This window comes from Oceanimonas sp. MB9, assembly GCF_011319775.1.
Lineage (GTDB): Bacteria > Pseudomonadota > Gammaproteobacteria > Enterobacterales > Aeromonadaceae > Oceanimonas > Oceanimonas doudoroffii.
On sequence record NZ_VFBE01000009.1, the window covers coordinates 1 to 55,996 of the forward strand.

At 62.2% G+C, this 55,996-nt stretch carries 52 protein-coding genes and 6 tRNA genes; 24 read left to right on the forward strand and 34 right to left on the reverse strand.

Annotation, left to right across the window (positions count from 1 at the left end; translation table 11 throughout):
• From OJHNALOF_RS11370 to OJHNALOF_RS11380, 3 genes are all read left to right on the forward strand, one after another.
• Positions 1–3,486, forward strand: a 3,486-nt coding sequence (locus tag OJHNALOF_RS11370; protein WP_206063687.1) for an S-layer family protein, incomplete at its 5' end; no start/stop codon positions are given.
• A gap of 9 nt (positions 3,487–3,495) precedes the next feature.
• The gene (locus tag OJHNALOF_RS11375) at positions 3,496–4,845 is read left to right on the forward strand and encodes an HlyD family efflux transporter periplasmic adaptor subunit (protein WP_165662093.1); all 1,350 of its coding nucleotides are present in this window, start codon (positions 3,496–3,498) and stop codon (positions 4,843–4,845) included.
• Positions 4,846–4,849: 4 nt separating this feature from the next.
• The gene (locus OJHNALOF_RS11380) at positions 4,850–6,964 is read left to right on the forward strand and encodes an efflux RND transporter periplasmic adaptor subunit (RefSeq protein ID WP_165662094.1); all 2,115 of its coding nucleotides are present in this window, start codon (positions 4,850–4,852) and stop codon (positions 6,962–6,964) included.
• A gap of 94 nt (positions 6,965–7,058) precedes the next feature.
• On the opposite strand, the gene lnt is transcribed toward OJHNALOF_RS11380, so the two are convergent.
• The 5 genes from lnt to miaB all read right to left on the reverse strand — a co-directional run bounded on the left by lnt (position 7,059) and on the right by miaB (position 12,502).
• Complete coding sequence (gene lnt, locus OJHNALOF_RS11385) at positions 7,059–8,576, reverse strand: apolipoprotein N-acyltransferase (RefSeq protein WP_165662095.1); 1,518 nt, start codon at positions 8,574–8,576, stop codon at positions 7,059–7,061.
• On the reverse strand, positions 8,577–9,458 hold the full coding sequence (gene corC / locus OJHNALOF_RS11390; protein WP_165662096.1) for a CNNM family magnesium/cobalt transport protein CorC: 882 nt from the start codon (positions 9,456–9,458) through the stop codon (positions 8,577–8,579). It lies immediately after the preceding gene.
• A gap of 3 nt (positions 9,459–9,461) precedes the next feature.
• Positions 9,462–9,929, reverse strand: coding sequence for an rRNA maturation RNase YbeY (ybeY, locus tag OJHNALOF_RS11395; protein WP_094200611.1), 468 nt, complete (start codon positions 9,927–9,929; stop codon positions 9,462–9,464).
• Entirely contained in the window at positions 9,926–10,984 is a 1,059-nt protein-coding gene (locus OJHNALOF_RS11400) for a PhoH family protein (protein ID WP_165662097.1), read from the reverse strand. Before OJHNALOF_RS11400 ends, ybeY begins: the two co-directional genes overlap by 4 nt.
• Before the next feature lie 87 nt (positions 10,985–11,071).
• Complete coding sequence (miaB, locus tag OJHNALOF_RS11405; protein WP_094200613.1) at positions 11,072–12,502, reverse strand: tRNA (N6-isopentenyl adenosine(37)-C2)-methylthiotransferase MiaB; 1,431 nt, start codon at positions 12,500–12,502, stop codon at positions 11,072–11,074.
• 173 nt (positions 12,503–12,675) lie between these two features.
• On the opposite strand from miaB, the gene OJHNALOF_RS11410 reads away from it, so the two are divergent.
• Positions 12,676–13,845 carry an FAD-dependent monooxygenase gene (locus OJHNALOF_RS11410; RefSeq protein WP_165662098.1) on the forward strand — a complete coding sequence of 390 codons (1,170 nt, stop codon included), beginning with the start codon at positions 12,676–12,678 and terminating at the stop codon, positions 13,843–13,845.
• A gap of 460 nt (positions 13,846–14,305) precedes the next feature.
• On the opposite strand, the gene OJHNALOF_RS11415 is transcribed toward OJHNALOF_RS11410, so the two are convergent.
• The 8 genes from OJHNALOF_RS11415 to pth all read right to left on the reverse strand — a co-directional run bounded on the left by OJHNALOF_RS11415 (position 14,306) and on the right by pth (position 16,901).
• Positions 14,306–14,380: transfer RNA gene (locus OJHNALOF_RS11415), tRNA-Gln, on the reverse strand.
• Between the two features lie 11 nt (positions 14,381–14,391).
• A tRNA-Leu gene (locus OJHNALOF_RS11420) sits at positions 14,392–14,476 on the reverse strand.
• A gap of 7 nt (positions 14,477–14,483) precedes the next feature.
• A tRNA-Met gene (locus OJHNALOF_RS11425) sits at positions 14,484–14,560 on the reverse strand.
• Positions 14,561–14,695: 135 nt separating this feature from the next.
• Positions 14,696–14,770 (reverse strand) — tRNA-Gln (locus OJHNALOF_RS11430).
• Positions 14,771–14,820: 50 nt separating this feature from the next.
• Positions 14,821–14,895, reverse strand: a tRNA-Gln gene (locus OJHNALOF_RS11435).
• 4 nt (positions 14,896–14,899) lie between these two features.
• Positions 14,900–14,976, reverse strand: a tRNA-Met gene (locus OJHNALOF_RS11440).
• Positions 14,977–15,197: 221 nt separating this feature from the next.
• Positions 15,198–16,289 (reverse strand): redox-regulated ATPase YchF, encoded by a 1,092-nt coding sequence (ychF, locus tag OJHNALOF_RS11445; protein WP_094200615.1) that lies wholly within the window; start codon positions 16,287–16,289, stop codon positions 15,198–15,200.
• Between the two features lie 15 nt (positions 16,290–16,304).
• The gene (pth, locus tag OJHNALOF_RS11450) at positions 16,305–16,901 is read right to left on the reverse strand and encodes an aminoacyl-tRNA hydrolase (protein WP_165662099.1); all 597 of its coding nucleotides are present in this window, start codon (positions 16,899–16,901) and stop codon (positions 16,305–16,307) included.
• Between the two features lie 216 nt (positions 16,902–17,117).
• Here pth and OJHNALOF_RS11455 point away from each other — a divergent pair, with 216 nt between their 5' ends.
• Entirely contained in the window at positions 17,118–17,846 is a 729-nt protein-coding gene (locus OJHNALOF_RS11455) for a sulfite exporter TauE/SafE family protein (protein WP_165662100.1), read from the forward strand.
• Positions 17,847–17,988: 142 nt separating this feature from the next.
• On the opposite strand, the gene OJHNALOF_RS11460 is transcribed toward OJHNALOF_RS11455, so the two are convergent.
• The 3 genes from OJHNALOF_RS11460 to lolB all read right to left on the reverse strand — a co-directional run bounded on the left by OJHNALOF_RS11460 (position 17,989) and on the right by lolB (position 20,627).
• Positions 17,989–18,936 (reverse strand): ribose-phosphate pyrophosphokinase, encoded by a 948-nt coding sequence (locus OJHNALOF_RS11460; protein WP_094200617.1) that lies wholly within the window; start codon positions 18,934–18,936, stop codon positions 17,989–17,991.
• Between the two features lie 282 nt (positions 18,937–19,218).
• A complete protein-coding gene (gene ispE, locus OJHNALOF_RS11465; RefSeq protein ID WP_165662101.1) occupies positions 19,219–20,052 on the reverse strand; it encodes a 4-(cytidine 5'-diphospho)-2-C-methyl-D-erythritol kinase in 834 nt (277 codons plus the stop codon).
• Complete coding sequence (lolB, locus tag OJHNALOF_RS11470) at positions 20,049–20,627, reverse strand: lipoprotein insertase outer membrane protein LolB (RefSeq protein WP_165662102.1); 579 nt, start codon at positions 20,625–20,627, stop codon at positions 20,049–20,051. Before lolB ends, ispE begins: the two co-directional genes overlap by 4 nt.
• Before the next feature lie 126 nt (positions 20,628–20,753).
• On the opposite strand from lolB, the gene hemA reads away from it, so the two are divergent.
• From hemA to OJHNALOF_RS11500, 6 genes are all read left to right on the forward strand, one after another.
• On the forward strand, positions 20,754–22,013 hold the full coding sequence (gene hemA, locus OJHNALOF_RS11475) for a glutamyl-tRNA reductase (protein WP_094200619.1): 1,260 nt from the start codon (positions 20,754–20,756) through the stop codon (positions 22,011–22,013).
• Between the two features lie 24 nt (positions 22,014–22,037).
• Positions 22,038–23,123: a peptide chain release factor 1 gene (prfA, locus tag OJHNALOF_RS11480; RefSeq protein WP_094200620.1), complete on the forward strand. Its 1,086-nt coding sequence runs from the start codon at positions 22,038–22,040 to the stop codon at positions 23,121–23,123.
• Positions 23,123–23,965, forward strand: coding sequence for a peptide chain release factor N(5)-glutamine methyltransferase (prmC, locus tag OJHNALOF_RS11485; protein ID WP_165662579.1), 843 nt, complete (start codon positions 23,123–23,125; stop codon positions 23,963–23,965). Before prfA ends, prmC begins: the two co-directional genes overlap by 1 nt.
• Positions 23,958–24,764, forward strand: coding sequence for a SirB1 family protein (locus OJHNALOF_RS11490; RefSeq protein WP_165662103.1), 807 nt, complete (start codon positions 23,958–23,960; stop codon positions 24,762–24,764). Before prmC ends, OJHNALOF_RS11490 begins: the two co-directional genes overlap by 8 nt.
• Before the next feature lie 9 nt (positions 24,765–24,773).
• A complete protein-coding gene (kdsA, locus tag OJHNALOF_RS11495) occupies positions 24,774–25,619 on the forward strand; it encodes a 3-deoxy-8-phosphooctulonate synthase (protein WP_165662104.1) in 846 nt (281 codons plus the stop codon).
• A 151-nt stretch (positions 25,620–25,770) separates the two neighbouring features.
• Entirely contained in the window at positions 25,771–26,235 is a 465-nt protein-coding gene (locus OJHNALOF_RS11500; RefSeq protein ID WP_094200624.1) for an Lrp/AsnC family transcriptional regulator, read from the forward strand.
• Positions 26,236–26,293: 58 nt separating this feature from the next.
• Here OJHNALOF_RS11500 and mmuM read toward each other — a convergent pair whose 3' ends face one another.
• The 6 genes from mmuM to OJHNALOF_RS11530 all read right to left on the reverse strand — a co-directional run bounded on the left by mmuM (position 26,294) and on the right by OJHNALOF_RS11530 (position 32,206).
• Positions 26,294–27,244, reverse strand: coding sequence for a homocysteine S-methyltransferase (mmuM, locus tag OJHNALOF_RS11505; RefSeq protein WP_165662105.1), 951 nt, complete (start codon positions 27,242–27,244; stop codon positions 26,294–26,296).
• Between the two features lie 45 nt (positions 27,245–27,289).
• Positions 27,290–28,039: an amino acid ABC transporter ATP-binding protein gene (locus OJHNALOF_RS11510; protein WP_165662106.1), complete on the reverse strand. Its 750-nt coding sequence runs from the start codon at positions 28,037–28,039 to the stop codon at positions 27,290–27,292.
• An 8-nt stretch (positions 28,040–28,047) separates the two neighbouring features.
• On the reverse strand, positions 28,048–28,998 hold the full coding sequence (locus OJHNALOF_RS11515) for an amino acid ABC transporter permease (RefSeq protein ID WP_165662107.1): 951 nt from the start codon (positions 28,996–28,998) through the stop codon (positions 28,048–28,050).
• 54 nt (positions 28,999–29,052) lie between these two features.
• The gene (locus OJHNALOF_RS11520; protein ID WP_165662108.1) at positions 29,053–29,847 is read right to left on the reverse strand and encodes a transporter substrate-binding domain-containing protein; all 795 of its coding nucleotides are present in this window, start codon (positions 29,845–29,847) and stop codon (positions 29,053–29,055) included.
• 203 nt (positions 29,848–30,050) lie between these two features.
• A complete protein-coding gene (locus tag OJHNALOF_RS11525) occupies positions 30,051–30,854 on the reverse strand; it encodes a slipin family protein (protein WP_165662109.1) in 804 nt (267 codons plus the stop codon).
• Positions 30,851–32,206: a nodulation protein NfeD gene (locus OJHNALOF_RS11530; protein ID WP_165662110.1), complete on the reverse strand. Its 1,356-nt coding sequence runs from the start codon at positions 32,204–32,206 to the stop codon at positions 30,851–30,853. The genes OJHNALOF_RS11525 and OJHNALOF_RS11530 overlap by 4 nt, the downstream gene beginning before the upstream one ends.
• Positions 32,207–32,337: 131 nt before the next feature.
• On the opposite strand from OJHNALOF_RS11530, the gene OJHNALOF_RS11535 reads away from it, so the two are divergent.
• Positions 32,338–32,772, forward strand: coding sequence for a GNAT family N-acetyltransferase (locus OJHNALOF_RS11535; protein WP_165662111.1), 435 nt, complete (start codon positions 32,338–32,340; stop codon positions 32,770–32,772).
• A 120-nt stretch (positions 32,773–32,892) separates the two neighbouring features.
• Here OJHNALOF_RS11535 and OJHNALOF_RS11540 read toward each other — a convergent pair whose 3' ends face one another.
• Both OJHNALOF_RS11540 and OJHNALOF_RS11545 read right to left on the reverse strand, forming a co-directional pair.
• Complete coding sequence (locus tag OJHNALOF_RS11540; protein WP_165662112.1) at positions 32,893–34,317, reverse strand: VWA domain-containing protein; 1,425 nt, start codon at positions 34,315–34,317, stop codon at positions 32,893–32,895.
• Position 34,318: 1 nt separating this feature from the next.
• On the reverse strand, positions 34,319–35,773 hold the full coding sequence (locus tag OJHNALOF_RS11545; RefSeq protein WP_165662113.1) for an AAA family ATPase: 1,455 nt from the start codon (positions 35,771–35,773) through the stop codon (positions 34,319–34,321).
• Between the two features lie 182 nt (positions 35,774–35,955).
• Here OJHNALOF_RS11545 and lpcA point away from each other — a divergent pair, with 182 nt between their 5' ends.
• Together lpcA and OJHNALOF_RS11555 are read left to right on the forward strand one after the other, a co-directional pair.
• Positions 35,956–36,537, forward strand: a complete 582-nt coding sequence (gene lpcA / locus OJHNALOF_RS11550; RefSeq protein ID WP_094200633.1) for a D-sedoheptulose 7-phosphate isomerase — start codon at positions 35,956–35,958, stop codon at positions 36,535–36,537.
• A gap of 5 nt (positions 36,538–36,542) precedes the next feature.
• A complete protein-coding gene (locus OJHNALOF_RS11555) occupies positions 36,543–37,325 on the forward strand; it encodes a class II glutamine amidotransferase (protein ID WP_094200634.1) in 783 nt (260 codons plus the stop codon).
• Between the two features lie 76 nt (positions 37,326–37,401).
• Here OJHNALOF_RS11555 and purN read toward each other — a convergent pair whose 3' ends face one another.
• Both purN and purM read right to left on the reverse strand, forming a co-directional pair.
• Complete coding sequence (gene purN / locus OJHNALOF_RS11560; RefSeq protein WP_094200635.1) at positions 37,402–38,040, reverse strand: phosphoribosylglycinamide formyltransferase; 639 nt, start codon at positions 38,038–38,040, stop codon at positions 37,402–37,404.
• A complete protein-coding gene (gene purM, locus OJHNALOF_RS11565; RefSeq protein WP_165662114.1) occupies positions 38,037–39,074 on the reverse strand; it encodes a phosphoribosylformylglycinamidine cyclo-ligase in 1,038 nt (345 codons plus the stop codon). Before purM ends, purN begins: the two co-directional genes overlap by 4 nt.
• A 274-nt stretch (positions 39,075–39,348) precedes the next feature.
• Here purM and upp point away from each other — a divergent pair, with 274 nt between their 5' ends.
• The 4 genes from upp to hda all read left to right on the forward strand — a co-directional run bounded on the left by upp (position 39,349) and on the right by hda (position 43,046).
• Positions 39,349–39,975, forward strand: coding sequence for a uracil phosphoribosyltransferase (gene upp / locus OJHNALOF_RS11570; RefSeq protein ID WP_094200637.1), 627 nt, complete (start codon positions 39,349–39,351; stop codon positions 39,973–39,975).
• A gap of 55 nt (positions 39,976–40,030) precedes the next feature.
• A complete protein-coding gene (locus tag OJHNALOF_RS11575) occupies positions 40,031–41,299 on the forward strand; it encodes a uracil-xanthine permease family protein (RefSeq protein WP_094200638.1) in 1,269 nt (422 codons plus the stop codon).
• A 62-nt stretch (positions 41,300–41,361) separates the two neighbouring features.
• Positions 41,362–42,330: a DUF2066 domain-containing protein gene (locus OJHNALOF_RS11580; protein ID WP_094200639.1), complete on the forward strand. Its 969-nt coding sequence runs from the start codon at positions 41,362–41,364 to the stop codon at positions 42,328–42,330.
• Positions 42,327–43,046, forward strand: coding sequence for a DnaA inactivator Hda (gene hda / locus OJHNALOF_RS11585; protein WP_165662115.1), 720 nt, complete (start codon positions 42,327–42,329; stop codon positions 43,044–43,046). The genes OJHNALOF_RS11580 and hda overlap by 4 nt, the downstream gene beginning before the upstream one ends.
• Before the next feature lie 219 nt (positions 43,047–43,265).
• Here the strand turns inward: hda and OJHNALOF_RS11590 are convergent, their stop codons facing one another.
• Positions 43,266–43,643 (reverse strand): DUF2069 domain-containing protein, encoded by a 378-nt coding sequence (locus tag OJHNALOF_RS11590; protein WP_094200641.1) that lies wholly within the window; start codon positions 43,641–43,643, stop codon positions 43,266–43,268.
• Positions 43,643–43,990, reverse strand: coding sequence for an arsenate reductase (glutaredoxin) (gene arsC, locus OJHNALOF_RS11595; RefSeq protein WP_165662116.1), 348 nt, complete (start codon positions 43,988–43,990; stop codon positions 43,643–43,645). Before arsC ends, OJHNALOF_RS11590 begins: the two co-directional genes overlap by 1 nt.
• A 50-nt stretch (positions 43,991–44,040) precedes the next feature.
• Between arsC and OJHNALOF_RS11600 the strand changes: the two genes are divergently transcribed.
• Positions 44,041–44,496 (forward strand): TlpA disulfide reductase family protein, encoded by a 456-nt coding sequence (locus OJHNALOF_RS11600; RefSeq protein WP_094200643.1) that lies wholly within the window; start codon positions 44,041–44,043, stop codon positions 44,494–44,496.
• 160 nt (positions 44,497–44,656) lie between these two features.
• On the opposite strand, the gene OJHNALOF_RS11605 is transcribed toward OJHNALOF_RS11600, so the two are convergent.
• Entirely contained in the window at positions 44,657–46,099 is a 1,443-nt protein-coding gene (locus OJHNALOF_RS11605; protein ID WP_370462320.1) for a M48 family metalloprotease, read from the reverse strand.
• 111 nt (positions 46,100–46,210) lie between these two features.
• On the opposite strand from OJHNALOF_RS11605, the gene OJHNALOF_RS11610 reads away from it, so the two are divergent.
• Genes OJHNALOF_RS11610 through OJHNALOF_RS11620 form a run of 3 tightly spaced genes read left to right on the forward strand, consistent with a single transcriptional unit; the run spans position 46,211 to position 48,890 of the window.
• A complete protein-coding gene (locus OJHNALOF_RS11610; RefSeq protein ID WP_240919725.1) occupies positions 46,211–46,438 on the forward strand; it encodes a sulfurtransferase TusA family protein in 228 nt (75 codons plus the stop codon).
• Positions 46,439–46,449: 11 nt separating this feature from the next.
• Positions 46,450–47,520 carry an AI-2E family transporter gene (locus OJHNALOF_RS11615; protein WP_094200645.1) on the forward strand — a complete coding sequence of 357 codons (1,071 nt, stop codon included), beginning with the start codon at positions 46,450–46,452 and terminating at the stop codon, positions 47,518–47,520.
• Between the two features lie 32 nt (positions 47,521–47,552).
• Entirely contained in the window at positions 47,553–48,890 is a 1,338-nt protein-coding gene (locus tag OJHNALOF_RS11620; protein ID WP_165662117.1) for a sodium-dependent transporter, read from the forward strand.
• Positions 48,891–48,950: 60 nt separating this feature from the next.
• Here OJHNALOF_RS11620 and OJHNALOF_RS11625 read toward each other — a convergent pair whose 3' ends face one another.
• On the reverse strand, positions 48,951–49,787 hold the full coding sequence (locus OJHNALOF_RS11625; protein ID WP_165662118.1) for a tetratricopeptide repeat protein: 837 nt from the start codon (positions 49,785–49,787) through the stop codon (positions 48,951–48,953).
• Positions 49,788–49,799: 12 nt separating this feature from the next.
• Positions 49,800–50,516 carry a 4'-phosphopantetheinyl transferase superfamily protein gene (locus OJHNALOF_RS11630; protein ID WP_165662119.1) on the reverse strand — a complete coding sequence of 239 codons (717 nt, stop codon included), beginning with the start codon at positions 50,514–50,516 and terminating at the stop codon, positions 49,800–49,802.
• Between the two features lie 155 nt (positions 50,517–50,671).
• Between OJHNALOF_RS11630 and OJHNALOF_RS11635 the strand changes: the two genes are divergently transcribed.
• On the forward strand, positions 50,672–51,115 hold the full coding sequence (locus tag OJHNALOF_RS11635; RefSeq protein ID WP_094200649.1) for an NlpC/P60 family protein: 444 nt from the start codon (positions 50,672–50,674) through the stop codon (positions 51,113–51,115).
• Between the two features lie 83 nt (positions 51,116–51,198).
• On the opposite strand, the gene OJHNALOF_RS11640 is transcribed toward OJHNALOF_RS11635, so the two are convergent.
• Both OJHNALOF_RS11640 and OJHNALOF_RS11645 read right to left on the reverse strand, forming a co-directional pair.
• The gene (locus OJHNALOF_RS11640) at positions 51,199–53,052 is read right to left on the reverse strand and encodes a DUF3413 domain-containing protein (RefSeq protein WP_165662120.1); all 1,854 of its coding nucleotides are present in this window, start codon (positions 53,050–53,052) and stop codon (positions 51,199–51,201) included.
• A gap of 32 nt (positions 53,053–53,084) precedes the next feature.
• On the reverse strand, positions 53,085–53,312 hold the full coding sequence (locus tag OJHNALOF_RS11645) for a YejL family protein (RefSeq protein ID WP_165662121.1): 228 nt from the start codon (positions 53,310–53,312) through the stop codon (positions 53,085–53,087).
• A gap of 77 nt (positions 53,313–53,389) precedes the next feature.
• Here OJHNALOF_RS11645 and yejK point away from each other — a divergent pair, with 77 nt between their 5' ends.
• A complete protein-coding gene (gene yejK, locus OJHNALOF_RS11650; protein WP_165662122.1) occupies positions 53,390–54,385 on the forward strand; it encodes a nucleoid-associated protein YejK in 996 nt (331 codons plus the stop codon).
• A 65-nt stretch (positions 54,386–54,450) separates the two neighbouring features.
• Here yejK and ahpF read toward each other — a convergent pair whose 3' ends face one another.
• Positions 54,451–55,992: an alkyl hydroperoxide reductase subunit F gene (gene ahpF, locus OJHNALOF_RS11655; protein WP_165662123.1), complete on the reverse strand. Its 1,542-nt coding sequence runs from the start codon at positions 55,990–55,992 to the stop codon at positions 54,451–54,453.
• Positions 55,993–55,996: the final 4 nt, after the last annotated feature.

A 55,996-nucleotide genomic window follows, 5' to 3' on the forward strand; every position in this document is an offset into this window, starting at 1 on the left:
GGCAGCACCGCCGGCAACAGTCTCAACTACTCGGTGATGGTGATCGGCACCACCGCCACCGTGAGCCTGACCGGCGGCAATCTGTCGGTCGTTGCGGCGGAGACGATGATCGACAACATGAGTTACCAGAACAACAGTAACGCACCGTCGACCAGCAACCGTGTGGTCACCCTGACCAGTGTTCAGGACAGCGGCGGCACCGCCAACGGCGGGGACAACACCGGCGCCCTGGCCGTGGCCTCCACCGTCACCGTGGTGCAGAACAACGACGAACCGACCCTGACATCGAACGGCAGCCACCCGACCTTCACCGAGGGCGGCGCGGCGGGCAGCCTGTTTAACGGCACCAGCATCAGCACCGTGGAGTCCGGTCAGACCCTCACCGGCTTCAGCTTTACGGTCAGCAATGTTACCGACGGCAGCAGCGAGGTGATCAACCTGGACGGCACGGCCATCGTGCTGACCCAGGGCACCAGCGGCAGCACCGCGGGCAACAGCCTCGGCTACACGGTGACGGTGGTGGGCACCACCGCCACGGTGAGCCTGACCGGCGGCACGCTGTCCACGGCCACGGTGCAGACGCTCATCGATAACATGAGCTACCAGAACAACAGCGATGCGCCCGACACCAGCAACCGGGTGGTGACCCTGACCAGCCTGCAGGACAGCGGCGGCGTCGCCAACGGCGGTGACGATACCGCCAGCCTGGCGGTGGCCTCAATCGTGACCGTGGTCGGCGTGAACGACGAGCCGGCCCTGACCGCCAATGCCAGCCACCCGACCTTCACCGAGGGCGGCGCCGCGGCCAGCCTGTTCAGCGGCACCAGCATCAACACCGTGGAGTCCGGCCAGAATGTGACCGGCCTGAGCTTTACGGTGACCAACGTCACCGACGGCAGCAACGAGCGCATCAACGTCGATGGCACCACCATCGTGCTGACCCACGGCACCAATGGCAGCACCGCCGGCAACAGTCTCAACTACTCGGTGATGGTGATCGGCACCACCGCCACCGTGACCCTGACCGGCGGCAATCTGTCGGTCGTTGCGGCGGAGACGATGATCGACAACATGAGTTACCAGAACAACAGTAACGCACCGTCGACCAGCAACCGCATCGTCACCCTGACCAGTGTTCAGGACAGCGGCGGCACCGCCAACGGCGGGGACAACACCGGCGCCCTGGCCGTGGCCTCCACCGTCACCGTGGTGCAGAACAACGACGAACCGACCCTGACATCGAACGGCAGCCACCCGACCTTCACCGAGGGCGGCGCGGCGGGCAGCCTGTTTAACGGCACCAGCATCAGCACCGTGGAATCCGGTCAGACCCTCACCGGCTTCAGCTTTACGGTCAGCAATGTTACCAACGGCAGCAGCGAGGTGATCAACCTGGACGGCACGGCCATCGTGCTGACCCAGGGCACCAGCGGCAGCACCGCGGGCAACAGCCTCGGCTACACGGTGACGGTGGTGGGCACCACCGCCACGGTGAGCCTGACCGGCGGCACGCTGTCCACGGCCACGGTGCAGACGCTCATCGATAACATGAGCTACCAGAACAACAGCGATGCGCCCGACACCAGCAACCGGGTGGTGACCCTGACCAGCCTGCAGGACAGCGGCGGCGTCGCCAACGGCGGTGACGATACCGCCAGCCTGGCGGTGGCCTCGACCGTGACCGTGGTTGGCGTTAATGATGCGCCGGTAGCCGTGGACGACAACGCTTCTGCCATCGAAGCGGGCGGCACCGCCAACGGCACCACGGGCAGTCATGCCAGCGGCAATGTGTTGAGCAACGACAGCGATGTGGATGAGGGTGACAGCAAGACCGTCACCGCCATTCGCACCGGCGCCGAGGGTGGCTCCGGCACCAGCGGCACCGTGGGGTCTGTGCTGGCGGGCCAGTACGGCAGCCTGACGCTGAATGCCGACGGCACCTACAGCTATGTGGTGGACGAAAGTAACGCCGATGTGCAGGCCCTGCGCCAGAGCGGCCAGACCCTGACCGACACTTTCACCTATACCTTGAGTGACACCGCCGGCCTGACCGACAGCGCAACCCTGACCATCACCATCGACGGCCGCAACGACGCCCCGGTGGCGGTGGACGACAGCGCGTCTGCCATCGAGGCGGGCGGCACCGCCAACGGCACCACGGGCAGCGGCGCCAGTGGCAATGTGCTGAGCAACGACACCGATGTGGATGAGGGTGACAGCAAGACCGTCACCGCCATTCGCACCGGCGACGAAAGTGGCTCCGGCACCAGCGGCACCGTCGGCCAAATACTGGCGGGTCAGTACGGCAGCCTGACGCTGAATGCCGACGGCACCTACAGCTATGTAGTGGACGAAAGTAACGCCGATGTGCAGGCCCTGCGCCAGAGCGGCCAGACCCTGACTGAGAGCTTCACCTATACCCTGAGCGACACCGCCGGCCTGACCGACAGCGCGACCCTGACCATCACCATCGACGGCCGCAACGACGCCCCGGTGGCGGTGGCCACTCCGGACAACGAGCGATCCAACTTCGGGGTTGATTACCGTTTTGACGTGGGCCGGCTGTTCACCGATGCGGATGGTGCCGCCTACGGGGAAGAACTGACCATAGTGGTCGAGGGGCTGCCCCAGGGCCTGCGTTATGACGCCGTACAGGGGCTGATCGTTGGCCGGGCGAGCGAGCCCGGCAGGTTCACCATCCAGTTGACGGCGACGGACAAGGCCGGACTCAGCGTGTCGCGCAATTATCAGCTGGAGATACTGGCGCCGCCCGAGGCGAACAATCCGGTTGCGTCCACCGGCCAGATGCCACTGCCGCCTTTCCGGATGGATGGCAATCGCATGGAAACGTCCACCACGCCGTTGCCCTCCGGGCTGGTGGAGCGGGATGGTGAACGCGATGCCACCGGTTTTGTGGCACCTCAGAAAGCGGTGGATACAGTGTTGTTGTCCCGTCCGGGGGCCTTGGTGGTGAAAAGCGCCGTTGCGGGGGACGCCGCCATCATTCGGGCCGAGGTCGCGGTCAATGTCGGTGCCAACGGTGAGGTGGTGTTCAGCGAGGTGCAACAGCAGGCGTTCGATGCCGTGGCCATGAGCGTCGTCGACATCCGGCTGGACGATGGCCTGTTCACCCTCATCATTGCCGATGGCCAGTCGGTAGCGGGCCAGCGTTATGCGGGTATGCAGCCGAACGGCGAGGCGTTGCCCTCCTGGATTACGGTGGATCCCCTTAGTGGCGAGATCAGGATCCGACCCGAAGGGCGGACCGGGGTACTGAACATTCGTATTCAGACCCAGGGCGAGAACGGCGAACTGCGGATCCTGGATCTGCAGCTGGATGTGCAGACCCTGCTGCGTCAGCAGGGCGCTGATCTGAGCGCCAGCGCTGCCCTTGACGGCGGTTTCGTGCCCTTGTCCGAGCAGTTGGCCGCCGAGCTGGAGGCGACCGAAGGTTATGGTCAGCGCTTGCTGACCATGCTGGTGTAGGTGTAAGCAGTGGAATTGAATCAACAATTTGCAGCCCTGTTGGGGCTGGAGTCGGCGTTGCGCCAGGCGGGCAGTCTGGCGCAACTGGGATACACCATCGTCAACCAGAGCCACGGCTGCGTGCCCTATTCCCAAGGGGTATTGCTGCTGGGTGAGCAGGGGCGCCACCTCAGGGTGGCGGCGGTCTCGGATATACCGGTCGTCGACGCCACCTCGCCCTTTATCGCCTGGACCGAACGCCTGGCGCGCCATCTGGCGCAATCGGCATCGTTCGACCAGTTGCAGCAGTGGGAGCCGGCGCAGCTTCCCGAGGCGTTGGCCCGGGAATGGCGGGAAATGGCACCCGAGCGGCTGCTTTGGGTGCCGTTACGGCTGGCCGCCGATGATGGACGTCAGCTCGGTGTCCTGTTGTTGTTCCGTCCCACTGCCTGGGATGAGCGGGAGCGGGGCGTGCTGACGCACCTGGCCGGCACCATGGCTCATGCCCTGTTTGCGCTCCAGCGCCGGTTGCCGTTTCAGCGGCTGGTCCAGCGTTTGCGACGGCGCCGGGTGATGCTGGGTGTTGTGCTGGGGTTGCTGCTGATCATGGCGGTGCCGGTGCGGCTCAGCGCGCTGACGCCGATCCGGGTGATCGCCCGGGATCCCCAGGTGATCAGCGCCCCGCTCAACGGCGCCGTCACCCGGCTCGAGGTCATGCCCAACCAGAGCGTGCAGCGCGGCGATCCGCTGGTGCAGTTTGAAGACACGGAACTGGCCAGTGCATTCGAGGTCGCCCAGCGGGCCTTGCTGGTGGCCGAGGCCGAGCTGAAAACCACCCAGCAAAGCGGCTTTATGGATCCGCGGAAAAAAGCGCAGCTGGCCGAGTTGGCGTCCCGGGTTCGGCTGCGCCAGGCGGAACGGGATCATGCCCGTTCCCGCTTGGAAAAGGCCAGGTTGACCGCGCCCGGACCCGGCGTGGTGGTGCTGGGGGATCCCGATGGATGGAAGGGACGCCCGGTCAACATCGGGGAAAGGATCATGCTGCTGGCCGATCCCGCCGCCGTCGAGGTCGAGGCGATGCTGACGGTAAAAGACGCCATTGCCCTGCGTCAGGGGGCCGAGGTAAGGGTGTTCTTCGACAGCGATCCCCTCTCGGCGAGAGCGGCCCGCCTGCATCATGCCGGCTATGAGCCCCAGCGCACCCCTGAGGGCACCCTGGCCTACCGGCTGGTGGCCCGGCTGGACGAGAGTGCCTCGCCGGCGGCACCGCCCCGTATCGGCACCAGTGGCACCGCCAAGGTGTATGGCGAGAGGGTGAGCCTGTTCTTCTACCTGTTCCGCCGCCCCATCACCAGCGCCCGCCAGTGGCTGGGATGGTGATGTCATGAGCACCGCCAGGGTTCTGCCGCCGCTGCGCCAGGATCTGCGCCTCCTGCCCGGGGCGGCGGATGAAAACGGCGCCCCGCGTTGGTTGCTGTTCGACACGGCGCGCAACAAGTATTTCGCCCTGTCGGCCGGGGGGATTGACCTCGTTCGTCACTGGCAGGGGGGCGCCACCCTGGACGATTTTCTGCAAACGCTGTGGGCCAGAGGCAAGGAGTACGGCGCCGAGGAGTTGGCGGCCTTTGTTGATTTTGTGGTGTCCAATCACCTGTGCGAGGCCCGCTCGGCAGAGGCCTCGGCGCGCATTGGCGAGCGGTATCAGGCGACGGTGCTGGGGCTCTGGCGCTGGCTGCTGCATCACTACCTGTTTGTGCGTATTCCCCTCTGCCGCCCGGATCCCTGGCTGGCCCGCTGGACCCCCCGCCTGAGCTGGCTGTTCACCCCGGCGATGCATTACGGGGTGCTGGCCTCGGGCCTGCTTGGCCTGGTGCTGGTCATGCGGCAATGGGATCACTTTCTGGCCACCTTTCTACATTTTTTTACCGTCGAGGGACTGCTGCTGTACGGCCTGACCCTGGTGTTGGTGAAAAGCGTGCATGAGCTGGGGCATGCTCTGGTCGCCCGGCGGCTGGGGTGCCGGGTCGCCTCCATGGGCGTGGCCTTTCTGGTGTTGTTTCCGGTGCTTTACACCGACACCACGGATGCCTGGCGGCTGCGCTCCCGTTCGGCCCGCCTGCGCATCGTCACGGCGGGGGTGCGGGCCGAGCTCTATCTGGCGCTGTTGGCAACCCTGTTGTGGAATCTGCTGCCCGAGGGGCCACTGCGCAGCGCCGCCTTTTTCGTGGCCACCACCAGCTGGATCACCTCGTTGTTGGTCAACATCAGCCCCTTTCTGCGGTTTGACGGTTACTACGCCTTTTCCGACTGGCTGGGTATCGAAAACCTGCAGACTCGGGCCTTTGCCTTTGGGCGATGGCGATTGCGCCAGCTGCTGTTGGGGCTGAACGCGCCCTTGCCGGAGCCCCAGCCCCGGGCCCGCATTCGCCTGCTGGTGGGCTATGCCTGGGCAACCTGGGTGTATCGCTTCTTTCTGTTTATGGGGATCGCCCTGCTGGTGTATCACCTGTTTTTCAAGGTGCTGGGCATCGCCCTGTTTCTGGTGGAGGTGATGTGGTTTATCGCCTTGCCGATAGGGAAGGAGATGGGAATGTGGTGGAAACAACGGCGTGAATGCGCCATCAACCGTGGCCGGCTGCTGGGTTGGGGGCTGGCGGCGGGCCTGTTGCTGGCGGGCCTGCTGCCACTGCCGGTGAGCGTGCCGGTCCCGGCCCTGCTCAAGGCCGGGGCGGAGCAAACACTGTTTGTCTCCGAGCCGGCACAGGTCATCGAAGTCGGGGTCGAGCCGGGCCAACGGGTGGTAGCGGGACAGGTGCTGCTGCGGCTTGGGTCCGAGCAACTCGACTTTGAACTGGGTCAGGTGGAGGAGGAGATAGGATTCATTCGCCAGCGGTTGGAACGCAGCGCCAGCTCGGCTCAGGAAAAGGCCGGCCTGGCCATTACCGAGCAGCAGTATCGGCGTTTGTTGGAGCGTCGTTCGGGTTTGCTGGCTCGGCGCCAGCGGCTGGAATTGCGTGCTCCCTTTGACGGACGCGTGGCCCATGTGGAACAGCTGCACGCCGGCGTCTGGGTCGGGGCCGAGATGCCGCTGCTGTCCCTGGTGGTGCCAGGGAAACTGCAGTTGGAAGGGTATCTGGGCGAGCAGTATCTCGAGCTGGTGAAATCCGGCGACAGGGGCGTTTTTGTCGCCGACAGGCCCGGTGAGCCTCCGCTGGCGGTCGAGATACGGGATGTGGATATCGGCGCCGTGTTTTCCCTGCCCTATGGGGAGCTCAGCTCCGAGTTCGGCGGCGACATCGCCGTGCGGCCGGTGGAGCAGGACAAACTGGTGCCGGAAGAAGGTCATTACCGGGTCAGCATGATGCCGCTGGAGACCACAGGCGCGGATCTCGATGCCCGGCTGCCCGGTGTGGTGCGCGTCGAGGGTGACTCCCGCAGCTGGTTGTGGCACCAGTGGCGCAGGATGATGGCGGTGTTGATCCGCGAAAGCGGTTTCTGAATAAAAAACGGGCCTCAAGGCCCGTTTTTTATCGGTGCGGCCAGGAAAGGAAAGCGTGTCAGTCAGCCTGGCTTACCGGGCCTGCCGACAGCCGCTATTTAAACAACCGCCGCTCGGCCATCATCAAGCGGCCGGCCGGCTGGCGGCAGCGGCTTGCAATTAGCAGGCTCAGCCCCAGCACCGCCAGTAGCGGCAAATTGCCAAAACGGGCATAGGGGGTGAGCCCGGTCATGCCGGTGACTTCGGCGGTGAGCACGCCCTGTTCAAACTGGGGCAGGCTGGCACTCATGCGGCCCTTTTCGTCGGTCACCAGGGTCACCCCGTTGTTGGTGGCACGGATCATGGGGCGGCCCAGCTCCAGGGCCCGCATGCGGGCGATTTGCTGGTGTTGCCAGGGGCCGATGGAGCGGCCAAACCAGGTATCGTTCGAAACCGTCAGCAGAAAGTCGGTAGTCGGTTTCATGTTGGCGCGCACCAGCCCGGGAAAGGCCACCTCGTAGCAGATGGCCACGCTCAGATCTCGCCCGGCGGCATGAATGTCCGCCTGGCCTGACTCACCTCGGGAAAAGGATGACATTGGCAGGTTGAAGAAGGGCGCCAGGGGCCGCAACAAATCACCCAGGGGCACAAACTCGCCGATGGGCACCAGCTGTTGCTTGTAATAGCGGTTGCCCTGGCCCGGCTGATAACGGCCGTTGCCCAGGCCCAGCACGGCGTTATACACCTCGCCTGCGGCGGGGCGGGACACCAGGCCGGTGATGAGTGACTGATTGCGTTCAGCCATCAGCTTGTCGACCTGCTCCAGCCAGGGGGCCAGCTGCTGCTCCGAGGCCGGTAGTGCTGATTCGGGCCAGATCACCAGATCGGCATGAAGCGCCGGGCGGGTCAGATCCAGGTAGCGCTTGAGGCTGTGCTCCAGCTGGCCCGGAATCCATTTCAGGGACTGTTCGATATTGCCCTGCACCAGGGCCACCCGCAGGGTTTCGGTAGGAGACACCCACTGCAGCTGCTGGCTGGCCACGCCCAGGCCCCAGAGCACCACGGCAAAGGCGGCGGCACGCCAGCGCAGTCCGTTACCCAGCCGCCACAGGGCAGCGGCGCTGAACAGCAGCAGCCAGCTGATGCCCTGTACACCGAACATGGGGGCCAGTCCGGCCAGCGGGCCATCCAGCTGAGAGTAGCCGAACCACAGCCAGGGAAAGCCGGTCAGCATCCAGCCGCGCAGCCAGTCGGCGCCGATCAGCAGCACCGGCAGCACCCACAGCAGCCGCGCTCGGGGGGAAGCCACAAAACGATGGGCCAGCCACAGGGCGAGGGAGGTATAGAGGCTGAGGTAGGCGGCGAGCAGGGCCACCAGCACAAAGGCCACCGGCAGCGGCAGGCCGCCGAAGATGGTCATGCTGTTATGAATCCACCACAGGCCGGGCAGGTAAAGGCCCAGGCTCCAGGCAAAGCCACGGGTGGCGGCGGGGCCGGGGGAACAGTGATGGGTGACGGCGAACAGGCCGGCCAGCGACACCAGCGCCAGGGGCCAGAAATCAAAGGGGCTGAAGGCCAGAACGCCAAGGGCCCCGCACAGCAGGGCCCCGAACAATGGCAGCAATTTACGCACTTATACCGGCTCCGACGAGGAGGTTTCCTGATTGTCCGGTATCTTAACCTGTAATTGCAGCAGCCGTCGACGGTCGGCGTGGGCTACCTTGAACACAAAGCCGCCCAGCTCCACCTGTTCACCCTTGCCGGGCAGGTGGCCAAAGGCGTGCATCACCATGCCGCCCACGGTGTCGGCCTCTTCGTCGCTGAACTCGGTGTTAAAGAATTCGTTGAAGTCCTCGATGTCGGTGAGCGCGGCCACCGAATATACCCGCTTGCTGATCTGACGGATTTCGGCGCTTTCCTCGGCGTCGTACTCGTCCTCGATATCACCCACGATGAGTTCGAGAATATCCTCGATGGTGACCAGGCCCGACACGCCGCCGAACTCGTCCACGACGATGGCCATGTGGTAGCGCTCTTCGCGAAACTCCTTGAGCAACTTGTCGAGGCGCTTGCTCTCGGGCACCACTACCGCCGGGCGCAGTATCTTCTCGATGGAGAAGTCTTCTTCGGTGAGACCAAAGCCGTAGGGCAGCAGATCCTTGGCCAGCAGAATGCCCTCGATATGATCCTTGTCTTCGTTGACCACCGGAAAGCGGGAGTGGGTCGACTCGATGATCATGGGCAGAAAGCTGGAGACCGGTTGGGATTTTTCCACCGTGACCATCTGGGAGCGGGGGATCATGATGTCGCGCACGCGCAGTTCGCTTACTTCCAGCACGCCTTCAATCATGTCCTTGGTGTCCTGGTCGATCAGGTCGCGCTCTCCCGCGTCCATGATCACTTCTACCAGCTCTTCCCGATTCTTCGGTTCGCCCTGAAATATCTGACCGAGTCGTTCAAGCCAGTTTTTCTTTGCGGACGAACCGTTTTCTGAGTGTGAATTGTCGTCGTTCACTGATTAACCTTCGTCGTCGTCTTGATAGGGGTTGTCCATGCCCAGGCCGGCCAGAATAGCAATTTCCCTGGCTTCCATCACTTCGGCTTCATCATCCTTAATATGGTCAAAACCGAGCAAATGCAAGCAGCCGTGTACCACCATGTGGGCCCAGTGGGCCTGCAGCGGTTTGTTTTGCTCGGCCGCTTCCCGCTCCACCACCTGGCGGCAGATCACCAGATCGCCCAGCAGCGGCAGCTCCACACCGGGGGGGGCTTCAAAGGGAAACGACAGCACATTGGTGGGTTTGTCCTTGCCGCGATAGTCCCGGTTGAGCGCCTGGCTCTCGGCTTCGTCCACCAAACGCACCGTCACTTCGGCCTCATCCCGCTCGCCGTCAAGGGCGGCGGCAAGCCAGGTTTCCAGCTGCTGCTCGGTGGGCAGGCCGGGGGCCTCATCGCAGGCGATTTGCACATCCAGCCACAGGGTCATGCGTCGGACTCCTCATTGGGTGCAGAGCTCTGCCGCTTCTGTTCCTTCTGTTGCTTCTGGGCCTCGTCAAAGGCTTCATAGGCGCGCACGATGCGGGCCACCACCGGGTGGCGCACCACGTCTTCGGCACGAAAGAAGTTGAACGATAGCCCTTCCACGCCGCCCAGCACCTCAATGGCGTGACGCAGGCCGGAGCGGGCATTGCGGGGCAGGTCGATCTGGGTAATGTCGCCGGTGATCACCGCCTTGGAGTTAAAGCCGATACGGGTGAGGAACATCTTCATCTGCTCCACCGTGGTGTTCTGGCTTTCATCCAGGATCACAAAGGCGTCGTTCAGGGTGCGGCCGCGCATGTAGGCGAGGGGCGCCACTTCGATGACGTTGCGTTCGATGAGCTTTTCCACCCGCTCAAAGCCCAGCATTTCAAACAGGGCGTCGTACAGGGGACGCAGGTAGGGATCCACCTTCTGGCTCAGATCCCCGGGCAGAAAGCCAAGCTTCTCGCCCGCTTCCACCGCCGGCCGGGTCAGCAGAATGCGACGAATTTCCTGGCGCTCCAGGGCGTCCACCGCCGCAGCCACCGCCAGATAGGTTTTGCCGGTGCCCGCCGGGCCAATGCCAAAGGTGATGTCGTGGCTGAGAATGTGGGCGACGTAATGGGCCTGATTGGGGCTGCGCGGCTTGATCAGTCCCCGCTTGGTCTTGATGACCACTTCCTTGCCGTAGCGATAGCCAGTGTCGGCTTCTTCCTCGTCCTGCTCCAGTACTCGACTTTCCTTGATGGCCAGATGCACCTGCTCGGGGGTGATATCGGGCACGGCCTGGCCCTTGACCGACTGGGTGTCCACATAGAGGCGGGTAAGAATGTCGTTGACCACGCGGGCCAGGCGCTCGGGGCCGACAATCTGAAAGTGCTCGTTCTGATGGTTGATCTCCACCCCCAGACGGCGCTCCAGTTGCTTGATATTGTCGTCGAAGGGGCCGCACAGGCTGGCCACGCGCTGGCCGTCGGCGGGTTGTAGTTCCAGTTCCAGATGAGTGACGTTGGCTGTCAAGGTAACTCCTGAATATCGGGGGTGAGGGAGCCGGGAGCGGGGAGCAGGACATCCAGTCCCCATTCCCCAATCCCGAGTCCCCGTATTTTAGGGGGTAAAAGTGGCCACGCCGCTGTCGTCGGGCACGCCGTCGGGGCGGCGGGCCAGAATGCTTTGGGGCGACACCTGGGTGCGCAGATCCATTTCATCCTCGCCGCGCAGGAATTTGCCGCGCAGGCTGTGGGGCATGACCTCGGTGATCTCCACGTCGGCAAAGCCGCCAATCAGATGATGAGGACCCTCAAAGTTCACCACCCGGTTGTTTTCGGTGCGGCCGCGCAGCTCCATGGGATTCAGCTTTGAAGGACCTTCCACCAGTATACGTTGGGTGGAGCCGAGCATCTGCCGGCTGATCAACTGGGCCTGATTGTTGATGGTGTTCTGCAGCCGGTACAGGCGCTCCTTCTTTTCTTCCATCGAAATGTCGTCGGGCAGATCGGCGGCCGGGGTGCCCGGACGGGGGCTGTAAATAAAGCTGAAGCTCATGTCAAAGCCCACGTCTTCAATGAGTTTCATGGTCTTTTCAAAGTCATCGGCCTCTTCACCGGGAAAGCCCACGATAAAGTCGGAGCTGATGGTGATGTCGGGGCGGGCGGCGCGCAGCCGGCGAATCTTGGACTTGTATTCAATGGCGGTGTGCGGGCGCTTCATCAGGGTCAGGATGCGATCCGAACCGCTCTGTACCGGCAGGTGCAGGAAGCTCACTACCTCGGGGGTATCCTTGTACACCTCGATAATGTCGTCGGTGAACTCGATGGGGTGGCTGGTGGTGTAGCGAATGCGGTCGATACCGTCGATGGCGGCCACCAGGCGCAACAGCTCGGCAAAGCTGCAGATGTCGCCGTCATGGGTCTCGCCCCGGTAGGCGTTAACGTTCTGACCCAGCAGGTTGACTTCGCGCACGCCCTGCTCGGCAAGCTGGGCGATTTCATAGAGTACGTCGTCCAGCGGGCGGCTGACTTCCTCGCCGCGGGTGTAGGGCACCACGCAGAAGGAGCAATATTTGGAGCAGCCCTCCATGATGGACACAAAGGCGGTGGCGCCTTCGGCCCTGGGCTCGGGCAGGTTGTCAAACTTCTCGATTTCCGGAAATTCCACGTCCACCTGGGCGCCACGGCCCTCCAGCACGGATTTGATCATGGTCGGCAGCCGGTGCAGGGTCTGCGGACCGAAGACGATATCGACAAAGGGCGCACGGGCGCGAATGGCGTCCCCTTCCTGTGACGCCACACAGCCACCCACGCCGATCACCAGCTTGGGATTGGCTTCCTTGAGCGGACGCCAGCGCCCGAGCTGATGAAAGACCTTCTCCTGGGCCTTCTCGCGAATGGAGCAGGTGTTGAGCAGCAGCACATCGGCCTGCTCTGCTTCTTCGGTGAGCTGGTAGCCGTGGCTGGCATCCAGCAGATCGGCCATCTTGGATGAATCGTATTCGTTCATCTGACAGCCCCAGGTCTTGATATGAAGTTTTTTGCTCATGGCGCTCTTGAGTTACTGCAAAGGGTCGTGCGTTTTGGACCGGGCATTCTACTCTTTTCTCCGCGGAGTGACCAGATAATATCCAGCCACAGGGGGGCGTCGAGTGAGTAAATTGGCCCCGGCGAAACTGCGGGAATTGGGGTAGAATGGCCGAAAAATCCGGAGGTTGGACAATGCAGAAGTGCGATATTGTCATTATTGGCGGTGGCATGGTAGGTGCCCTGGCGGCGGCGCTGCTGGCGCCTGCCGGGCTGGCCGTGCGTGTGCTGGAAAGCCACCAGCCGCAAGCATTTTCCCCTGAGCAGCCCCATGATCTGCGCATTTCCTCGGTGAGCGCCGCCTCGGTGCGGCTGCTGCAGCAGGCCGGTGCCTGGGACGCGATTACCAATATGCGCGCCTGGCCCTATCAGCGGCTGGAAGCCAGCGAGTGGCAGGGTTTTGCCACCCGCTTCAGTGCCGCCGAGCTCGACTGCGAATATCTGGGCTATATGCTGGAAAACCGCGTCATTCAGCTGGGCCTGTGGCAGGCGCTGGCCCAGTGGCACAATGTGAGCATTGATTGCCCGAGTGAGCTGGACGGCCTGGCGCAAAACGAGCAGGGTGCCCTGCTCACCCTTAAGGGCGGGAGCGAGCTGCAGGCACGGCTGGTGCTGGCCTGTGACGGTGCCGAGTCACGAGTACGGCAACTGGCCGGCATTGGCGTCACCGCCTGGGATTACGACCAGCAGTGCATGCTGATCAGCGTGGCAGGGGAGCGTCTGGAGCAGGACATCACCTGGCAGCAGTTTTGCGCCACCGGCCCGCGGGCCCTGCTGCCCCTTGGGCATGGCAAGGGGTCGCTGGTGTGGTACGACGGCAAGGCTCGTATCGAGCAGCTGGCGGCCCTCGGCAATGACGCCCTGGCGGCCGAGGTGGCCACGCATTTTCCGCCGCGACTGGGAGCGGTGACCGTTCTGGGCAAGGGCCACTTTTCTTTGCGCCGGCGCCATGCCAATCAGTACGTCAAGGGCAGCGTGGTGCTGCTCGGCGATGCCGCCCACACCATCAATCCGCTGGCGGGGCAGGGAGTGAACCTCGGCTTCAAGGATGTGGCGGTGCTGAGTGAGTTGGTGCATGAGGCGGTGGAGCGGGGCGAGGATATCGCCGACACCGCCCTGCTGAAGCGTTTTGAACGGCGCCGCCGGCCCGACAACCTGTTGATGCAGGGCGCCATGGATGTGTTCTATCAGGCTTTCAGTAACGAGCTGCCGCCTCTCAAGCTGTTGCGTAACCTGGGCCTCAAGGCCGCCGAGCACAGCGGGCCGCTGAAAAAGCGGGTCATGAAGTACGCCATGGGACTGTAAAAGCGAGTTTGAAGCCGGAAGCTGAAAGAAGAGTAGGTTGGAATGAGCTCTGCGAATTCCAACATGGTCATGGCCTGCTCGATTGTTGGGATTCGCTGCGCTCATCGCCAACCTACAGCACTGTGACGTCAGGGACTTGGGATTGGGGAATAGGGACTGGTACGCTTCCCTAATCCCAGAAAGCAAAAAACCAGCCTGTAGGCTGGTTTTTTGTAGATGGCTGTGAGTACCAGGATTCGAACCTGGGCACTGATGCCGAGATCAAAAAAGCCGGCACTGAGGCCGGCTTTTCAATATATGGCTGTGAGTACCAGGATTCGAACCTGGGCGCTGATGCCGAGATCAAAAAACCGGCACTTAGGCCGGCTTTTCAATATATGGCTGTGAGTACCAGGATTCGAACCTGGGCGCTGATGCCGAGATCAAAAAACCGGCACTTAGGCCGGCTTCTTGAGCAATATGGCTGGGGTACCAGGATTCGAACCTGGGAATGGCGAGATCAAAACCCGCTGCCTTACCGCTTGGCGATACCCCAATTGTCTTGAATGGTGCGGGAGGCGAGACTTGAACTCGCACACCTTGCGGCGCCAGAACCTAAATCTGGTGCGTCTACCAATTTCGCCACTCCCGCTAAAGAGTGGTGGCTATGGCGGGATTCGAACCTGCGACCCCATCATTATGAGTGATGTGCTCTAACCAACTGAGCTACATAGCCACATAAAGCATTGAGTCGCCTCAATGTTCTGACACGCAGTGTTACGTATCAATATAAAATGCCTGAAGTTGCAGTTCATACCTGGGTATGAACGCCGGTATAAAAACCTGTATTGCCTTCAGCATTTCATGAAAATGGCTGGGGTACCAGGATTCGAACCTGGGAATGGCGAGATCAAAACCCGCTGCCTTACCGCTTGGCGATACCCCAACAGCAAATGGATGATAACAAATTTTTCGATATCAGCCACTTTTGAAAAATGGCTGGGGTACCAGGATTCGAACCTGGGAATGGCGAGATCAAAACCCGCTGCCTTACCGCTTGGCGATACCCCAGCAATGGTGGCTATGGCGGGATTCGAACCTGCGACCCCATCATTATGAGTGATGTGCTCTAACCAACTGAGCTACATAGCCACTGCTTGTTGATGACCTTACGTCACCGAACGGGGCGCATTATGCGTATCCCGACCGACAGCGTCAACCGTTTTTCCGTAAAAAATTGGCCCGCCACCGTCGTTTGGACACAAAAGCGTCATGGTGGTGAAGGGGTGGTCAGTGGGGCTGTTTTTTATGCGAAAAGTCGAAAATAAAAAGGCCGGGCGCATGCCCGGCCTTTCAGAGACTGGCGGTTAATGTCAGACGTTGAACAGGAAGTTCATCACATCGCCGTCTTTTACGATGTAGTCCTTGCCCTCGGAGCGCATCTTGCCCGCTTCCTTGGCGCCCTGTTCACCCTGGTAGGTGATGTAGTCGTCATAGCCGATGGTCTGGGCGCGAATAAAACCCTTCTCGAAGTCGGTATGAATCTTGCCGGCGGCCTGAGGCGCGGTGGCGCCCACGGGAATGGTCCAGGCACGCACTTCCTTCACCCCGGCGGTGAAGTAGGTCTGCAGGTTGAGCAGCTCATAGCCGGCACGGATCACCCGGTTCAGGCCTGGCTCTTCCAAGCCCATGTCGGCCATGAACTCGGCCGCTTCTTCCGCATCCAGCTCGGCAATTTCCGACTCCATGGCGGCACACACCGGCACGACTATGGCGTTTTCGGCGGCGGCAATGGCTTCCACCTGGGCCAGGTAAGGGTTGTCCTCAAAGCCGTCTTCATTGACGTTGGCAATGTACATGGTCGGCTTGATGGTGAGGAAGTTCAGGTAATCGATGGCCGCTTTTTCTTCCTTGGTCAGTTCCACGCTGCGCAGTACTTTGGCTTCTTCCAGCACCGGCAGCAGCTTTTCCAGCACGGTGATCTCGAACTTGGCATCCTTGTCGCCGCCCTTGGCCTTTTTGGCGTTGCGCTGAATGGCGCGCTCGCAGGTGTCCAGGTCCGCCAGCGCCAGTTCGGTGTTGATCACCTCGATATCATCCTTGGGCGACACCTGACCGGCCACGTGCACGATGTTGTCGTTTTCAAAGCAGCGGACCACATGGCCGATGGCATCGGTTTCGCGAATGTTGGCCAGAAACTTGTTGCCCAGGCCTTCACCCTTGGAGGCGCCCGCCACCAGGCCGGCGATGTCCACGAACTCCATGGTGGTGGGCAGCACTCGCTGGGGATTGACGATGGCGGCCAGGGCGTCGAGGCGCTTGTCCGGCACCGGCACCACGCCGGTGTTCGGCTCTATGGTGCAAAAGGGGAAGTTGGCGGCTTCGATGCCGGCCTTGGTCAGTGCGTTGAACAGGGTGGATTTGCCCACGTTGGGCAGACCCACAATACCGCATTTAAAACCCATGATGGTGTCCTGAAATTACTTGGTGGAATCGGCGTTGAAGGCATGCAGGCGGTTCATTGCCTTGACCATGCCATCCTTGAATAAAATATCGGTGGCGCGGCTGGCTTCGTCCACGGTGGCGTCGAGCAATTCCTGCTCGGCGGCCGGTGCCTTGGTCAGCACAAAGCCGGCCACCCGGGACTTGTCGCCCGGGTGGCCGATGCCCAGCCGCAGCCGGTAGAAGTCCTTGTTATTGCCCAGGCTGCTGATGATGTCACGCAGACCGTTGTGGCCGCCATGGCCGCCGCCCTGCTTGAAGCGGGCGGTGCCCGGGGGCAGATCCAGCTCGTCGTGGGCGACCAGAATGCCCTCGGGCGGAATCTGGTAAAAGTTGGCCAGGGCCGCCACCGCCTTGCCCGAGCGGTTCATAAAGGTGGCGGGCACCAGCAGGCGCACGTCGCGGCCGGCAATGCGCACGCGACCGGTCCAGCCAAAGAACTTGCCTTCTTCCTTGAGCTGGGCACCGTGCAGGCGGGCCAACTCGGCCACATACCAGGCACCGGCATTGTGCCGGGTTTGGGCGTATTCCGGGCCGGGGTTGGCCAGCCCGACAATAAGTTCGATAGGTTGCATAGCATAATCGGCCGTTAAAATGACGCCATATTCTAATGAAGCGCGGCGATAATGGCCACCTCAAGGGCAGGATTTGCCATGGGGCGGCGTTGAGGACGCGTTTGATTTATTGTTTACAATTTATGCTATTATTGTGCATTCAAAGGCGGGCGATCCGCTTTAGTCTTGTTTTTGTTCTTCTATTTTTCCCGCACGGGATATTTCACGGACACCATCATGTTTGAACTTCTGGGTTGGTCCCTGCTGGCCGGCGTGGTCAATGCGCTTGCCGGTGGCGGCCTGTTTTTTACCCTGCCGGCTTTGCTGGGCGCGGGCATTCCCAGCACCGCCGCCGTGGCCACCGCCAGCGTGGCGTCCTGGCCCGGTTATGTCAGTGCCTTTTGGGGGATGCGTCGCCGTCTGCGGGGCGGCCCGCTGCTGGCGTTGACCATCATTGGCCTGGGAGGCGGTGGTCTGGGCGCCTATGCTCTGACCCGGTTTCATGCCGACCATTTCAATTATCTGGTGCCCTGGCTGCTGCTGGGGGTGAGCTTGCTCTATGGCCGCCAGCTGCTCAGCAGTCAGGGCTTTGAAGGCCCGCTTGCCATGAAACCGAAGGCCTGGCCGGTGCTGCTGGGGGGCAGTGCCTACGGTGGTTTTTTTGGTGGCGGCCTTGGGGTATTGCTGATGGCGCTGATGGGCCAGCTGCGCATGGGCACCAGCCTGCAGCAACATGCCATCAAGCTGTATCTGTCGATGCTGGCCAGCGGCGCCACCATCCTGGTCTATTCCCTGTCGGGGCTGGTGTACTGGCATCAAGCCCTGCTGCTGGCGGTGGGTTACCTGCTCGGCGGCAAGCTGGGCGCCCGGGTGCTGGAATGGATCAGGCCAAAACTGCTGGCCTGGGGCATTGTCGCCTTTGGCGTGGGCCTGAGCGGGTATTATTTTGTGCGCTTCTACGGATGAGGTGAGAAGTGAGGGTACAGGAGTGAGGTGAATTTACTCCTCACCCCTCACGTCTTCCTCCTCACCTGCAATCGCCCACAAAAAAGCCCGCGAATCTCGCGGGCTTTTTGCTTCAGGCTATCAGCTTAAAGCTTGCCAGTGCTTATTGCTCAAACATGGCGGAGATGGACTCTTCGTTGCTGATGCGACGAATGGCCTCGGCCAGCATGGGCGACAGGGTCAGCTGCTTGACCTTGCTGATGGCCTTGATTTCATCGCTCAGGGGCACGGAGTCGGTGATGATGACTTCATCGATCACGGAATCCTTGATGTTCTGGGCGGCATTGCCGGAGAACACGGCGTGGGTGGCGTAGGCAAACACCCGCTTGGCGCCGCGCTCTTTCAGGGCTTCGGCGGCCTTGCACAGGGTGCCGCCGGTGTCGATCATGTCGTCCACGATCACGCAGTCACGGCCTTCCACGTCACCGATAAGGTGCATGACCTGGGACACATTGGCGCGAGGACGGCGTTTGTCGATAATGGCGATGTCGGTTTCGTCCAGCAGCTTGGCCACGGCACGGGCGCGCACCACGCCGCCGATATCGGGAGACACCACCACGGCGTCCTGCAGGCCCTTGGCCTTCATGTCTTCCAGCAGTACCGGGGTACCGAATACGTTGTCTACCGGCACGTCAAAGAAGCCCTGAATCTGCTCGGCGTGCAGGTCCACGGTCAGCACCCTGTCCACACCCACGCTGGACAGGAAGTCGGCCACCACCTTGGCGGTGATCGGTACCCGGGCGGAGCGCACACGGCGATCCTGGCGAGCATAACCGAAGTAGGGAATGACGGCGGTAATGCGGCCGGCGGAGGCACGACGCAGGGCGTCAACCATGACGATCAGCTCCATCAGGTTGTCGTTGGTCGGCGCACAGGTGGACTGGATGATGAAGACATCGCCGCCGCGTACATTTTCGTTGATTTGCACGCTGATCTCGCCGTCGCTGAAACGGCCGACATCGGCAGCGCTCAGTTTGATGAAAAGACGATCGGCGATACGTTGGGCGAGTTCCGGCGTTGCATTACCAGCAAACAGCTTCATGTCGGGCACGGTTTAAAACCTCGGGGTTGCTTCGTGGGTGGCGAGACTGGACGGGGCCGTGAACCCGTGTTACGAAAAACAATTTCGCTATCCAGCCCGTTTTCGGAATTATTCTGGTTCGGAACGCCAGTCAGGGGGTTGAGAGAGAGCACTCAACGGTGAGTCGGCCTGCGCCGTGTCTTCCTGCCGGCGACCGCCGGCAGCGAATTGACCCTTGGGATAAGGGAGAAAGCGAGCCCACCCCGCCTTCATGCCATCGCTGCCTGGTCTTTCTTGTTTAATAACGGGGGCTTACAAGGCGTTGAGCGCCGTGTGCAGCGGCGAGATATTACGGCCTTTGGCAACAAAGCCACTGGCGCCATCCGGTGCTTTGTTAAGCGCCGATTCGGCTGCCTCACGGCTGTCAAAGGTGCCGAAAATACAGGCGCCGGTGCCCGTCATTCTTGACGGCGCATATTCTAGCAACCAGCTCAGAAGTTTGGCAACCTCGGGGTGTCGCTTTTTGACCAGCCCCTCGCAGTCGTTTTGCCAGGGCATGCTCAGGCGTTGTTCAAGGCTCAGTACCGGGCTGCTGCGGGGTAGGTTCGGGTCGGTGAAAATGGCTGCCGTGGCCACTTCCACCCCCGGGTTGAGCACCAGGTACCAGGGCTCGGGCGGGGTGGCGTCGCTGAAAATATCACCCACGCCTTCGGCAAAGGCAGCGCGGCCGTGCACGAATACCGGCACGTCGGCACCCAGCTGCAGGCCAAGGCCGGCCAATTCGTCATGGTCAAGGCCCAGTTGCCACAGCCGGTTCAGCCCCACCAGGGTGGTGGCGGCGTCACTGGAACCGCCGCCCAGGCCGCCGCCCATAGGGAGGTGCTTGGTGAGGGTAATGTGCGCGCCTTTGCTGCAACCCGTGTGCGCTTGCAGCAGGCGTGCCGCTTTAATGATGAGGTTGTCTTCAGGGGCCACTCCGGGCAGGGCCGGGGAAAGGCTCAGTCCGGGGGCTTCTTCAAAACAAAGCACATCGCCAAAGTCCACAAACTGAAACAGGGTTTGCAGGTCGTGGTAGCCATCACTCCGGCGGCCGGTAATGTACAGAAACAGGTTGAGCTTGGCGGGGGCGGGCAGGCGCAGCGTCATGGGTTCAGCTCCCACCGGCTTACCGCCAGTTTCAGGGTGGTGGTGTCATGGCTCAGTTCCAGCCGGCTGGGCAGCCACAGCTGGTCGATTTGGGTGTAGCCCTGGTAGCTGAGCTGCCAGCCGTGAGACTGCACTTGTGCCGGGCGTCCGTCGGCATCGAAGCTCACGGTGTCGGCCTCGCCGGGCAGGCCCTTGATCCAGTCGGCCAGCTGCTCCACCGGCAGATTCCAGCCGGTCAGGCGATACACCAGCTCTTGGGCATTGGTGGCGGTATGGCGCCGGCCTTCACCGTCGACAAGTTCAATGCGGCCGTTGCGCCGGCTGAGGTCAAACACCCGCTTGCCCACCACATTGGTCAGGTTCAGGCGGTAGTCGTCGCTGTTTTGGCGCCAGAACAGGCTCAGGCTGCCGCGCTCTTCGGGAGTGATGATGCCGAGCTTGGCGGCCAGCTGCCAGTCCTGCAGGGCGGCCAGTTGTTGTTTCTGGGCCTGCCAGGATCCGACCGGCGCCTCTTCGGCCCGGTAGGCACAGCCCGAGACCAGCAACAAGCCAAGGCAGATCAATAAAGTACGCACGGCGAGCACTCCGCGTTTGAAAGTGGGCGCTCAGTATAAGGGCAAGGCCGGTGCCTTTTAAAGATTTGGCCTTTCTCGTACAATAGCCGGCTACACGAAGAACGATGTGAGCCGCACCAAATCCTCATGAGCCTGCTGGTACTGGGAATCAATCATAAGACAGCGTCCGTCGCCCTGCGCGAGCGGGTGGCGTTTGGCCCTGATCTTGCCCCCCGGGCGCTGCAGGAGCTGATGAACATGCAGGGCGTGGCCGAAACCGTGATCCTGTCTACCTGTAACCGCACCGAGTTGTATTGCAGCCTCGACGACGAGGGCGACAGCGATGTGGTGCGGCACTGGCTGCAGCAGTTTCACCGCCTGGATGAAGACGAGCTGACCGCCTGTCTGTATCAGCATCAGGGCGAGGACGCCATTCGCCACCTGATGCGGGTGGCCTGCGGTCTCGACTCCCTGGTGCTGGGCGAGCCGCAGATACTGGGCCAGATCAAGCAGGCCTACAGCCAGTCCCATCAGGCCGGCAGCCTCAAGGGGCTGCTGGAGCGGCTGTTTCAGAAGTCCTTTTCCGTGGCCAAGCGGGTGCGCACCGAGACCGACATTGGCGCCAGTGCGGTGTCGGTGGCCTTTGCCGCGGTCAGCCTGGCCAAACGCATCTTTTCGGATCTGGGGCGCACCCGCGTATTGTTGGTGGGCGCCGGCGAAACCGTCGAGCTGGTGGCGCGACACCTGCGCGAGCAGTCGGTGACTCAGATGATGGTGGCCAACCGCACCCTGGAGCGGGCCCAGAGCCTGGCCCAGGAATTTGAGGCCGAGGTGATGACCCTGGAGCAGATTCCCGAGTTTCTGCCCCGGGCCGATATCGTGATCAGCTCTACCGCCAGCCCTCTGCCCATTATCGGCAAGGGCATGGTAGAGCGGGCGCTCAAGGCCCGCCGGCACAAACCCATTCTGCTAGTGGACATCGCCGTGCCCCGGGACATCGAGCCCGAGGTGGATGAACTCAACGACGCCTACCTTTACACCGTGGACGATCTGCAGGGCATCATCGAGCAGAACCTCGAGGCCCGTAAACGGGCGGCGGCCCAGGCCGAGCGCATTATTCTGGAAGAGCGGGATCAGTTTATGGCCTGGTACCGCTCGCTGCGCTCGGTGGACCTGATTCGCGACTACCGCACTCAGGCGGAAAGCGTGCGTGAACAGGAGCTGGCCCGTGCACTGCAGGCCCTGGCCCAGGGGGAAGACGCCACCGAAGTGATGCAGCAGCTGACCCGGCGACTGACCAACAAGCTTATTCATACCCCCACCCAGGCCCTGAGCCAGGCCGGCAAGGACGGCGATCAGGAGATGCTGGCGGTGCTGTCCCGCAGCCTGGGCATCAGTCGGCCCTGAGCCGGCATAACGGCGAGATCCTCGATGAACGAATCCGTACTGAAGAAACTGGAAGGCCTGGAAGAACGCTACCAGGAGGTGCAGGCGCTGCTGGGCGAGGCCTCGGTTATCAATAACCAGGAGCAATACCGGACGCTGACCCGGGAATATGCCCAGCTGGAAGACGTGGTGGCCTGCTTTCAGCGCTACCGCCGGGCCGAGGAAGACCTGGCCGAAGCCAAAGAAATGCTGGCGGAAGACGACGCCGAGCTCAAGGCCATGGCCCGGGATGAGATCGACAGCGCCGAGGCCGCCATCGACACCCTGAGCCAGGAGCTGCAGATTTTGCTGCTGCCCAAGGATCCCAGGGACGACAACAACTGTTTTCTGGAGATTCGTGCCGGTGCCGGGGGCGATGAGGCGGCCATCTTTGCCGGCGATCTGTTTCGCATGTACAGCCGCTATGCCGAAACCCGGCGCTGGCGGGTGGAGATCGTCAGTGCCAGCGAGGGCGAGCACGGCGGTTTCAAGGAGATCATCGCCCGCATCGAGGGCGCCGGCGTCTATGGTCAGCTCAAGTTCGAGTCCGGCGGCCACCGAGTGCAGCGGGTGCCCGAAACCGAATCCCAGGGCCGCATTCACACTTCTGCCTGCACGGTGGCGGTGATGCCCGAAATACCCGAGGCCGAGGCCCCGGAGATCAACCCGGCGGATCTCAAGGTGGACACCTTTCGCGCGTCCGGTGCCGGTGGTCAGCACGTCAACAAGACCGACTCGGCCATTCGCATTACCCACCTGCCTACCGGCATGGTGGTGGAATGCCAGGACGAGCGTTCCCAGCACAAGAACCGGGCCAAGGCCATGGCGGTGCTGGCCTCGCGCCTGGCTCAGGCGGAGCAGGACAAGCGTCAGGCCGAAGAGCAGAGCGAGCGGCGCAACCTGCTGGGCAGCGGCGATCGTTCCGATCGCATTCGCACCTACAACTTCCCTCAAGGGCGAGTGTCGGATCATCGGATCAACCTGACCCTGTACCGGCTGAGCGAGGTGCTGGAAGGCCAGCTGGACATGCTCACTCAGCCCATTCTGCAGGAGCACCAGGCCGACCAGCTCGCCGCCCTGGCGGGTCAGTGATGAGGCTGAGTGAGCTGCGCACTCACTTGCGTGAGCAACTGGCCGGGGGCGAGTCGCCGGCGCTGGATGCCGACGTATTGCTGTGCCACGTGCTGGGCAAACCCCGCAGTTTTCTGCTGGCCTGGCCCGAATTCGAGGTGTCTGCCGAGCAGAAGGCCGAGCTGGCTGAACTGATAACTCGCCGCCAGGCCGGTGAGCCGGTGGCCCACCTGACCGGCCAACGGGAATTCTGGACCCTGATGCTGGAAGTCACTTCGGATACCCTGATCCCCAGGCCCGACACCGAAATCCTGGTCGAGGCCGCGCTGACGCGCCTGCCCCAGCGACCGGCGCGAGTGGTGGATCTGGGCACCGGCACCGGCGCCATTGCCCTGTCCATCAAGAGCGAGCGCCCCGCCGACACCGTGCTGGCGGTGGAATTTAACCCCGCCGCCGCCGCCCTGGCCCGGCGCAATGCCGAACGTCTGGATCTTCAGGTGGAGGTGCGGGAAGGCAGCTGGCTGGCGCCGCTCGCCGGGCTCACCTTTGACATGATCGTGTCCAACCCGCCCTATATCGACGCCGCCGATCCGCACCTGGCCGAAGGCGATGTGCGCTTTGAGCCGCTGTCGGCCCTGGTGGCCGAGGATGAGGGCCTGGCCGACATTTGCCATATTGCCGCTCATGCCCCGGCGCAACTCACGGCCGGTGGCTGGCTGCTGGTGGAGCACGGCTGGCAGCAGGGGGAGGCGGTGCGGCACATTTTTATCGATAATGGATTTGAGAAAGTCACCACGCTGCGCGACTACGGTGGGCAGGACAGGGTGACGCTGGGCTGTTTGCCCGGGAGAGAGCATGCTTGAAAGCAATATCAGTGCGCGCTGGTTGGGTGAGGAGCCTCTTGAGCTGATGACCCTGGCGCTTGACGTGGTGGAAAGCCTGGCGGGCTCGCAAGCCCGGGATGAGGCCGAGCGGGAGCTGTTCGCCCTGGAGCGGGCCCTGGCCGAGGAGCTGGAAGGCATGCAGGTGGCCCAGCACCTGCTGCCCTGCCTGTATCAGGGGCTGGGCCTTAGCGGTGACAGCGAGACCTTCTTTTCCATCGACAACTGCCTGATGAACCGGGTGCTGGCACGGCGCGAAGGCATTCCGGTGAGCCTGGGAATTCTGCTGATTCACCTGTGCCGGCGCTTTGGTGTCAAAGCCGAAGGCATCTGTTTTCCCGGCCATTTTCTGGTTCGAGTGTGGGTGAAAGAAGAGAGTGTCATTATCGATCCCTTTACCGGCCGGCCACTGAGCCGTCGTGAAATCGAGCAGTTGCTGCGGGGCGCCCAGGGCAACCTGGCCCGGATCACTCCGGAGCACCTCAAGGGTGCCGACGACAGCGAGATCCTGGCGCGATTGCTGAATGTGACCAAGGCCGCCTTTATTCACGATCAGCAATTTGGCCAGGCCCTGGCCTGCAGCGAGCTGCTGTTGCGGCTCAAGCCCGACTGCCCCTTTGAGCGGCGGGATCGGGGCTTTCTGTATGAGCAGCTGGACTGCGGCAGGCTGGCCGCCGACGATTTCGAATTTTTTATTGAGCACTGTCCGGAAGATCCCATCGCCGACGTGCTGAAAGCCCAGATAGCGGGCCTCGATCTGAGCCCCAAAACCCTCCACTAAGGAGCCGAGATGAAAACCGTACACATCAATGACATTGCGGTCGCCAACGACAAGCCCATGGTGCTGTTTGGCGGCATCAATGTGCTGGAATCCCGGGAGCTGGCCATGACGGCCTGCGAGCACTATGTGAAGGTGACCGAAAAGCTGGGTATTCCTTACGTGTTCAAGGCCAGCTGGGACAAGGCCAACCGCTCCTCCATTCATTCCTTTCGTGGCCCGGGCCTGGAAGAGGGCATGAAGTTGTTGCAGGAAGTGAAGGACACCTTTGGCGTGCCGGTGATCACCGACCTGCACGAGCCTCACCAGGCGGCTCCGGTGGCCGAGGTGGCGGACGTGATCCAGCTGCCGGCCTTTCTGGCCCGCCAGACCGACCTGGTGCAGGCCATGGCCGATACCGGCCGGGTGATCAACATCAAGAAGCCCCAGTTCCTGAGCCCGGGGCAGATGAAGAACATCACCGACAAGTTTATCGAGTGCGGTAACGATAAATTGATCCTGTGCGAGCGGGGCAGCAACTTTGGTTACGACAACCTGGTGGTGGACATGCTCGGCTTTGGCGTGATGAAAAAGGCCACGAACGACGCGCCCATCATCTTTGATGTGACCCATGCCCTGCAGTGCCGGGATCCGCTGGGTGAGGCCTCCGGCGGCCGTCGCGAGCAGGTGCTGGATCTGGCCCGGGCGGGCCTGGCCACCGGCCTGGCCGGCCTGTTCCTGGAAGCCCATCCCAATCCCGAACAGGCCCGCTGCGACGGCCCCAGCGCCCTGCCGCTCGACAAGCTTGAGCCTTTCCTGACTCAGCTCAAGGCCCTGGACGAGCTGATCAAGGGCTTTGCCCCGCTGGATATTCGCTGATTCGGTGTAGCAGTCAGCGAACGGGCGGCCATTGGCCGCCCGTTTTTTTTGACAACATAACCGGTATGGCTTGAGCGAAAAAGGAGCCTTTATTAGAATGGACGTCTAGACGCATTTATGGCTTTAGTGTCGAGACGAGATTTGCTTGCCAATGAGTGAAAACCTGGATCATTTTGATCGAAAAATATTGTCTATCGTACAGCGCAGCTGCCTGACCCGCAGTGAAGTGATTGCCGAAGAGGTGGGATTGTCGGCATCTGCGGTACAGCGCCGGTTGAAGCGATTGCGTCAGCGAGGCGTGATCAGTGCCGATGTGGCGGTGGTCGACAACCGCAAGGTGGATAACCTGATGACCTTTATCGTCGGCCTGGAAATTGAGCGCGAGAACTACCAGGTAATGGATCGCTTTATGCGTTGGGCCCAGACTCAGGACGCCATGCAGCAGATTTTTTATGTGACCGGCTCGGTGGATCTGATGCTGGTCATTCTGGCCCGGGACGTCACCGAATACGATGACATTGCCGCCGCGACCATGGCGCAGTTTCCGGAAATCAAGCGCATGAATACCAATGTGGTGCTCAATGTCCTGAAATCCGGGCTTTCCTTGCCACTCTAGCTTTCTCAAGCGTTGATAAAACACCGCCCTCGCCGCCGGCCAAACGCCGGCGGCGGCGTTATTGCTGCGGGCGCAACCGGGCGCTGACGGCGGCAATATCCGCCGGAGAGGTGCGGCAGCAGCCGCCGATAAGGCGGGCACCCTCGCGGTGCCAGTGTTCGGCGGCCCCGGCGTATTGCTCGCTGTTAACAGGGCCGTGCCAGCATTTATGGTCCGCATCATACTGTTCCCCCGAATTGGGATAAACCAGCAGCGGCTTGCGGCTCACGCCCTGCACCGAACGCAACAGGCCCGGTACATGCTCGGGGGCGGTGCAGTTCAGGCCGATGGCGACCACGGAGTGATATGGCTCCAACGCGGCCACACAGTCACTCAGTCGCTCTCCCTGGCAGTTGTGTTCCTGGCTTTGACAGCTGAAGCTGATCCAGCCACACGCGCCGGGAATGGCGTCCATCAGGCGCGCCAGGGCCCGGGCCTCACTCAGGCAGGGCAGCGTCTCGCAGGCCAGCAGATCGGCGCCGGCGGCCAGCAATACCTCAAGCCGAGGGCGGTGAAAGGCCATCAGCTCCTCTTCCGTCAGGGCGTAATGCCCCCGGTATTCAGAGCCGTCTGCCAGCATGGCACCGTAGGGGCCCACCGACGCGGCAACCAGCGGCCGGGGGCGGCGATTCTGCTGTTCGGCACTGAGGGCGTTCCAGAAATCGTCCCGTGCCCTGGTGGCCAGCCTCACGGCCTGGTGCATCAGCTCGGCGGCCTGCTCGGTGTCGAGGCCACGACGGGCGAAGGCCTCAAAGGTAGCCTGATAGCTGGCGCTGATGGCGACGTCGGCACCGGCCGCAAAGTAATCGTAATGAACGTCGTAGATAAGTTCGGGCTGCTCTATCAGGATCTTGGCAGACCACAGTGGATCCTTGAGATCGCAGCCCCTGGCCTCGAGTTCGGTGGCCAGGGCGCCATCGAGAATGGCAAGGGAATGCTGTGCAAGCAGGGCTTCAATTGGATTTGACATGACACTCCTTGGGGCAACACCGGCTGGCCGGTGGCGGCTGCTGGGTTAGAGAATTTGCGATAAAAATTGCTGCAATCGAGGGTGGGAAGGCGCACCGAAAAAGCGCGCCGGCGTGTCTTCCGCCAGCACCTGGCCATCGGCCATGAACAGTACCCTGTCCGCCACTTCCCGGGCAAAGCCCATCTCATGGGTGACCACCACCATGGTCATGCCTTCCCGGGCCAGTGCCTTCATGACCTCCAGCACTTCCCCCACCATTTCCGGATCCAGTGCCGATGTCGGCTCGTCAAACAGCATGATGCGAGGCTGCATGCACAGCGCTCGGGCAATGGCCACCCGCTGCTGCTGGCCGCCGGACAACTGTCCGGGATAGTGTTCAACGCGTTCGGACAGACCGACCTTGTCCAGCAGTGCCCTGGCCTGCTGTTCAACTTCGGCCCGCGGCCGCCTGGCAACCTTGAGCGGCGCCAGCATCACGTTTTGCAGCACCGTCTTGTGGGGAAAGAGGTTAAAGCCCTGAAACACCATGCCTACCCGTTGCCGCAGCCGGTTGATGTTGGTGGCGCCGTGATACATGTCGACGCCTTCAATCTCGATGTGGCCGGCACTCAGGGTTTCCAGCCTGTTGAGGGTGCGCAGAAAGGTGGACTTGCCCGAGCCCGAAGGGCCGACGATCACCACCACTTCGCCCCGTCTGACTTCCAGCGAGACCTGTCGCAGGGCCTGGCAACCGTTGTCGAATACCTTGTCGACCCGCTGTGCCCGTACCACTGTGTCTGTGTGTTCTGTGTGCATGTTACTTCCTAGTGTGCCGCCGCCATGCGTTGCTCCAGTCGCTGTACCAGCCAGGACAGGGAGGCGGTCATGACCAGATAGAGCAGGGCGATGGTGAACCAGACCTCAAAGGGGGCAAAGGTCGATGACACCACCTCTCGCCCGGCCTTGCTCAGATCGGTCAGTGAGATCACCGAGACCAGCGAAGAATCCTTGATCAGGTTGATGAATTGCCCGGCCAGGGCGGGCAGGCTGCGTTTAAGCGCCTGAGGCAGGATCACCTCAACCATGGCCCGAACGTAGCTCATGCCCAGCGAGCGTGCCGCTTCCATCTGTCCGGGGGGGACCGACTGAATGCCGGCCCGAATGATTTCCGCCACATAGGCGGCGCTGAACAGGGTCAGGGCGGTTACGCCGGCGGTGAAGCGGTCGAGGGACAAGACGGTGCCGACAAAGAAATAGATGATGAAAATCTGCACCAGCAGCGGCGTGCCACGAATGATTTCGATATAGAGAATGCACAGTTTACGCAGGGCCGGGTTGGCGGAGATTCGTCCCAGGCCAATGGCAAGGCCCAGCAGCACCGAGCACACCAAGGACACCACCGACAGCTTCAGGGTCATCAGCATGCCTTCGGTGATGGGACCGATGCGCAGGCTGTCGAGGCGAGCGATTTCATCCCCTTCAAACAGCAGATCACCATCGGCGACCTGCAGGCTGGTGTACTGGTTCAGGATCAGGGGGGCGTCGCCATAATCGGAGATCAGGGTCAGCGTATGGCCGTCGTCACCCAGTTCGGCGCGGCCATCAAAGGGGGCGCGAATGGACTGGGGCGAGGTATCGACGATATAGGGAAGCACCCGTTCCCAGTGCCAGTTGTAGTCGATGCTCTTGCTGGACCAGTAGATACCGCCGGCCAGCATCAGCACGATGGCCGTAAAAACGCCGTTCCACAGCCAGCGGTGTGTGGCAGTCTGCATATTAATTCCTGTCAATCCGGCCGGCGGTCTGGGCCGCCGGCGATACTGTCATGCTCACTGAACCCGGCTGACCCAGGCATCGCTCTCGAACCACTTGCCATAGATGCGATCGTAGGTGCCGTCTCCCTTGATTTGACGCAGGAAGTTGTTGAGAAAGTTAAGGTAATCGGCATCACCCTGGCGTACTGCCCAGCCCATGGGGCCGTAGGTAAAGGCCTCGGAGAGGTGCACCAGCCGGCCCGGATTTTGTGCCGCATAGACGCTGTTGTAGCTGATGTCGTAAACGAAGGCATCGGCCCGTCCGTTGGCGACTTCCTGGGCTGCGTCGGCGGAGCTTTCAAACAGGCGCGCATTGGCCTGGCTGAGATAACGCTTGATGGCAAACTCACCCGTGGTGCCCAGCTGGGCGGTGACCGTGTAGGCGGCATCGTTCAGCTGGCGGTAGGAGTGAATGGTATCGGCCAGTTTCGGATGGATCAGGACGGTCTGACCGGCATCGAGGTAAGGGTTGGCAAAGTTCACGCTCAGGTTGCGCTCGGGGGTGATCGACATGCCCAGGATCAGATCGCACTTGTTGGTCTGCAGCGCCGGAATGATGCCATCCCAGCCGGTATTGACCGGCACGAATTTGGTATTGATCGATTTCGCCATGGCCTTGGCAATATCAATATCGAAGCCGATGAAATTCCCTTTCTTGTCGGTCATCTCAAAGGGAACGTAGCCGGATTCAAAGCAAAAGCGAAACTCGCCCGAACGCTGGATTTGCTCCAGGGTGCCCTGGGCGCTGGCCGGGCCGGCGAGCAGGCTCAGGCTTGAGCCGAGCAAAATGAGGCTGAGGTATTTTTTCATGAAACAGTCCCTGAATCGATGAAGGTATCGAAAGCGCGGTTTCGATGGTCAATAAATCGGAGTCGCCTATTTTATGCGATTCCCCATGGGGAGATTCCGCGTTATGAGGGAAGAATGAGAGGGATTTCGGCGCGGGCGATAAAGGCTGTCCCGCACGTTTGGGATGTGCGGGAGCGGCTTTTTATTCAGGATTTGCTGCCGGCTCAGGTGGGCTCGCGCGGCGAATGGGGATCCTCAACATCGGGGCTGTGTGCCCCCATTTCCTGCAGGATTCGGCCCAGCTCCATGGGCAGGGGAAACACCACTATTTTGCTGTTGTCACTGCTGATCTCGGTCAGGGTCTGCAGGTAGCGCAGCTGAATCGCTTCTGGCTGGCGGGCCAGCATGCGGGCCGCTTCCAGCAGTTGCTTGGATGCCTCCAGCTCACCGGTGGCATGGATCACCTTGGCCCGGCGGGAACGTTCCGCCTCGGCCTGACGGGCAATGGCGCGAATCATGGACTCGTCGAGATCCACGTGCTTGATCTCCACCGCCGTTACCTTGATGCCCCAGCCGTCGGTGCTCTGATCCAGAATGCGCTGCAGATCCGCGTTCAGGGTGTCCCGGGCCGAGAGGATCTCGTCCAGTTCGTGCTGGCCCAGCACCGAGCGCATGGTGGTCTGGGCCAGCTGGCTGGTGGCTTCCAGGTAGTTTTCCACGTTGATGATCGCCTTTTGCGGATCCAGCACACGAAAATAGAGCACGGCGTTCACCCGCACGGTGACGTTGTCTTTTGAGATCAGATCCTGGGACGGAATGTCCATGGTCACAATGCGCAGATCCACCCGCACCATTTGCTGCACCAGGGGGATCAGAATGATAAAGCCCGGCCCCTTGACCTTGTGAAAGCGGCCAAGCAGAAACACCACGCCCCGTTCGTATTCCCGTAAAATGCGGAACATGCTGGCAAACAGCATGACCAGCAGAATAACGATCAGCAGCTGAAAATAAATAAAGTCGATGATCATTCCCCAGTCTCCTTTACCGGTTTTACTTCAAGCACCAGATCCCGCACCGCCACTACCATTACCGTGCTGTGCGCGGACACGGGCTGCGGGCTGTGGGCCTGCCAGCGTTCGCCCAGCACCAGCACGGTGCCCTCGGGGCTGAGCTCGGTCAGTGCCACGCCCCGCTCGCCGACCATGGCGTCGGTTCCCGACACCGGCGCCGCCCGGCGTTGCTTCACTATCATGCGCACCACCACCAGGATCAGGCCGAGGGAAAACACCGTAAAGGCGGCGATAAAGGGCCAGGCCACGCGAAAGGCCTCGTCCGGGGTGTCGAACAGCAGCACGGAGCCAAGCACAAAGGCCACCAGGCCGCCGCCGCCAAAAATGCCGAAGCTGGGCGACAGTCCTTCCGCCACCATCAGCGCCAGCCCCAGGGCCAGCAACCCCAGCCCCACCATATTGAACGGCAGCATCTGCAACGACAGCATGGCCAGCAGCAGGCAGATGGCGCCGATCACCCCGGAGACGCCGAATCCCGGGCTGTAAAACTCCAGCAGCAGGCCGTATACGCCCACCAGCATCAGCAGGTAGGCGATATTGGGATCGCTGATGGTAATGATGAACTGCTGGCGCCAGTCGGGCTGTCGCTGTTCGGCGATCAGCCCCGCAGTGGCCAGGGTGAGGGTGTCGTTTTTGAGTTTGACTTCGCGGCCGTCGAGCTGCTGCAACAGTTCGGCAATGTCGCCGGCCATCAGCTCAATCACGTTCTGCTCCAGCGCCTCGGGGGCGGTCAGGGTAGCGGCGTCGCGTACCGCCTGCTCCGCCCACTCCACATTGCGTCCCCGCAACTGGGCCAGGCTGCGCAGGTAGGCAATGGCGTCGTTGAGCGACTTGCGTTCCATGGCACTGCCGGCAGACGGAGATGACTCGTCGTCCTTTTCCTCGTTTTTCCCCTCGTCCCTGTCGTCGGATGGCGGCGTGCCGGCCGGCATCATCTGCACCGGGGTGGCGGCCCCCAAGTGAGTGCCCGGCGCCATGGCGGCAACGTGACTGGCGTAGAGAATATAGGTGCCGGCAGAAGCGGCCCGGGCGCCGCCGGGGGAAACATAGACCACCACGGGCACGCTGGACTCCAGCATGGCGCTGATAATGTCGCGGGTGGCACTGTAAAGGCCGCCGGGGGTATCCATGGTCAGCAGCACCAGGGCCGGGCGTTCCAGCTGGGCCTGGTTGAGCTCGGTTACCAGGTAGTCGGAAATACCGGGGCCGATGGCGCCTTTGATATTCAGCTGCCAGTAGCGTTCCTGGGCCGGGGCCAGGGCGCTGAACAACAGCAGCCATAGCCACCACCAGCCTGTTCGCCCACTCATGCTGCCTCCTTTTTGTTCACACCTTGAAGCTTAGCCCTCTGCTCATTATTTAAACAGTTATCGGCAAGAAGGAAGCAACGGCGGAGGCTTTGCCTTACCATGGCGCCGGTACCAACAAGCAGGATGAAGACATGAACATCAGACCCGCAACCAGGGCCGATCTCGCGGCGGTCCATGGCCTGGAGTGCGCCGCCTTTGGGGAGCACGGCTACCCGGACTTTTTTCTGCGTCAGGCCTGGGATCTGTGGCCAGGCTCGCTGCTGGTGGCCGAGAGCGAGAACGAATTGTTGGGCTATGTCCTGGCGGGCCGGGGGGAGGTGGCGAATGAAGGCTGGATATTGTCGCTGGCGGTGGCACCGGCGGCGCGCGGGCGAGGGCTGGGCCGGCAACTGCTGCAGGTGGCGGTAACCGCCCTGGAAAGTCAGGGGTGTAAGCGCATTAAACTGACGGTATTGCCCGACAACCCGGCCCTACATCTCTACCACAGTCTGGGCTTTGCCGAAGCCGGCCGCGAAGAGGATTATTTTGGCCCCGGCGAACCCCGGCTGGTGATGGTGAGAGGCTAATCCGAATCAGAGGTCATGAGAAGATGTGAATGATTGCAGCGAATTCCAGCATTTTGCGGGCGGCTTCATGTTGCGATTCGCTACCCTCATCAGCAACCTACGGCAGGCAGAAAAGGCTAATCAGGCCCGGGCCGCCTGCTCCAGGCTGCGCCAGTCGCTGAACAGGTGCACCGGGTCACACACCTTGCGCATGGCGTGCAGGGCGGTGGCATAGCCCAACTGCAGGCCAAACAGGCGCACGCCCAGGGCTTCCTTGCCGTGCTTCACCTGAGCCTGCAACTCTCTGGACACTTCAAACTCGCCGTCGCTTACCAGCAGAATATCCGCCTGCCGCCATTCCTGCTGTTGCAGCCGGGTGAGGGCGGCATTGAGCGGCGTGCTCACGTCGGTGCCGCCACTGAAGGAGCCGCGCAGCATGTCGAGCAGCTCGGGCAGGGTTAATGTCTGGTTGTCGAGTACCAGCAGCTCGCCGGCGCCGCCAAACAGATACACCAGACAGCCGCGTTGCTGCTGTTTGGCCATGCGCAGGGCCGCCAGCACCATGGCCTTGGACACCTGCTCCGCCAGGCCGTGCATGGACGCAGAAGTGTCCAGGCACAGAATAATGGGGCCAAACTGGGTACCCTTGCCGTCGCCTTCGCCCTTGCCGGCCCGGGGCAGGGGCCAGTCGTTGCCCGCATCGATGGGCATGACCCCGGCCACGGCGTAGCTGAGCAGGCTTTGCTCCGCCCGGCGGGCATGCCACAGCATATGCAAAGACGGGTGCCCCAGCAGGGCCGCTTCCAGCGCCAGCATGCGCGACAGATTATCGGAGCGGGTAATGCCCTGGGTTTCCATGGGAATGCCCGGCAGTCGCCGCTCTCTGGGGCCGTTATCCCGGGGGCTCATCATCTGCTGCAGCTGGCTCAGGGTGGCGCTCTGCTCTGGATCCGGCCGCTGCTGGCCCATGAGTTTAAGCAGCTTTTGCAACTGGCGAATGTCCGCCACCCAGCGGGCCAGGCGCAGCAGATCGAACCAGGCGCGGTCGCGCAGGTGGCCGCTGTCCTTGTCGGTGCCAATGGCCGGGGCGATGCCGAACTCCTCGGCCACGTCATCCAGCGCCTGCCACAGGCTGATGCGCTGCTGCCACTGCTCCGCCAGCTTGGCGATGGCTTGGCGGGTGTGCCGGGCCCGGGCGCGGCGCTCGGCCCGCTCTACAGCAATACCTTGTTGTTGCAACAGGCCGGCGGTGGCCGGCCAGATCAGCTCCACCTGCTCCAGCACCAGTAATATGTCCTGCATGATGGCCCGGGCCACGTCCGGGGTTTCCTTGCAGTATTCCAGCGCATTGGCGCGCACCAGCAACTGGCGAATGCGCCGTTCGGTGCTGGTGCTCAGCCAGTCGCCGGGGGCCGGCAGCCGTCCCTTGTCGAGCTCGCTCAGCATGGCCAGTACCCGGCTGGCCCGGGGCAGCAGGCTGCCCAGGGGGTGGGTGACCACCAGGCTGAACAGGCTCTCGGGCAGCTCGCTTAACGGTGCCAGGCCGGCGCTTTGGGCGGGGGCCATCTCAGCCTTCAACCGGCAGGTCGGCAAAGGCTTCACGCAGGGCCTGCAGCCGCTCGTGCTGGCGGCTCAGGCCGGCCTGCTGCTGCTCCAGCTGGGCGCGGGCGAGCTCCCCCAGCTCCGGGCTCAGCCACAGGTGCTGACGCAGGCGCTGACCCAGGCCCTGCTGCTGGGTTTCCAGCCAGGCCAGATAGTCCGCCAACTCGTCGATGCGCTCATCGAGCTGGCGCAGGCGCGAGGCCACATGGCTGGCGGGCCAGGCCCTGGGCTGCAGGGCGCTGGGGCGCTGATAGCTTTCCATCAGCGGCTGATATTGATCCCGATTGCCGCCCAGGTTGCGGACTTCCTGCTCGGTGAATACCGAGTCGGGCAGCCGGGGCTGGCGATAGAGCAGCTGGCCGCTTTCATTGCGCTTGTGGCGCTGGCCCCTGGCCTCGGTGACCGGCTGGCCCTGCTCGTCGAGATAAAGCCGATAGCCCTGCTCATTGAGGGACGGCAGTACCGGATCGGCATCCTGATCCAGCCGCTCCTGCCAGCTGTCGACCATGTCGCTCACCAGTTGCGGGCTGAAGCCCGGGTCCGCGGCAATGTGCTCGTGCAGCCAGTCGGTCAGCCGGCCTTGCTGCTCCGGCTGCTGCCACAGGCAGTGGGGCAGCAGCCAGGCATCGAGCAGATCTGCCTGTGGCTGACCATTGCAGCAGGCCGATACCTTGAGCAGCTTGACCACCTTGCGCCAGCGCCGGTCCGATACCGGTATGTCCTGCTCGGCGAGAAAACGGCGCAGGCTGTGCAGCAGGCGAATCAGCGCCGGTGACAGCGGCAGCTGTTCGGCTTCTTTGCGTAAAGCGGCCAGCTCGGCGCCGGTTAATTTAAGCTCGGCTGCCGGCTCCTGATAGGGCTGGTTCAGGGTAAGCAGTCCGGTAAAGGCGTCGTCGCCCACCGGGGCCACCTGAAAGCGCAGCAGAAAACGGTCATACAGGGCATTCAGTTCGGCCCCTTCCGGCAGCTCGTTGCTGGCCGCGATCACCGACACCAGGGGCACCGGCAGGCGCTCGTTGCCGTTGTCGAACTGGCGCTCGTTGAGCAGGGTGAGCAGGCTGTTGAGAATGGCGCTATTGGCCTTGAAGATTTCATCAATAAAGGCGATGGAAGCCTCGGGCAGGTAACCCTGCGTCTGGCGCAGGTAACGGTCCTGTTCCAGCGCCTTGATGGACAGCGGGCCAAACAGCTCTTCCGGTACCGAAAAGCGGGTCAGCAGCCGTTCAAAATAGCTGCCGTCGGCCATCAGGGTGTGCAGCCGGCGCGACAGCTCACTCTTGGCGGTGCCGGGCGGACCCAGCAGTAACAGGTGCTCGCCGGAAAGGGCCGCCAGCAGGGCCAGCCGGGCCGGGGTTTCTCGTTCCAGCAGCCCCTGCTGCAGGTGTTCGATTAATGCGGCGATGCGGTTTTTTGCGTCCATGTGCCAGACCTGTGAGAGTTTTGTATTAAAAGCTTGGCAATATTGTACTTAAAAAGTGCTGTGTGACCAATGTCACAGACCGCGGCAGGTGGCAATGGAGGCCCCAGGCCGGACTCCTTCGGCTTTGCGCTCTGAGTGACTTGTGCCAAAATGCGTCTTTACCGCAAGCGAGAGGCCATTACATGTATCAGAATCTGATCCGCAGCGAGCTGAACGAAGCCGCCGAGGTGCTGAACCGCTTTCTGGCCGATGACGCCAACATTGCCGCCATTGAGCGCGCGGCCAAACTGCTGGCCGACAGTTTCAAGGCCGGCGGCAAGGTGCTGTCTTGTGGCAATGGCGGCTCCCATTGCGACGCCATGCACTTTGCCGAGGAGCTGACCGGCCGCTATCGGGAAAACCGCCCCGGCTACCCGGCCATCGCCATTTCCGACCCCAGCCACCTGTCCTGCGTGTCCAACGACTTTGGCTACGAGTTTGTGTTCTCCCGCTATCTGGAAGCGGTTGGCCGCAAGGGCGATGTGCTGCTCGGTCTGTCCACCAGCGGCAATTCGGCCAATATTCTCAAGGCCATTGAGGTGGCCAAGGCGGCGGGCATTCAGACCATAGCGCTCACCGGCAAGGACGGCGGCAAGATGGCGGGGCTGGCGGATGTGGAAATTCGCGTGCCGCACTTTGGCTATGCCGACCGCATTCAGGAAGTACATATCAAGATCATTCATATTCTGATCCAGCTGGTCGAAAAGGAAATGGAGCAAGAGTAAGCCGCATGTGTGAATTGCTAGGGATGAGCGCCAATGTGCCTACCGACATCTGTTTCAGCTTTACCGGCCTGATGCAGCGGGGCGGGCGCACCGGCCCCCACAAGGACGGCTGGGGCATCGTCTTTTATGAGGGCAAGGGCCTGCGCACCTTCAAGGATCCGCAACCGTCCAGCCAGTCGCGCATTGCCCAGCTGGTACAGGAATACCCCATCAAGAGCTGTGCCGTGGTCAGCCATATTCGCCAGGCCAACCGGGGGGGTATTGCCCTGGAAAACACCCATCCCTTTACTCGGGAGCTATGGGGCCGTTACTGGACCTTTGCCCACAATGGCCAGCTCAGTGGTTACAAAAAGCTGAAGACCGGTCGGCACAAGCCGGTGGGCGACACCGACAGCGAGCTGGCTTTTTGCTGGCTGCTGAACGAGCTGGAGCGAAAGTATCCGCGCAAGCCCGGTAACATGGCCGCCATGTTTCGCTATGTGGCCACCCTGAGTGATCAGCTGCGCGGCCTGGGGGTGTTCAACATGCTGCTTACCGACGGCGAATATCTGATGACCTACTGCAGCAACAACCTGCACTGGATCACTCGGCGTGCGCCCTTTGGCCCGGCCCGGCTGATTGACGAAGAGGTGGAAATCGACTTTCAGAAGGAAACCACCCCCAACGACATCGTCACCGTGATCGCCACCCAGCCGCTCACCAACAACGAGCAGTGGCACAAGATGCAGCCCGGTGAATACAACCTGTTCTGGCTGGGCGAGCGCATCGCCGGTAACGGCAGCGAGTAGGCTGAGACAGGGGCATGTGCCAATAAAAAAGGATGCATATGCATCCTTTTTTTATGTCGACTTTTTGCGTCGGCGCTCAGTCGCCGGCATGGCCTTCCGGCGGCAGCGGCTGATTATCCAGCCAGGCCTGGCCGCCCTTCATGGCCAGCCGGCCGTCGCAGAACCAGCGCACCGCCAGCGGGTAGATGGCGTGCTCCTGCACATGCACCCGCTCCGCCACAGTAGTGGCGTCGTCGTCCGCAAACACGGGGACTCGGGCCTGCAGGATCACCGGGCCGCCATCCAGCTCTTCGGTGACGAAATGCACGCTGCAACCGTGCTCGTCGTCGCCGGCGTCAATGGCGCGCTGGTGGGTGTTCAGGCCCTGATATTTCGGCAGCAGGGAAGGGTGAATATTGAGCATTCGCCCTTCATAGTGGCGCACCAAGGCCGGGGTGAGAATACGCATAAAGCCGGCCAGCACCACCAGATCCGGGGTGTAACCGTCGATCCGCTGCCGCAGCGCGGCGTCAAAACTGTCCCGGTCGGCAAAGTCCCGGCCCGGCAGCACCTCGGTGGCCACGCCGGCCGCGCGAGCCCGCTCCAGGCCATAGGCGTCGGCCTTGTTGCTGATCACCGCCACCACTTCGCCGCCCAGGCGGCCTGCGGCCGCCTGATCCAGCAGGGCCTGCAGGTTGCTGCCGTTGCCGGAGATCAGCACCAGGATGCGTTTCATTTGATTTCGACCTGCTCGGCGCCCTCGGCGGCCTGTTCGATACGGCCGATGACCCAGGCGTTTTCGCCGGCGTCTTGCATGAACTGGACCGCGGCGTCGGCCTGGTCGGCGGGCAGGGCAATGACCATGCCCACACCACAGTTGAAGGTGCGGTACATTTCATGGGTTTCGACGTTGCCTGCCTGCTGCAGCCAGGTGAATACCTCGGGCCACTGCCAGCTGGCGCCGTCGATCACCGCCTTGGCGCTCTCGGGCAGTACGCGGGGAATGTTTTCCCAGAAACCGCCGCCGGTGATGTGGCTCAGGGCGTGAATGTCGAACAGCTTGATCAGCTCCAGCACCGGCTTGACGTAGATGCGAGTGGGGGCCATCAGCGCGTCGGCCAGGGTGGCGTCGCCCAGGGGCTGATTCAGATCGGCCTGGCTGACTTCCAGGATCTTGCGGATCAGGGAATAGCCGTTGGAGTGCGGGCCACTGGAGCCTAAGGCGATCAGGGCGTCGCCTGAGGCCACTTTGGAACCGTCGATAATGCCGCTTTTCTCAACCACGCCCACACAAAATCCTGCCAGATCGTAGTCGCCGGCTTCGTACATGCCGGGCATTTCCGCGGTTTCACCGCCGATCAGGGCACAGCCGCTCAGCTCACACCCTTCACCAATGCCGGTCACCACGTCGGCGGCGGTGTCTACATCGAGCTTGCCGGTGGCGTAGTAGTCGAGAAAGAACAGCGGCTCGGCGCCCTGCACGATCAGATCGTTGACGCACATGGCCACCAGATCCACGCCCACGCCCTGATGGCGCTTGAGGTCAATGGCCAGGCGCAGCTTGGTGCCCACGCCATCGGTGCCGGCCACCAGTACCGGCTCCTTGTAACCGGTGGGCAGCTGGCACAGGGCGCCAAAGCCCCCGAGGCCGCCCATGACTTCCGGGCGCTGGGTGCGGCGGCTGACGCCCTTGATGCGTTCAACCAGGGCGTTGCCGGCGTCGATGTCGACACCGGCGTCTTTGTAGCTCAGGGGTTTGTTCTGCGTCACGTGTTGTTACCTTGTCATTGGTGTTGAGCCCGCCCGGTGCTCTTTGGCACCGTGGCCAGCCCGGGTAAGTGTTTCGGCGGCTATTCTAATTTAATGCGGGAAGCAGTGCCACTGGCAGCGGCTCAAGGACGTCGAGGGCAATCCGCGGCAGGGCCGCCGGCCGGCATGGTCTTTTGCTAAAATTACTGCTGAAAGTCTGCCGCCGAGCGCTATTTTATGCTAGAGTTCCGCGGTTTTTTGTGTCCGTTATTTAGTGCGTCGGGAGAAGTTGTTGATGAAAGTCGTTGAGGTCAAGCACCCTTTGGTTAAACACAAGCTGGGTCTGATGCGGGAAGCCGACATCAGCACCAAACGCTTTCGTGAACTGGCAAAGGAAGTCGGCAGCCTGCTGACCTACGAAGCCACTGCCGATTTTGAAACCGAAAAAACCACCATCAATGGCTGGACCGGCGCCACCGAGGTGGATCAGCTCAAGGGCAAGAAGGTCACCGTAGTGCCCATTCTGCGGGCCGGCCTGGGCATGATGGACGGCGTGCTCGAGCACATGCCGAGCGCCCGGGTAAGCGTTGTGGGGGTATACCGGGACGAGGAGACCCTGCAGCCGGTGTCCTATTTCAACAAGCTGGTCAGTCATATCGACGAGCGTCTGGCGCTGATTGTGGATCCCATGCTGGCTACCGGCGGCTCAATGATCGCCACCATCGATCTGCTCAAGCAGCACGGCTGTACCAATTTCAAGGTAATCGTGCTGGTGGCCGCCCCCGAAGGGGTCAAGGCGCTGGAAGCGGCCCACCCTGACGTGGAGCTGTATTGCGCCTCGGTGGACGAGCGCCTCGATGAGCACGGCTATATCATTCCCGGCCTCGGCGATGCCGGCGACAAGATTTTTGGTACCAAGTAAGTTCATTTAAAACCGGCCCAGGCCGGTTTTTTTCTGCTGTTTGAGGTTGTAACAAATGAATCCCGCTGAACGCACTCAGGAGCTGGCGCCCGGCCAGCCGGCGGTGCACACCCCCCTGCGTCAGGCCCTGGCCGGCTCCCAAATGTTGTTTGTGGCCTTTGGCGCCCTGGTGCTGATGCCGCTGATCACCGGCCTGGATACCAATGTGGCACTGTTCACCGCCGGTATCGGTACCCTGGTGTTTCAGATCTGTACCAAACGCCAGGTACCGATTTTTCTGGCGTCCTCCTTTGCCTTTATCGCGCCCATTCTTTATGGCGTGCAGACCTGGGGTATTCCCGCCACCATGAGCGGCCTGATGGCGGCGGGAATCATGTATGTGCTGCTCAGCCAGCTGGTACGCTGGCGCGGCACTGCCTTGCTGACCCGGCTGCTGCCCCCCGTGGTGGTGGGCCCGGTGATCATGGTGATTGGCCTGGGCCTGGCGCCCATGGCGGTAAACATGGCCATCGGCAAGAGCGGTGACGGCAGTGCCGTGCTGGTGGCGCACGACACCGCGTTGTGGTTGTCGCTGGGCTCCCTCATTACCACCCTGCTGGTGTCCACCCTGGCCAAGGGTGTGTTCCGGCTGGTGCCCATCACCGCCGGCATTGCCGTGGGTTATGGCATGGCCCTGGCCATGGGCGTGGTGGACTTTTCTCCGGTGCGGGATGCGCCCTGGTTCTCCCTGCCCAACTTTGTGGCGCCGGAGTGGAACTGGCAGGCGGTGCTGTTCATGATTCCGGTGGCCATTGCCCCGGCCATTGAGCACATTGGTGATGTGCTGGCCATCGGCTCGGTGACCGGCAAGGACTACCTGAAAAAGCCCGGCCTGCACCGCACCCTGCTGGGAGACGGCCTGGCCACCGGTGCCGCCTCCCTGTTTGGCGGCCCGCCCAACACCACTTACTCCGAAGTGACCGGCGCCGTGATGCTGACCAAGAACTTCAACCCGGTGATCATGACCTGGGCTGCCGGTTTTGCCATTGCCCTGGCCTTTGTGGGCAAGTTCGGCGCCCTGATGCAGAGCATTCCGGTGCCGGTGATGGGCGGCATCATGATCCTGCTGTTCGGCTCCATCGCCACCGTTGGCCTCAACAGCCTGATCAAGCATCAGGTTGATCTGTCTCAGGCCCGCAACCTGTGCATCGTGGCGGTGATTCTGGTGTTCGGCATCGGCGGCATGGCCTTTGGCATCGGTGATTTCAGCCTGCAGGGCATCAGCCTGTGCGGCATTGTCGGCATTCTGCTGAACTTGGTGCTGCCCAGGGAGCGGCCCCATTGATTCTGGCATGAGTCCCGGTCAGTGGTTATCATGAGCGCCCGATTTTCGACAATGGCCAAGTCATGCTGAAACAATTGCTGCTGTCGCTGATGCTGCTGGGTTTCGCCGGCGTGTCGGCCGCGTCCGTGTTCGAGGTGACCCTCGATCCTGCCCCCTACAGCCGAAAACTGGCCCGGGAACAGGCGGTGGATGTGTTGCTGGCCCGGCTGGCAGGCAGTGCGGCCGAGGCGTCCTGGGTACGGGACGAAATACGTGAGAACGGCGCCCGTTACCGTGAAGACGAGCAGACCGGCGGTGGCTATCGAGTGCGTTTTGAGCGGGGCGAACTGTTGCCCCTGCTGGAAAGCGCCGGGCTCAAGGCCTGGACCGGGCCACGGCCATCGCTGCTGGTGTGGCAGGTTAACGGCCAACGAGCCCTCGATACCATGACCACCGGCTGGCGCCGGGCCGGCAGCGATTTTGCCGTGCCGATTTTGTGGCCGCTGTGGGATCTGCAGGAGCACCTGCAGGTGAACAAGGACGCCCTGCTGCAGAATGGCGCCCTGACCGAGGCCAGCCGCCGCTATGGCGCCGAGCTCTGGCTGGCGGTACAGCAACGGGGTGGTCAGCTGGACTGGCGGCTGTTTTCCCGGGATGGCGAGCCCCCCCTGGCCCAGGGGCAAGCCGGTGATCCGGCCGGCGTGCTGGCGGCGGTCAACGATTACTGGGTGACCCATCAGGGCGTCCAGCGCGCACCGGCCCCGGTCAATCAGGCGCCGGCCGAGGCGTTGCAGGCCGGCGCCCATGCCCCGGGAGAGTACATCCTGGTGGTGACCGGCCTGCGGCATTTCGCCGACACCGTTCGCCTGCAGCAACGGCTGGCGGCGCTGGACGGCGTGAGTGGTGTGCAGTTGCTGGACAGTGCCGGCGATGAAGTTCGGCTTAAGCTGATGCTGTCGGGCCCCGCTGGTGCGGTGCAGGGCCTGCTGGCCGGCGCCGGCCTCAGTGCCCTGGGTGAGCATCGTTACCGGCTGGCGGAGGCGCCCCGGTGAGCCGTGCCGGTGATGCACAGCAACCGGCCCAGCTGGCCCTGGCGGTGCAGCTGCCCGATGATGAAACCTTTGCCAGCTTCTATCCGGGCGACAATGCCCAGCTGATCACCGCCCTCAAAAACGCCGCCCTGGGGCAGGGGGACGAGGTGATCTACCTCTGGGGCCAGCCCGGCTCCGGCCGTTCCCATCTGCTCCATGCCACCTGCGCCGAAGTCAACGCCAGCGGTGAGGCGGCCACCTGCCTGCCCCTGCACGCTCATCGACGCATGTCGCCGAGTCTGCTCGACGGCATGGAGCTGCTGCCGCTGGTGTGCCTCGACAACCTGGATGCCATTGCCGGGATCGATGAGTGGGAGCGGGCGGTGTTCAACTTCTTCAATCGCCGGCGGGAGCGGGCGTTGGGCACCCTGGTGATCAGCGCCTCGGCACCGTCCCGTAATCTGGGCCTGGGGCTGCCGGATCTGGCGTCGCGGCTGGACTGGGGCGTGGCCTATCAGCTGAAAACCCTGGATGACGAAGGCAAGCTCAGCGCCCTGCAGCTGCGGGCCGAGCTGCGCGGCTTCAAGCTGCCCACCGACGTGGGCCGGCTGCTGCTGAGCCGGCTGTCCCGGGACATGAGCACCCTGCTGGCGGCGTTGGATCTGCTCGACAACGCTTCCTTTCAGGCAAGGCGCAAGCTGAGCCTGCCCTTTACTCGAGAAATACTGGGGCTTTAAATCGGGGGCTGGGGAATAGGGATTGGGGAGCTCCGTAGGTTGGGGTTCGCTTCGCTTATCACAACCTATTGCTATATGCCATTGACTCCGGGTCATGCCTGGTGTGACGGCGGTGTAGGCCCCGATTTATCGGGGCGCGTTATTTGAGCGCAGCACCGAATGTGGCTTTATTTGCCCGGCTAAAGCCGGGCCTACAAGCCAATCCCCAGTCCCTAGTCGTTAATCCTTTTTCTTCTTGCGAATACTCAGGCCCAGCTCGCGGCCGCGCAGCTTGGCGTAGTAGCTGTTGCCCACGAACATCAGGGTGGCCAGCAGCAGCTCAACCAGCGCCAGCCAGCGTTCTCCCTCATCCACCCACAGCAGGGTCAGGGAGTGCAGAAAGTAGGGCATGATCAGAAACACCGCCCAGGCGTGCGTATAAGGATTGCCCTTGAGCATGCCCCGCATCGGAATAAACAGCCAGGGCAGCCACATGGTCAGCATAAAGCCGGCACCCAGCTCCGGATGCGGTGACAACAGGCCATGCCAGAGCGCCACCCAGACGATCAGGCCGAGATAACCGGTAAGCGCCAGCTTGCGGGCGAAGGCGGTAGTCATTACAGAATATCCAGTACTTGCTCGGGCGGACGACCCAGGGCGGCCTTGCCGTTGCACACTACAATGGGGCGCTCAATCAGTTTGGGGTTGGCGACCATGGCTTCAAGCAGCGCCTCCTCGTCGGTCACGTCCGCCAGTCCCAGGGTCTTGTATACCTCTTCCTTGGTGCGCATGAGCTGGCGGGCCGAGGCCATGCCCAGCTGGGTCAGCAGGGTTTTCAGCTGATCGGCGGAAGGCGGGGTGTCCAGGTATTTGATCACCTCGGGCTCAAGTCCCTTGTCCTGCAGCAGGGCCAGGGTCTCCCGGCTTTTGGAGCAGCGGGGATTATGATAGATAAACAGACTCATTATTCACTCCTGTGGCGTGGCTGCGGGCATTGTATAGAAGGAAAAGCGCAATGAGCAAACTTCCGCTCTGGGTTTTGACGATGGTGCTGGTGCTGGCCGGCTGCCGCGAGGCGGCCACCCTGACCCTGGCCGATGGCGAGCAGCGGCGGCTGGCCGATTACCGGGGAGACTGGCTGGTGGTGAACTATTTTGCCGAATGGTGTGCCCCCTGCCTGCGGGAGCTGCCCCTGCTCAATGCCCTGAATGACGCCGCCGGACCGGCGGTGCTGGCGGTAAGCTTTGATGCCATGCCGGCCCAGGCGCTGCAACAACTGCAGCAGCGCCTGGCCATTCGCGTGCCGGTGGCGGCCGGCCTGGAAGGGCCCTGGCCCTTTGAGCTGCCCCGAGTGTTGCCCACCACCTTTGTGCTCGATCCCGACGGCAAGCTGGCAGAGCGCCATCAGGGCGAGCTCAAGGCGGAGGATATTGCACGCTGGCAGCATCATTATTGGGGGAGTAAGGACTAGGGGTTAGGGACTTGTGTGTCGTTATTGGTGGACCGAGGTAGGTTGGAATGAGCGCAGCGAATTCCAACATTCCACCGCCGCCTGCGTGTTGTGATTCGCTCCGCTTATCGGCAACCTACGACCGTACACTTTTCCAGTCCCCAGTCCCTAGTCCCGAGCCTTAGTTCCTCAGCGCGTCCCATTCCTGCTGCTGCTGGCGCAGTTGTTCCAGCCGGGCGCCGAGGCGGGCCCGCTGCATGGCGTCCTGAGACAGGGTGGCGGCCAGTTCCATTTGCTGCACTGCCACGTCGTAGCGGCCCTTGAGTGCGGCCAGCTCGGCCTGGGCCCGGCGAAACGCGGACTCGTCGCTGAGCGGGCGCAGGGACTGGGCCAGCAGCTCCCAGGCCAGGGCGGCATCGGGCCGGCGGCGCAGGTAATCGTCGAGCAGGGCGGCGGCGTCCTGATTACGGCCGGCCTGCAGCAGGCTGTCGGCCAGGTTAATCATGATCACGGTATTGTCAGGCAGGCGCCGGCGGGCCTGCTCCAGCCGGGCGATGGCGGCCTCGTGGCGGCCTTCGGCGTTGTCTACATCGGTCAGGGCGTCGAGCACGAACAGGTTGCCGCCGTGACGCTCGGCCAGCTGCATCAGCAGGGGCCGGGCCTGCTGATGCTGGTTGATTTCCATCAGCCCCAGGGCCTGGCCGTAGCGGGCGGCGTCGGGCAACCAGGCACCGCCGGCCTTCACCTGCTGCTCAAAATACCGGTGTTGCTCCGTGGTACCGGCCTGTTGCAGCCGCACCATGATGCGGGCCTTGGCCAGTTGAAAGTCAAGCGAGGGCGACAACGGCCGGACGGCATATTCCGCCGCCCGGCTACGGGCCTCGGCGATACGGCTGGCGGGCAGCGGGTGGGTCAGCAGCATCTGGGGAGGGGTGCTGGCAAACTGGTACTTGTCAGAGAGCTTCTGAAAAAAGCCGGCCATGGCGTTGGGATCAAAGCCGGCGTTGTACAGCAGGCGCAGGCCCAGCCGATCGGCCTCAAATTCGTTGTCCCGCGTGTAGTTGATGGCCGACTGCATACGCAGCCCCAGGGTGGTCTGCAGGGCGGCCATGCCCGCCTGGGGGTTGACCACCGCCAGCGCCACCGAGCCCACCAGGCCGGCAATGGTCAGGGGGGTGCCGCGGGACTGGGATTCCAGGTAGCGGGCAATGTGGCGCTGGGTGACGTGGGTGATTTCGTGGGCCAGCACCGAAGCCAGTTCGCTTTCACTTTCCGCGTACAGGAACAGCCCGGTATGCAGCTGCACCACGCCGCCGAGAAAGGCGCTGGCGTTGATGCTGTCATCCCGAATCAGCAGAAAGCGAAAGGGAAAACGCACCGAGTCGGCCTGGGACAACAGCTTCAGCCCCAGATCGGAGATGTATTCATTCAGCACCGGATCGTCCACCACCGGCTGATTGGCCCGGGCGAAGCGGCTAAAGGCGTCGCCAAAGCGCACTTCCCGCTCCACCGACATGGCGCTGACCCCGGCGGTGCCTATGTCGGGCAGGCTGTTATCGGCCTGAGCGGGCTGGGCCGCCGTCAGCGCCATTGCCAGCGCCAGTGAAAGGGTGCGGTACATCATGTGGGCTTGTTCCTTGCTGAATGCAGATCGGCAGAATAACTGTCCGCCTTGAGTGGAACAAGCATTGTTTGGCGCTGGCAGGCGAGGGATAATGCCTTCTTTTTACAAAGGATGAGTATGGACCGCCTGGACGCCGGCGCGCTGCGTTGCCCGCAGCCATTGCTGGAGCTGAAACTCTGGCTGAAGTCGGCCGGGGCCCGCCAGCGACTGTGGCTGCGGCTGACCGACACCGGCTCGCGCCGGGACATTCCCGCCTATCTTGTGCGCACCGGCCAGGGAGTTGAGGTCGTCACGGACTGCCCCGAACAGCTAGTACTCATCGTCACCAAACACTCATAAGGAAGCTCTGCATGTTGGATGTTCTCAAGCACTGGTATCGGCAGCGGTTTTCCGATCCGGGGGCGGTGGTGCTGTTTTTGCTGCTGCTGTTCGGTTTTGTGGTGGTGTATTTCATGGGGCGCATACTGGCGCCGTTTTTCGCCGCCGTGGTGATTGCCTACCTGCTGGAATGGCCGGTGGGCCGCCTGCGCCGGCTGGGGTTGGGCAGAGGGCCGGCGGCCGGGGTGGTGTTGCTGATGTTTGCGGTGTTGCTGGTGCTGTCGCTGGTCAGCCTGGTGCCGTCCATTCTCAACCAGAGTGTCAACCTGGCGCGGGAAGTGCCCACCATGATCAACCGGGCCCAGGAAGTGCTGCTGACCCTGCCCGAGGAGTATCCGGAGCTGGTGGACGTTACCCTGATGCAAAACCTGCTCAACGATCTGCGCGGCCGGCTGGTAGGCTCGGCCGACGCCATACTGAGCGTTTCCATCAGCTCGCTGACCAATGTGGCGGTATTGATGGTGTACCTCATTCTGGTGTCGGTGCTGGTGTTCTTCATGCTCAAGGACAAACCGGCGCTGCTGCAGAGCATGCGCCGCTTTCTGCCTCGTAACCGGGAGCTGATCTCCCGCGTGTGGCACGAGATGAACGTGCAGATCGCCAACTATGTGCGCGGCAAGGTCATTGAAATCCTGATCGTCGGCGGTGTCAGCTATGTCACCTTTATGCTGCTGGGGCTTAACTATGCCCTGCTGCTGGCGGTGCTGGTGGGATTCTCGGTACTGATCCCCTATATCGGCGCCGCCGCTGCCACCGTGCCGGTGGCCATGGTGGGGCTGTTTCAATGGGGCTTTGCCGCCCCCTTCTTCTACCTGATGGTGGCCTACGCCATTATTCAGGCGCTGGACGGCAACGTGCTGGTGCCCATCCTGTTTTCCGAGGCGGTCAACCTGCACCCCATTGCCATTATCGTGGCGGTGCTGGTGTTTGGCGGCCTCTGGGGCTTCTGGGGCGTGTTTTTCGCCATTCCCCTGGCCACCCTGGTCAAGGCGGTGATCAACGCCTGGCCCCATCATGATGAGGCCGCGGCCGGGCCGGCCTGACGCCAATCGTTATCAATAGCAAGGAATACAAAGTGAGAGAACATTTCGCCTCCCGCTTCGGGTTTATCATGGCGGCCGCGGGAGCGGCGGTGGGTCTGGGTAACATCTGGGGCTTCCCCACCCAGGCGGCCAGCAACGGCGGTGGTGCCTTTCTGGTGACCTATCTGGTGCTGGTGTTTGCCCTGGCCTTTCCCATGCTGGTGATGGAGGTGGCCATCGGCCGCCATGGCCAGGCCAACCCGGTGGATGCGGTACGCAAACTGGGTAAAAGCCCGTTGCAGCAGTCCCTGGCGGGGCTGGTGGGTTATGCCGGCATGCTGGTGCCGAGCCTGGTGCTGTCATTTTATGCCATAGTGGCGGGCTGGCTGATGGCCTTTCTGGCCGCCAGCGTCACCCGCATGCTGGGCTGGCCGGTGGCCACCGAGTGGCTGGAGGCCTTTGGCCTGGGCCGCAATATCGTCTGGACCCTGGTGTTTTATCTGCTCACCATTCTGGTGGTGCAGGCCGGGGTGCGACGGGGCATAGAGCGCTGGTCGGCCCGGCTGATGCCGGCGCTGTTTGTGCTGTTTGTGTTGCTGTTTGGCTATATCCTCACTCAGGACGGCGCCATGGAAGGGCTGCGTCACTACTTGGTGCCCGACTTCAGCAAGGTGATGGACGGCCAGCTGCTGATCAGCGCCATGGGGCAGGCGTTTTTCTCTCTCACCATCGGCGGCTGTTCCATGTTGATGTACGGCTCCTACCTGAGCCGGCAGGAAAGCATTCCCACCACCGCCTTTCAGGTGACCCTGATCGATACCGGGGTGGCCTTTCTGGCGGGCCTGGTGATCCTGCCGGCGATGTTTGTGGCCATGAACCACGGCGTGACCATCTATGCCGATGACGGCAGCCTGCTGAGCAGCGACACCCTGGTGTTTCAGGTGTTGCCGGCGCTGTTTGACAGCATGGGCCCGGTGGGCATGCTGATGGCACTGGTGTTCTTTGTGCTGATGGCCATTGCCGCGCTGACTTCATCCATTTCCATGCTGGAGGTGCCGGTGTCTTATGCCACCGAGCGGTTCGGCACCTCGCGGCCACGCATGACCTGGCTGCTGGGCAGCGCCCTGGCGTTGTTCAGTGTGGTGATCTGCCTGAACTTCGGCACCCTGTTCGGTTTTGTGATACGGCTGTCCACCCAGAACATTCAGCCCCTGGTGGGCCTGGGCTTCTGCGTGCTGGGCGGCTGGATGTGGGGGCGGGCCAAATTGTTTGACGAGCTGGTGAAGGGGACGCCGGCGCTGTCCGATAGCCTGTTCTGGCGCATCTGGCCCTGGTATGTGCGGCTGGTGTGCCCGCTGCTGGTAGTGCTGGTGATCGGCGCCAGCTGGTAACGCCGGTGAGGGGTGAACAGTGAGGGGGAGGAGACGTCCTTTCCCCTCACATTTCACCGCTTAATACAGCATGCTGTACAGCTTGCGGCGATAGCGGGACGCCACCGGATCGGTACCCATGCTGGTCAGCATATCCAGCAAGTGCTTCTTGGCTTCGCCAAAGGACAGATCCCGCTGCAGGATCTCGATCAGCAGCTGCAGCGCTTCTTCCTGGCGGCCGGCCTGAAAATACTGCACCGCCAGCTCTTCCTTTAACTCCAGGCTGTCGGGAGTGGCGGCCAGCTTCTGTTCCAGCTCGCGCAGCTCGGGGCTGTCGGCGGCTTCTTCTGCCAGCTCCAGCCGGGCCAGCACATGCTGGTACTGGCTGTCCTGATCTGCCATGCCGATGGTGTCGAGCAACTGCCGGGTTTCTTCCAGCTTGTTCAGGGCCAGGGCGGTCTCGGCCAGGGTCAGGCGAATGGCGGCGCTGTCATTGAGCGCCCGGGCCTGTTGCAGCAGGCCATAGGCGGCCTGGGGATCCATGCCCAGCATTTGCTTGGCCTGATCCAGCAGCTGTGCCGCCTCGTCGGGCAGGTAGGGCTTGAGAAAGGTGTTAAGGGCGGCATCGTCCTGCGGGCCTTCCAACATGTCCACCGGCTGGCCGTCCTTGAACGCCACCAGGGCCGGCAGCGCCTGCAGGCCCAGCTGCATGGCGAGGCTTTGCAACTGGGGATCGGCCACGTCGACCCGGGCCAGATCCACCTGACCGTTGTCGGCACCGATCAGCCGCTCCACCTGGGCGCGCATGGGCTGGCACTCGGGCACCTGATCGGCGTGGAAAAAGATCACCACCGTTTTGCTCATGGACGCCTGGATCAGCGCCTGCTGAAAATTCTCTACCGTGATATCAACGAACATTGAGAAGCCTCTTTAGGGGTTTATGGCTAGATTGGGTTGCGGACCGGCAATTTCAAGCGCAGGGGCGCAATCCGCCGGGCTCAGCAGGCGCAGCCCGGCGGTCTCGCCAGCCACCGCCAGGGTCAGGCTGGCGCCGGCCGCATGCCCCTGATAGAGCCGGTAGGCACGTTTATGAAAGCGGGCGAGGGGCTCGCCGGGCCGCCACACTACCTTATCCAGATTATGGGCAATGCCGCCGCCGTCGGCCTTGAGCACGGCTTCCTTGACCGTCCACAGTTGCTGAAAGTCCGCTTCGGGACTGCGGCTGCTGGCCAGCCAGGCTTGCTCGTCGCCGGCCAGGTAGCGCCGGGCCAGCCGGGCGATGCGATCGGGCGGCAGGCGCCGGCTTTCCAGATCTACCCCCACCGCCGCGACGGGGCTGAACGCCAGCGCCAGCAGCGGACCGCTGTGGCTCAGGTTAAACTGCCAGCCGCCCTCGACCAAGGCGGGTTTGCCCTTGTCGTTCAGGCGAATGTCGAGCCGTGCCGGCGGCACTCCCAGGCGCGCGCCCAGATAATGGCGCAGCAGGTAGCGGCCCAGCAGGAATAACTGAGCCTGCAAGGAATGCTGCATGGTCGCCAGGCGCTCTTGTTCGGCGGAAGAGAGCGTTTTAAAGGCAGTTGATGGTGTTTTTATCGCCGATGCGTCACAAATCAGCAGTTCGGCGCCAATATCCTTGTTTTTACTCATTTTCTGCTTTGCAAAATACCGGGGTTCTGGACTAGTATCTTTGAGTTCATCAATTGGTTGCCATTATCCATATGATAAAGAAAGTCATTGTTATCGGCAGTCTGCTTGTGATGGCCGGGTGCAGCAGCACACCGGATGAGAAGTCAGGTAAAAAGATGGCTGGTAGAAAACCGTCTTCTTCCCTGACTTACAGCATCAGTACCGAGCCCATGAAACCGGCCAGATCGGCGGCCACCCTCACCAACCTGCATCAGGTCTATCAGCGCTGGCGGGGCGTGCCCTATCGCTTTGGCGGTGAGGGAGCGGACGGCATCGACTGCTCTGCCTTTACCCAGGCCCTCTACCAGGAAGCCTTTGGCATGGAGCTGCCGCGCAGCACATACGAGCAGGTAAACCTGGGGCGCGAGGTGGAGCGGGAGCAGCTGCGTCCGGGGGATCTGGTGTTCTTCCGTACCGGCCGCAGCACGCAACACAACGGCGTTTACATTGGTAACGGCAAGTTTGCCCATGCTTCTTCCAGTGTCGGGGTGACCATCTCCAGACTCGACAATGTGTACTGGAAAAGCCGTTACTGGCAGGCCCGCCGGGTTCTGGACTGAAGACCGAGTAACGAAGGTTAGGGACTGGTGACTTGGGAGCAGCACTCAATAACTAATCCCTAATCCCTAATCCCTAATCCCGGTTATTTGCCCTGAAACCGGTTCAGCTCATTCATCACCTGCATCAGCAGGGTCAGCTCCGGGTTGGCTTCCTCCCGCGCCCGGTAACTGCCGGCATCCAGCAGTTGCAGATCGCCCTGGCGGTTGAACAGGGTGATGTCGCTGCCCTGGAAAATTGCATATTCCTCTTCATCCGAGGCCAGCCGCCAGCGGCTTTCCCGCACCGTAAACAGTGACTGGCCACTGGCATAGCTGCGCAGCGGGCTGTTCACCCCCAGCGCCTGCTGCAGCAGGGTGGGGGCCAGATCCAGGTGGCTGGTGGGGTGGGCAAAGCGCTCGGGGGCTTCTCGGCCGGGCCAGGCCACCACCAGGGGAACCTGTAGCTGTGCCGGGGAATAGGCATTGCCAAAGCCCCAGGTGTTGTTGCCGTTGTCGTTGAACTCCATGCCATGGCCCGAGGTCACCACCACTATGGTATTCCGCTCCACACCCTGCAGCAGGCCAAGCAGCCCACCCAGCAGTTGATCGGTGTAAAAGGCGGCATTGCGGTAACGGTTGAGCAGGGCATCGTGCTGTTCGCTGCGATAGGGTTCGGCCGGGTTAAGTCGCTCCAGCGACGGCTGAAACGGCCCGTTCATGCCATCGGGCAGCGACAGGGCGTTGAGGGCGTCGAGATAGACAAAGGAAAACCAGGGCCGGTCGTCCTGCCCGTCGGCCAGCCAGCCGGCAAACCGCCCCAGCGCCAGTCGATCGCCTTCGGCCCCGCCCACGGCCGGCTGTTCACCCGGGCTGCGCAGGGTGGTGAAAATGGCATCCCGATACAGGGCCGAGCCGGTGCCCCCGCTGACAAAAAGCCCCAGGCGGTAGTCCTGGCGTTGCAGTTCGTCGATCAGTACCGGGGCCTTGCGCTCCAGCTCTGCCTCCTGCCGGTAGTGGGCTGGCAGGCTGTAGAACAGGCTGAACAGCGCCGGCTCCGGCCGGTTGCCGGCGCTGAGATGATTGTCAAAGCGCAGGTGGCGGTCGGCAAAGCGGCTCAGGTTGGGCATGGTAATGTCGTCGAGCTGATCGGCACGCAGGCCGTCGGCCACCACCAGTAAAATATTGGGAGCTTGCTCCGAGGGCTGCACCGACAGGGGACGCAGCGGATAATTGAGCCGTTGTTGCGGGCTGCCGGTCAGCTGTTGCGAGCGTTGCCGGTATTCCTCTTCGTCCAGCCAGCCCTGCTTTATCAAAAAGCTTTTGGCGGTCATGGGGTAGGACAGGGGAAAGTTGGCCTTTTGCAGGGTAATGGGCGTATACAGGGTGGCGTCGGCCCAGATATGCACGCTGTGGGTCAGGAAAAAACACACCAGCAGGGGCAGGGTCAGCGGCCGGGACAGGCTGCGCGAGCGGCGCGGACTCCAGCGCCACAACCAGGACGCCAGCCACAGCTCGGCCACAAACAGCAAGGGGACCCAGGCAAACAGCCAGCCCCAGCCCGGCGCTCCTTCCGCCTGGGCCTGATCCAGCAACAACCGCCACACCGAGGGGTTGAGGTGAAAGCCGAACAGGCTGAAGACCTGAGTGTCCACCAGCAGCAGGGTGAGGGCGCCGGTGGCCAGTCCCGCGCCCATTAGCTGCACCGCCCGCAGTTTTGGCACCAGAAAGGTCAGCGGAAACAGGGTCAGCAGGTAGGTGCAAAAGGTGAGGAAGGCGAAATGTCCCACCCAGCTCACCAGCATATAGCCGATGCCAAGGGCGCTGTCGGGCAGGCCGGCGGCAAACAGATAGCGGGTAGACACCGCCATGGCCAGCAGAATGTTGAAAAACACGAACCAGTGACCCCAGCCGATTAGCCGGGAGACGTTGTCGCGATAAAGGGGACCGGTTTCAACCATGACGTTGCTGTTGGCGAGAACGGAAAAGGCGCTTAATGCGCCCCTTTCTGGGTGTCGACCGAGGAGGTCAGCACACTGGCAAATTTGTCGGCAATGGCCTTGCGCTGGCCGGGGGCCACCTGATGATTGATCACATGGGTGGCCAGGTTGCCCAGTACCATCAGGCGCAGATCCGCCGGCGCCTGGTGCTTGTCCATGACCGCCTCCAGCTCGCTCAGCAGTTGGTCGAATTGTTTGTCGTACTTGGAAATCACAGGCATGGGCGTTCAATCATTTAACTTGATAACAGGGTGTCTATAATACCCCACCCCTAACGGCAACTCTATGGCAATCTGACATGAGCCTGGACATCGAACACATCATAGTGCATTCCCTGTTTGTGAATGAACAGGGGCAGGTTGCACTCGCCCGGCGAGACGACGAACTGGCCGCGGGACCGGCCGTGACCGAGCTGATGGGCGAGCTGCATCATATCTACAACACCAAGGCCGGCAAGGTATTCGGCCACTTCAGCGACGAGGATACCGGCTTTCGGGATTTGGTGCGGCGTATGGAAGATCAAAGCCTGGGCTTTGCCGCCTTTTCGCACCAGGCCGCCGAACGGCTGCTGGCGGAGCTGAACCGGCTGGACATGCAGGAAGAGGGCGTGCTGTTGTTTGTGCGCTACCAGTGGCTGGGCGCCCATTACCTGCTGATTGCCCTGCTCGACAACAAGGACAGCGTGACCGTGACCGAGCAGCTCGATGTAAGCCGGGCCAGTTACCTGGATCTGGGGCGCATGCAGCTGGCGGCGCGGCTGGATCTCACCGAGCTGCAGACCCGGCCGGAGTCAAAACGTTATTTCTCCTTTATCAAGGGTCGGGCCGGACGTAAGGTATCGGACTTCTTTCTCAACTTTCTGTCCTGTGTCGAGGGCATGGATCCCAAGGCCCAGAGCCAGGGCCTGATGAAGGCGGTGGACGAATACTGCGATGCCCGCCAGCTCAGCCAGGAAGAAAAGCTGCAGAGCAAGGCGACCATCAGCAAGTACTGCCGGGAGCAACTGAAGGAAGGTGAGGAGCTGGAGCTGCGTGAGCTGTCGGCAGAACTGGGCGCCGATGACGATCTCGACTTTTATCAGTTTGTCAGTGAGGAATATGCGCTGGAAGAGCGGTTTCCGGTAGACCGTTCGGCCCTCAAGGGCCTGACCAAATACGTGGGCTCGGGGGGCGGGCTGACCATCAGCTTTGATCAGAAGCTGCTGGGTGAGCGCATTGAGTATGATGCGGCTACCGATACCCTGACCATCAAGGGCACCCCGCCCAACCTCAAGGCCCAGCTGCAGAAAGGATAAAAAATCGTGAGGAGTCAGGGGGAGGAGTTCAAGGCTTTTCACCTCACTCCTCACCCCTCACGGGCTTATGAGCGGATCAGATGATCAAAGGCGCCCAGGGCGGCGGTGGCACCGGCTCCCATGGAGATGATGATCTGCTTGTAGGGCACGGTCGTGGCATCGCCGGCGGCGAACACCCCGGTCATGGAGGTGGCGCCACGGGCGTCAATGATCACCTCGCCGGTGCGGCTCAGCTCCACTTCCGAGCCTTGCAGAAATTCGGTGTTGGGTACCAGGCCGATCTGCACAAAGATACCCGCCACATCCAGGCGCTTGCTGTCGCCGCTGACCCTGTCGGTATACTGCATGCCGGTCACCTTGTTGCCATCCCCCAGCACCTCGCTGGTCTGGGCATTCATGATGATGTCGATATTGCCCATGGAGCGAGCCTTGCGTTGCAGCACCTCGTCGGCGCGCAGGGTGTCGGCAAATTCCAGTACGGTCACATGCTCCACGATGCCCGCCAGATCGATGGCCGCCTCAATGCCTGAATTGCCACCACCGACCACGGCCACGCGCTTGCCCTTGAAGAAGGGGCCGTCGCAGTGGGGGCAATAGGCCACGCCCTTGGTGCGGTACTCGGCTTCCCCGGGCACGTTCAGCTCGCGCCAGCGGGCACCGGTGGCGAGTATGACCGACTTGCTTTTGAGCACGGCACCGCTGGCCAGCGGCACTTCTATCAGCTCGCCCCGTTGAATGCCGGCGGCGCGCTGGTTGGTCACCAGCTCGACATCGTACTCCTTGACGTGTTGCTCCAGGCTGGCGGCCAGCTTCGGGCCTTCGGTATAGGGCACGGAGATAAAATTCTCAATGCCAACGGTATCCATGACCTGGCCGCCAAAGCGTTCGGCCACCAGTGCCGTGCGCACGCCCTTGCGGGCGGCGTAAATGGCCGCCGCGGCACCGGCCGGGCCACCACCCACCACCAGTACGTCAAAGGGATCCTGCTCGTTGAGCTCGGCGGCCTGACGCTCGGCGGCACCGGTATCGAGTTTGCCGACAATCTCTTCCAGGGTCATGCGGCCCTGACCGAAATGTTCACCGTTCAGGTATACCGCGGGCACCGCCATGATCTGGCGTTCGTTAACCTCATCCTGGAACAGGGCGCCGTCAATCATCACATGGGTGATGTTGGGGTTCAGGTTCGCCATCAGGTTCAGCGCCTGGACCACATCCGGACAGTTCTGACAGGACAGGGAGATATAGGTTTCAAAATGAAATTCACCCTTGAGATTGCGGATTCGCTCCAGCAGCTCCGGCGCCGCCTTGGACGGATGGCCGCCGGCCTGCAGCAGGGCCAGCACCAGGGAAGTGAACTCATGGCCCAGGGGAATGCCGGCAAAGCTGACCCGTGGTGCCTGCCCGGCGGGAGCCACGCCCATGCTGGGACTGCGGTCGGCCGTCACCTGCTCAAGGGTGATCTTGCTTGAGAGCTGGCTGATTTCGGTCGCCAGCGTCAGTAATTCGTTGGATTTTGCAGAGTCGTCACCGGACACGCTGATGGCTATCGGCGAGACAATGTTCTGCAGATAGGTGTCCAGTTGTTTTTTGATATTGGTATCTAACATGGTC

Bases quoted from the DNA above. Each gene is read 5' to 3' on its own strand.
- OJHNALOF_RS11625 (WP_165662118.1), bottom strand. From the start codon at position 49,787: ATGTTCGTTGATATCACGGTAGAGAATTTTCAGCAGGCGCTGATCCAG.
- ahpF (WP_165662123.1), bottom strand. From the start codon at position 55,992: ATGTTAGATACCAATATCAAAAAACAACTGGACACCTATCTGCAGAAC.
- OJHNALOF_RS11520 (WP_165662108.1), bottom strand. From the start codon at position 29,847: ATGAAAAAATACCTCAGCCTCATTTTGCTCGGCTCAAGCCTGAGCCTG.
- OJHNALOF_RS11540 (WP_165662112.1), bottom strand. From the start codon at position 34,317: ATGGCCCCCGCCCAAAGCGCCGGCCTGGCACCGTTAAGCGAGCTGCCC.
- arsC (WP_165662116.1), bottom strand. From the start codon at position 43,990: ATGAGTCTGTTTATCTATCATAATCCCCGCTGCTCCAAAAGCCGGGAG.
- OJHNALOF_RS11455 (WP_165662100.1), top strand. From the start codon at position 17,118: ATGTTTGAACTTCTGGGTTGGTCCCTGCTGGCCGGCGTGGTCAATGCG.
- OJHNALOF_RS11580 (WP_094200639.1), top strand. From the start codon at position 41,362: ATGCTGAAACAATTGCTGCTGTCGCTGATGCTGCTGGGTTTCGCCGGC.
- ispE (WP_165662101.1), bottom strand. From the start codon at position 20,052: ATGACGCTGCGCCTGCCCGCCCCCGCCAAGCTCAACCTGTTTCTGTAC.
- OJHNALOF_RS11600 (WP_094200643.1), top strand. From the start codon at position 44,041: ATGAGCAAACTTCCGCTCTGGGTTTTGACGATGGTGCTGGTGCTGGCC.
- OJHNALOF_RS11500 (WP_094200624.1), top strand. From the start codon at position 25,771: ATGAGTGAAAACCTGGATCATTTTGATCGAAAAATATTGTCTATCGTA.
- pth (WP_165662099.1), bottom strand. From the start codon at position 16,901: ATGCAACCTATCGAACTTATTGTCGGGCTGGCCAACCCCGGCCCGGAA.
- OJHNALOF_RS11555 (WP_094200634.1), top strand. From the start codon at position 36,543: ATGTGTGAATTGCTAGGGATGAGCGCCAATGTGCCTACCGACATCTGT.
- ychF (WP_094200615.1), bottom strand. From the start codon at position 16,289: ATGGGTTTTAAATGCGGTATTGTGGGTCTGCCCAACGTGGGCAAATCC.
- kdsA (WP_165662104.1), top strand. From the start codon at position 24,774: ATGAAAACCGTACACATCAATGACATTGCGGTCGCCAACGACAAGCCC.
- miaB (WP_094200613.1), bottom strand. From the start codon at position 12,502: ATGAGCAAAAAACTTCATATCAAGACCTGGGGCTGTCAGATGAACGAA.
- lpcA (WP_094200633.1), top strand. From the start codon at position 35,956: ATGTATCAGAATCTGATCCGCAGCGAGCTGAACGAAGCCGCCGAGGTG.
- OJHNALOF_RS11605 (WP_370462320.1), bottom strand. From the start codon at position 46,099: ATGATGTACCGCACCCTTTCACTGGCGCTGGCAATGGCGCTGACGGCG.
- OJHNALOF_RS11515 (WP_165662107.1), bottom strand. From the start codon at position 28,998: ATGCAGACTGCCACACACCGCTGGCTGTGGAACGGCGTTTTTACGGCC.
- OJHNALOF_RS11380 (WP_165662094.1), top strand. From the start codon at position 4,850: ATGAGCACCGCCAGGGTTCTGCCGCCGCTGCGCCAGGATCTGCGCCTC.
- OJHNALOF_RS11545 (WP_165662113.1), bottom strand. From the start codon at position 35,773: ATGGACGCAAAAAACCGCATCGCCGCATTAATCGAACACCTGCAGCAG.
- OJHNALOF_RS11590 (WP_094200641.1), bottom strand. From the start codon at position 43,643: ATGACTACCGCCTTCGCCCGCAAGCTGGCGCTTACCGGTTATCTCGGC.
- ybeY (WP_094200611.1), bottom strand. From the start codon at position 9,929: ATGACCCTGTGGCTGGATGTGCAAATCGCCTGCGATGAGGCCCCCGGC.
- OJHNALOF_RS11635 (WP_094200649.1), top strand. From the start codon at position 50,672: ATGGCTGGTAGAAAACCGTCTTCTTCCCTGACTTACAGCATCAGTACC.
- OJHNALOF_RS11640 (WP_165662120.1), bottom strand. From the start codon at position 53,052: ATGGTTGAAACCGGTCCCCTTTATCGCGACAACGTCTCCCGGCTAATC.
- prmC (WP_165662579.1), top strand. From the start codon at position 23,123: ATGAGGCTGAGTGAGCTGCGCACTCACTTGCGTGAGCAACTGGCCGGG.
- OJHNALOF_RS11630 (WP_165662119.1), bottom strand. From the start codon at position 50,516: ATGAGTAAAAACAAGGATATTGGCGCCGAACTGCTGATTTGTGACGCA.
- OJHNALOF_RS11530 (WP_165662110.1), bottom strand. From the start codon at position 32,206: ATGAGTGGGCGAACAGGCTGGTGGTGGCTATGGCTGCTGTTGTTCAGC.
- purN (WP_094200635.1), bottom strand. From the start codon at position 38,040: ATGAAACGCATCCTGGTGCTGATCTCCGGCAACGGCAGCAACCTGCAG.
- mmuM (WP_165662105.1), bottom strand. From the start codon at position 27,244: ATGTCAAATCCAATTGAAGCCCTGCTTGCACAGCATTCCCTTGCCATT.
- OJHNALOF_RS11510 (WP_165662106.1), bottom strand. From the start codon at position 28,039: ATGCACACAGAACACACAGACACAGTGGTACGGGCACAGCGGGTCGAC.
- yejK (WP_165662122.1), top strand. From the start codon at position 53,390: ATGAGCCTGGACATCGAACACATCATAGTGCATTCCCTGTTTGTGAAT.
- OJHNALOF_RS11575 (WP_094200638.1), top strand. From the start codon at position 40,031: ATGAATCCCGCTGAACGCACTCAGGAGCTGGCGCCCGGCCAGCCGGCG.
- OJHNALOF_RS11490 (WP_165662103.1), top strand. From the start codon at position 23,958: ATGCTTGAAAGCAATATCAGTGCGCGCTGGTTGGGTGAGGAGCCTCTT.
- OJHNALOF_RS11410 (WP_165662098.1), top strand. From the start codon at position 12,676: ATGCAGAAGTGCGATATTGTCATTATTGGCGGTGGCATGGTAGGTGCC.
- hemA (WP_094200619.1), top strand. From the start codon at position 20,754: ATGAGCCTGCTGGTACTGGGAATCAATCATAAGACAGCGTCCGTCGCC.
- OJHNALOF_RS11535 (WP_165662111.1), top strand. From the start codon at position 32,338: ATGAACATCAGACCCGCAACCAGGGCCGATCTCGCGGCGGTCCATGGC.
- OJHNALOF_RS11610 (WP_240919725.1), top strand. From the start codon at position 46,211: ATGAGTATGGACCGCCTGGACGCCGGCGCGCTGCGTTGCCCGCAGCCA.
- OJHNALOF_RS11525 (WP_165662109.1), bottom strand. From the start codon at position 30,854: ATGATCATCGACTTTATTTATTTTCAGCTGCTGATCGTTATTCTGCTG.
- OJHNALOF_RS11615 (WP_094200645.1), top strand. From the start codon at position 46,450: ATGTTGGATGTTCTCAAGCACTGGTATCGGCAGCGGTTTTCCGATCCG.
- OJHNALOF_RS11645 (WP_165662121.1), bottom strand. From the start codon at position 53,312: ATGCCTGTGATTTCCAAGTACGACAAACAATTCGACCAACTGCTGAGC.
- prfA (WP_094200620.1), top strand. From the start codon at position 22,038: ATGAACGAATCCGTACTGAAGAAACTGGAAGGCCTGGAAGAACGCTAC.
- upp (WP_094200637.1), top strand. From the start codon at position 39,349: ATGAAAGTCGTTGAGGTCAAGCACCCTTTGGTTAAACACAAGCTGGGT.